A 57,671-nucleotide genomic window follows, 5' to 3' on the forward strand; every position below is an offset into this window, starting at 1 on the left:
TAAACAACTCTGACGATGATAGGCCAAATTTAATTCCGTATATAAAAACCTCGGAACCAGAAATTACCGCTGTAATGCCTGTATACTGTCCTTTTATTGTTCCATTTGAAACCCATTCTCCATTTAATAAAGAATACTTTGTTATACCATCTGAAATACCACTGTTAGCAACATAAAGCACATCAAAACCTTTTATTTTTGGATTTACATCTACAAAAACAAAATCACGACCTGAGGGTGTGGTTCCATTGATCGTCATTCCTGGCAATGGAGCAACTTCCTGCCCTTGTGTTGTTGGCAGACCCTTACCTACAGCAATTACTGAACTTGCCGTTCCTGTGGATTGAGCGGTATATAATTGATTATCAAAAATCCCAAGACCTCTTCCTGTACGAGAAACTATTGATGTAGCATTTGTAGCTCCTATCGTTGTATGATAAATATTTGGCTTTCCGCCAGATATCCATAGGTTATCTCCATCAACGACTGCCGAGCTGATAAACGTTTTAGGAAAAATATTTAATGCCGTTTTGGTGTTTACCTGTCCCAAACCATTAATTACGCCAACCACTCTTTTAACCTCATCACTTTCTGTAGAGGTGACCGCATCAGTCCCTACAGGGGCATTATAACCTGTTACGGTTAGCTTTTCTCCGTCTTGAGATAATGACAAGATTCCTTCATAAGAAGAAATTCCAGAAGTGTTTCCATCTAAAGTCAATACTTTGTGATCTCTTGACGCTTTAGTGGGCAGAGCAATGCTTTGAATCAATTTACCTGCGGTAGAATATTCATCGATAAATACAGGGGTGGCTGCTGTCCCTAATTCTTTGGTACCGTCTCCTACTCTTAAAACCGACAGACTTCCTGACGTAAAAGCTTTTTGTGCAAAGGCCGAGTGCATTGCTGTAACTAGTAAAAAGCTTAATAATAATCTTTTCTTCATTATTTTCCGTTCTAAATTTATATGAATTGGCATACTGATATTTACTCGCTAATTAACCTCCATATTAAATCAGTTATCTTTTTGAGACGATAAAATAGAAAGAATAAATTAGTTTGGTTTGGTTTGGTTTTTATTATAAAATAAAAGTAGGATTTTATTTTATAATTCCAAAATTATATTTAAATAATAGTTTATAAACGAAGAACCGCTTATTGAATAGACGTTTCTACAATAAGCGGTTTTACAACATCTGCTTTTAAAAAACAGATGTTGCCTATCTGTAATAAAGCACTGCTTTATTTAACTTTTTTTGCAGCTACGCTTTTTAAATATTGAGCAAACTTTGGCGCTACCTCTTTAGGTACAAATTTCATTTTCAAAGGCGATTCGTTAAACAAAACTGAATACCAAATTAACCCACCAAGGTATCTTCCTGCCTCGTTGGCGTGATTTGGATCAAACACTAGTTTTTTATCTTTCCAATAATAACCCATATTTAAAGAATTATCCTGTTTCGGAAGATTTGGAAAAACGGGATGATCATAATCAAAACTATCATCTTTTTTAAAACCAAAACAACTATCAGAAGCAACTGTATAAAAAGCATCGCCTACAGGAATAATTTTTAAATTTAATTGTTTGGCTACGGTATGGTAAGCTTCTCTAGATTTTTGCCACATCTCTGTTTGATTTTGAGCTAATTTCCCAGTCGCTACTCTTCCGAATTTTTTCGCATCCGTTCGATAAGCCCATGTTTGATGTAAAAAAATGTGTGCATTTGGTTGAATTTTCTTAATAAAGTCATAAAACTTTTGAGCATAAGGCCCGTAACTTTCCAAGTCTGCAGACAGATATGAATACTGCTGTATGGTAACAACATCCCATGTGCCTTCGGACAACAGCATACGTAATGATTTTCCATTGTAAGGTTTTCCTTTAGGATCATCTGGATTTGCCTCGGCAAGTTCTACAAAACCCCAATGCTTTTCTAAAGAGCAGCCTCCTAATTCAGCTCTTCCTATCACTAACTCTTTCCCTCTCTCTTTTGCAAATTCAGGTAAATACGCAGTAGCATTCTGCGAAAAGCTATTCCCAATAACAAATAGCCTTAACGCTTTACTACCATCCTGAGCGTTAGAAAAAATACTTATGAAACTTAAAAAAACAAAAAAGATAATGCCTTTTATCTTAAATGTACTACGTGAAAATTTGTTATTCATTACCGTTTATATTTAAAGTGTTTACTTAAAAAAGATACGTTTAAAAATTAATTGATCACTTCTCCTCTTATCAATATTTTACCGATATAGACATTTGTTTTATCGTATTTTTCAGGGTTACTTTTTATATCCTGCAATTGTGATTCTCCTAAAATCTGTTTCTTATTTACTTTTTCTGGGGAAACAATAAACTTAACGATATGAATGCCTGGCGGTAGTTCTATAAACTCGGCCTGTCCTCTATATCTATTGTTGCAAAAACCATTAAATCTATTAATCAAATCTTTTGACTGATTATTGGCATTTGCTTTTAGTACAAGTGTTCCTGTTTGTTTTTCTACACTTGCTATTTTACCATCTACCTCTAATATAAGTTGCCCTACCTCGGGCCCACCAATATCAAAAAAGCCAACCATTGTTCCGTTAAATTTAAAAGTGAAGGTTTCGCCTGGGGCTTCTGCTTTCATCACATAAGAAAACCAATCTGCAAACTGATTAAACTCGCGAACCATTTTTGGTTTTATAATAGTCCATCGGTCACTAAATTCAGCAATATCCAACGGTGAAAACATTTTAGCATCTTCCCAATTATCTGCAGTAATAGCCTTTGGAATATTATGTTTTACAACTCCTTTATGCGCTTTCATCTTGATAAAAGAGCGGAAAATAGATTGAGCATACAAGTTTCCACCAGCTTCTACAGGATGTGTTCCATCGTTTGAAAAAATGATTTTATCTGTTGCTGTACCAGAAGGTGCTTTCCATAATAATTTTCCTTCACTCTCCAGATAACTAGCTTCGAGCCCCATATGAATAGATGGAATTTGGTAATGATCTGCTATTGCTTCGAGTGCCATAATATTGGATGGCACTTTGCCAGCAGCATAAATTTTAGATTGACCATTGAATATGGTGTAAATCATGCAGATATCAACAAATGGGTTATCCTTCCATATCTGACGAATCATACCTTCCATACCGTCCTCAAATGCATTATTTACGGCAAACTCAATAAATATTAAATCGGGCTTAAACTGAAGTATTTGTTCCTGAATTCTACAGGCGCCAAGATCGGTTCCTGTTCCTGATATTCCTGCATTAATAAATTTAATATTATTGTTAGGAAACATATTTTGGATAAATCTGGCAGATTGCATTCTGTACAAGTTTATTCCTCGCGTAATACTTCCACCTATATAACCAACAACCAAAGAATCTCCTTTTTTTGCCTTATTGAAAAAATTCGGTAATCCTTTTCTAGCATACAGTTCCTCCTTATTATTAAATTTACTAGGATTAATAGTTGGAGTTGCTGGAACGTTTGGATTAAAAAACAAGGGCATTCCGCCAGTTTGACTAGATGCAATTAGTTTTTCCCGTTCCAATTTTTCCTTTTCATCCGAGTTTTTTTCTTGAGCACTACCCGGGCTTATTGCTATCAAAAGCATTAAACAAGAAAAACCTAAAAAAAACACCCTTTTCATTTTCATTAATCTATTTTTTTATTCCTTCAAACTCGAGGTTTACTTGACGGATTTCGGTAGTTTGTTTTCTTCTTAATTTCAAATTGATTGAAACTGGCTTGTCTGGATCTATTTTATTGAATGACCATTCAAAGGGATAGTCCATTTTTTTATTTCTAGTTAATGCATCTTCATTTAATTCAATCTCTACTTCTGCCCCCTCAAGCGGAGGTGTGCTTAGATAGGCATAAATAGAATCCCAGCCAAAAGGTGAACGAATACGAAATGCATATAACTTACCCCACGGAGCGCCTAAATTTATTTCCTGCAAACCATTCTTAACCGGAGGAATATCCTTTTCGCTTTTCACAGTTGTCAATGGAAATGAATAGGCCGTTAATCCTTTACCTGCAATACTGGTGTTGATTTTATTTCCAGACAAGGATACATTGGTTATATTACTGGCTGTCCCTTTATAAAATTTCCCATCATCACCTTTAATATTAATCTGGGATTTGTCTAAGTTGATCTCAAAATTTTGTTTTTCTCCAGACTCATTCATCAGTACTATCCAGAAACGATCATTGGATACTGCAGTAAGGTAATTTATTGCTGGATTAGCAATATTAACAAGCCCTTTCTTCAACCATAGCTTTACGTTTTCATCATCGAAAATAGTTCCTTTTCCGCCACCATAAATTCTATTATTAAACCACACAAAACCCTGTTGTTTACCCCATGGAAAACTTATCGCTCCGTTTGACCGCTGAACTGCTTCGGTGATCAAAAAATCGAAGGTAAAGGCCAAGTGTGGCGAAATATGATGATAATAAATGGAGTTAATATCTGGACCTTGATAAGGATAGTTTTCTCGATAAGTTAAATCTGTAAACCCAGTGGCATAATAACCTGGGTAATTAGAAAAACGACCAATAATAGAATTTCTTGCATATATTTCAAAAATACCATGTTGCGTATCTGCGGACAAACGTAACAAATGTGGTGCCCAGGTGGACATAAAAATGTGGCGTACATTTTTCTTTGGAAGGAAAAATGTAATTGGCTGTTCTAAGCCTAAACCAACGGGTGAAACTAAAGATTCACTTACTTCTTTCTCTTTAACATCTCCATCTTTACGCGGAAAACCTAAACGAAATTTCTCTCCGTCTTTCCACCATAAATTGGTGTTTCCTTCATATTTATTACCTTCATGTATCAGTTGCTTTTTCTCTTCAACCATCGGGTACGAACGAATACCTGCCAAGGTGAAATAGGCAGAATACTCAGCCGCTTTCAAGAACGTTTTATCTTTACTAACTTCATATAAATCTGTTAAATCCCACCAGTAGGGATAAAAAGAAGTATTATAAAAAGGTTGTGCTGTTAATAAATTTGTTTTTTGCCCGTAAACTTCGTTATCAACAAAAGTTTTTGCGCTTCCTATAGCATTTGTTAACCACTTTTTATCTTTTGTAAGCCTATATGCGGCCAATTCCTGAGTCCATGCTGGTAAATTTACGCTATAACCTGAAAGCTGCCTTGGTTGCTTTTGGGGCATTGCAACATCTACTAACCATGGGTTTTTATAAGCTAGCAGTTGGTTCAGAGATTCAAAATAGGCCGTATTAAACTGCACATTAGTGTACGGATTTAGCTCTAAAGAAGCAACCGTACGATTATATGCCGTCCCCGCTGCCTTCGCCCACCTAAATGCACTTCTAGACAGTGTGTATTCAATAGTTGGTAATGCTCGTTTAATATAAAGATCTTCATCTTTACCCATAATAGCAGCAGAAATAACTGCTAAAGGAGCAGATTGAGCTACCGTTGGTGCAATTTTAGGGTCTGCTTCAATATCATAAAACCCTTTTAATTCTTTACTCCAGCCTGATGCATTATCATTTTTTATAAGGTCTATAATGTTAAATGCAGCTTCTGTTAATGACAGAGAATCTTGAGACCTGTAATCTTTTACTTGATAAATATTGGTAGATATATACGCTAATGCAGCAGTCCAATCATCGGCAACTGCTCCTAAGTTAAAGGATCTTTTTAAAGTCTGGCCTGCTAGTATCTTTGAATCTTCTAAACCCAAAATGGGAGCAAATGCAATTGGTTGAATTTTGTTGAATTCATTTTTTAAGGAAAAACCAATACGCGAAGTAATGTCCTTAGCCCAATCTAACGGAAAATCCTTTAATGAACCCGTAATAAAAAAACTCAATGGCTTATTATTCTGATTAATTTCCACAATTGCCAAAGGTTGTGGAGTCATGGCGCTAGGTATCAATAATGGAACTTCGGGTAAACGTTTATAATTAAACATTGGCGGAAGCTGAACATTTTTTATGCTACTTTGGGGAGCATCTTGAAAAGCAGAAACAATAAAACTATAATACCCTTCGTGTGATGCTTTATATTCTAAACTAAGTTCATAATGTGCCAACTCGGGATTAAGTTTCCATATTCCTTTCACCTCATCGCCTTTTTCGGTAACATAGGTTACCCATAATTCATTCGGTGAAAGTTGTTTTACACTTTTCGGTTCACATAGTAAAAGATCCCCTGCAAGAAATGGGTTTTTAGCACCTTCCTGATCGATAGTTTTATAAGTTTTACCATTAACAGTAAACTCGGTTAAACTTGAGGCATTTTTCCATTGCGCAAAGTATGCCCCAAAATCTATTTTTGCGGTTTTAGTTCTTAATAAAAAAATCCGTTGCGATTCTATTTTATCATTGATGCTAACCCATTTTTTATCTTGAAAAACAGCACTGCTAGCAACAATTTTTTGTATTCCAGTTTGCTCGTTAATTACCTGTTCAAAGCTTAGACTTATATTGCTATTAGCTAGTTTTCCTAATACATTTTCTTTTTTTGTAAATAAAAACGGAGCTGTTATAGCTAAAGCAGAAGGATTTTCTTTTACTTTAAATGGCTTTAAAACATAGCCATTTAACGAAGAAGCTTTATTGGGATCTAAGTTCTCATCTGTAGTAAAAAAGATAGCATCGCACCTGGCAAAGTTGAGCTTGGTGTTTTTTAACCTTAAAATATTTTGACCAATTTGTAGTTGAGCACTCCCAATTTTCTCCCACTCGTAACCATTTTTTAAATGCGCCCCTGATTCTTTATCCATAGGTTGATCATTGCAAAACAATAGGTACCTTCTGGTTCCTGGACTGTTATCTGCATAATCTCTGGACCTTGTCCAAACAAAAAAACTGCCCTTTGTTTTAACCTCAATAACCGTAAGCGCATCTGAAGTTTCTTCTTTCGAAAAAGACCCCAATAAAGCACCTTTCCCCGAAACATTAGTTCCTGCTTCCTTACTTACTTTCCAACCAGCGGGAAACTGAAACTCCTCTGCTTCAATTAGGTAACTTGTACTTTTTTGAGCATATAAACTTTGGGATATTAATAAATTAAATCCGAGCAAAACATATATCGAAGGGAAAAATTTAAGTCTATCCATTTTTAATAGTTTATCTCAATTACTTTTAAGCCATAAGGAGCTATTGCTATATTCCAAGCACTTCCATTTCCTTTCAATTTTTCCTTTTTTCCTTTTGAATTGATAAAAGCTACGCCTTTGATTTTGGCGTCTGAAACTCGTGGTATCTTTTCAGCATCAAATTGGACTGATGTTTTTAAAGGTTGCCCATTATTATTTAACATAATTAAAAAGCACTTCCTTTCTTTTTCATTCACTGCAGATACATGATCTAAATACGGATTATCAGTTTTTAATAATCCCTCGCTAATAATTAAGGAAGCTGTAGTACCATACACTTTTCCTGGGGCAAAGCCATAACTTTGATGTGGCCCTACTTTTGGGGTAATAAATCCGCGTGGGAATATAATTTCTCCTTTACTACGCAACTCAATTTCTGCCATTAAGTAATCTGTTATCCATCCTATTTGCCACCAAGCGTGGTGTGGGAAACTACCTGGTCCATTATTCATTGCCGACCAGTAATAAGATGCTACGTTAGTTTTATTATCAACAAAAGCATCCCTACCTAAGGCCGCCGCTCTAGCCATTTCTAAATAAAGCGAGTCTTTAGTTAAATTGTACATTCTAATAAACAGCCCCGCATGACTTGCCAAAAGAATGGGACCAAGCGAATTTGTAGAACCAATATTTCCGCCATGCTCAAAACTTAAACCCACCTGACTAATTTCCCAGTCTTCACGTTTTAACCCTTTAACCAGTTTAATATCTTTATTAGGGATAGGGTGAGTATAAATGGAAGTTGTATAAAAGCGAGCTGTTTTTATTGTAGCTTGTAAATAGGAATCCATTTTTGTGAGGTCATAAAGATCCAAAAGAGCCTGAACACTTTGTCCAGTAGCAAAATCAGGAACAAAACGAGCATCCCCACAAACACCTAAGAAATGTCCTTTGTCTACTGCATTTTTGATATACCAATTGGCACCTTTTTCTGCTGCAGTTAAATATTTTTTATCTCCCAAAATCCGGTAAGCTACTACCAAACCATAAAATGTTGGACGCAAATCTTCTAGCTCAGTAAATAAGGGCTTATCGGAAGCTCTGTCATAAGCAACAACCCATTCGCCTTTAGCTCCCTGCCATTTCAACAAGCGTTCTGCTCCTTGCCTTAAACGCTCTTTCAATTCATTGTCCCCAGGCTCAAACAGCAACACATTACCTATATCCATCATGGTATAATATGTTAAACCAATGGGTTCAACATAAGGGCCCCATTCTTCAGTAAATTTTTTACTTTTCTTTAAATAATACTGCCCTACTGCGGCTCCTTGGAAAAAACCAGGTTCTGCTTGTTGTTGAAGCAATTTAAAATTACGAGCATAAGGCAGTCGATTTGATTTCAAAACACTATCGTCTGTGATTTTTGCAAGCATCCACATGGCGCCATAATCAGAATTTTTCATAGCGTCTTTATCTGAACCTAAAACACCGCCCAAATAGGCCTGTGCTCCTATGGTAGTCCCCAGGTATTGCTCAGTTTGCCACATAGACGTTTTATCATCCATTAAATAGCTATGCATTGCCGTGATCCGATCTGTTAACGATTGGCTGGTCTTTTTTAAATCCAAAAAATCATTAAACCGAAAAATATCTGTAACTGCATGTTTAAATACGGGATACCAATCAGAAACTTGCAACGTATACCTAAATTCAAAACTTACAGTTTCTCCAGCTTTTAAGAAAGAGCCTTTTTCTCCTAAAACAGGGTGGTACAAAGTAGGCATCAATTGCGACTGACGGTTCATCAGCGATAAACCCAAATCCCACTCGTTATGGGTGTTTTTATCATTAGTCCAGGGATTACGACCTACGCTTGGATCAGGAATTACAGCCATTGTAATGCCGTTTTTTAAACTTATTAATGGTGACAATGTGCTAGCCGCTCTTTCTCTTACAACTACAGGTTTATGGGGTATTCCCTGGCCATATGCGTAAGCTTTTACAAAGTTTTTTTCTATTTTGTCTCCTTGAAAATAGCCTGGAAGTAAACCCCAAGAAAGTTGCTCCTTAGAAATTTTAGCAAGAGAAGGGCTTGCCATAGAAAAATATCCGTCTTTTTTTGCTATCAGCGTTAGCTTTACCAATACGTCTGTAGGATATTTTGGATCGATTTGCCAGGTTGATTTTATAGTAGCAAACTCTGCTTCTTCAAAAAAAGAAAGATTTTTATTTTCACCATAATAAGCTTTCTTAGGGTAAAAATGATGTGCCTCGCCGGCCGTATTTAATTGTACCGGACTGATGACCCCTTTCCAATGTGATGCAGCATAACGATATACTGGTTCGGGGAAATCTATTTTTTTACCATCAATATAAAGTACAGAATCAGTTATTGGTGGTTTTTTTTCGGAATATAATACTGTATATCCAGCATCAGCACCCGATACATCAATCCATTGACTTCTGCTTTTAACCTGTAAAACTGTTAATTTCCATCCTTCTGGTTTTTCTTCCCAACGCAAATTAAGTGTTGCGCCTTTAATTGCCATGGTTTTGTCAACCTGCCAACTTACTGTCGCTATTATAAAAAGGCCACACAATAGGCAAACAAACAAAAAGTACTTTCTTAACATTATATTAGTTATTGAATTGATGGGTTCTTGAATTCTTATTAAAGATTTTTCAAACCATTACATCTAAACCAATTGTTATCCGCATTAATAAAGAATAACAACCTGTGTGTATCATCAGTTAAACAAGAGGTTTTCTACTAATTTATTATTAGCTAACTAAGGCGTTATAGTGATGGTAAGTTCTTGAATTGCTTCTTTAAAAGTATCCCCAATTCGATTAGAAGCAAGAAAACTCACTTTATAAACACCTGCTTTTAGGTATTTGTAAGTAAAATCTGATAGTGGAGCACTTATATTTTTTATAGCAAGGCCCACATCAGATTTAATCACATTTGGATCTAATTGTTTTGAAACCACCCAATCTTCATTATCTTCAGAACCAACTGCTCCTCCGTACATTAACAATTGAGCAGAAGTAATAGTCCAAACTGCAGTAGGATTTTTAAAACTTACCCCTAACCATCCTGCATCAGCCATCACCGCTAAAGAGGTAATGGAGTTTTCGCGAACAGAAGATGCATTAAATGTTCTAATTACCCATCTGTTTTGCTGTGCTGTAGTTTTCACATCCGTATATTTAAACGCAATTGTCACCGGCTTTCCAGTATCAGAAAAATCAGACAGGTCAATAATTCCTGAAGGCGTTTTATCAACGCCAGTTGAAAAAATCGCTCTAGAACTAACATCATCCCACTTTGCCGATTTTACCGTACTTGAATCTACCTTTCCGCTTATATCTGTAGTAACCATTAACGATAGGTTTTGCCTTAACCCTCTATCTACCAATGAAGTAAATTCAACTTGCAATTTACCAGGCAGAGATGTCCGGTTTCTGTATTCGTATTGGTTGCCTTCTTCTCCTGAATAAAATGTGATATTATCTGGATTTCCTTTAAAATCAAATTTAATTTCTTCTCCAACTTTATAGTTTAAAGTTGAAGTAGAAACACCAAACGACGGACGTTTTGCTTCGTCTTTTGAACATGAAGAAACAAGAACAAACAATGCTACTACGATAAAATTCAAATATTTCATCTTTCTAATATTTAATTTAAAATTTATTACCATCCTGGATTTTGATCACTAACTTTTATATTCGGATTAAGCACTATTTCAGAATTAGGAATAGGCAAAAGCAGATTTCTAACTGTGGTATTTTTACCTGCAGAAGATGCGTATCTCCATGTTGAAGGTGCTGTAGCTGTTATCTCTGTTGCTAAAGTGTTCATTTTAGTAACATACAAACCCCAACGTTTTAAATCATGCTGTCTCATTCCTTCAAATGCAAATTCACGAGCTCTTTCATCCTGAATGGCTTCAAGAAACTTGGCCTCTAATAATCCTGGAGTTACATCAACCGTAGGATCATTAGTGGTAATAGGTTTATTATGTCCTCTTCTTCTAACCCAATTCAAATATTTTTCCGCTAACTCACTTGGCCCACCGTCAGCGCCGTTAACTGCTTCTGCATACATCAACAACACGTCGGAATAACGTAACGCGGGAAAATTAACACTGTTATAACTTTTTGTCTTTGGAGTTACGCTTTCGTATTGACGACGCCACTTGCCTATATTGCGATCGTAAATTTGAGCCGACGTCCAATCAACAGCGGTTGTTACATTATTTGCGGTCACATATCTAAATGGCGCTATACACCAATCACGACGTATATCGTTTACATCATATAAATTGTACAATCTGGCTGTTGTATTAATGCTACCTGTAGAATAGCCAGGATTTGTTAAATTTGAACTTGTAATTCCGTTGCTTATACCCAAAGTACCTCCTTGCAATAAGTTACCGGTGTTATTTCCATAAAAACCTATTTCCCAAATGCATTCTTTTGTATCGGTAATATCTTTGGCGGCATTAATAAAAATTTGTTTATAATCTGTATTTAAAGAATGTCTTCCTGATGTAATTACCGAGTCTGCCCAATCCCTCGCTTCTGCATATTTTGACTCAATATTTAAAGGCTTTCCTGCCATTGTTAGACAAACCTTTGCTAATATTCCGGCAACTGCAGATTTTGTTATCCTCTCATTATACTCCAGTCCAGGCGTTGATTCACCTTTGGTAAGGTTTTGAACTAAGGGATAAGCTTGTGTCATATCCTTTAAGATTTGATCATAAACTTCTTTTACAGTAGATCTAGGCAGTGCTTTCTCTGCTGGGTTTTTAGTTGAGACTAATTTAAGCGGTACGCCTCCAAAATGATCCACCAGCAAAAAGTAATAGTATCCCCTTAAAAATAAAGCTTCGCCAAAAACAGCAGCCCTTTTATTTTCATCCATTTCAGGCTTATCAATATTTTCTATTAATGTGTTTGCCCTATCAATTCCTTGGTAACAAGCTTCCCAAAATCGCCCAATGTCCACATGAGCCGCATCAAAATCCAAAACATAAATTGAATTTGTTGAAACATTTCTATAAAAAAACTCATCACTAATGGATAAATAAGTAAAAAGACCTCTACGGTAGGTCCTTTCATCTCCTAACTGACTATACACACCTGTTAAAGCTATATCTAACTCACTCTCCGTGTTAAAGTAATTATCAACGGTTTTAAAATCTGTTGGTTCAACTTCTAGAAAATCTTTACAAGAGTTCAATGAAGTGATGAGCAATAGGCATAATAAATATTTAATACTTTTCATATAAATTGCTTTAAATTATAAACTAAGATTGATACCAAAAGTGATTGTTTTTGCTTTTGGATAGGCAGACCAGTCGAATCCAGGTGTCAATGCAGAACCAAAAGTAGAGACATCTGGATCCAAACCTGTATAATTAGTCCATGTGTATAAATTTTGTCCAGATGCAAATATTTTAAACGTTTTTACTTTCAATTTCTTCATTAAAGTATTATTAAAAGAATAGCCTAAAGACACGGTTCTCAACTTAAGATAAGAACCGTCTTCTATCGTTCTTGAAGAATAAACCAACGGACCTTGACCATAAACTTTGTATAAATCATTAGTCTGATTTTCTGGAGTCCAGCGATTTGCATAAGAAGCAAACATATTTAACGAACTTCTATTCTCTCCTCCTTCAAATTCTATCCTATTTGCGTTTAACAAATCGTTACCATAAGACCATTGAAAAAATACGTTAAGATCAAATCCTTTGTAAGTAAAATTATTACTAAAGCCTCCAATATGCGTTGGATTAGGATCACCAATAATAGTTTGGTCTAAGCCATCAACTTTCCCGTCGCCATTAATATCTTTATATTTTACGAAGCCCGGTTGAACGATTGTTCTTGCCTGCCCGTTATTGGGGACGTTATCTTTTAGCACATAACTACCATTTGAAAGTTGGTTGAAATCTGAATACTGATACACTCCATCCCACACATAGCCGTAAAACTGAGCAATGGGATGACCAGGAATTGCAATGTAAGGATAGGCATTAGTGAAATTACCCCAATTTATTCTTGATAAAATTGAAGGATCTTCTTCTGTTAGCTGTAAAACTTTGTTTCTATTAAATGAAATATTAAAACTTGAATTCCATGAGAATTTTTTATTTCTCACGTTCACGGTATTTACTGTAAACTCAAACCCTTTATTGGATACTTTACCCACATTTCTTAATCCAGTAAGATAGCCCTGAGAAGGTGCTAAAGAGGAATTCAATAATAAATCATAAGTTTCTTTATTGTAATAATCAGCAACTAAAGAAATGCGCTGTTTAAATAATCCTACATCAATACCAATATTCGACTGCCCAGTTGTTTCCCATTTTAAATCCTCATTTCCAAGGAAGTAAGGAATGCTTCCATTTTGTGGCGAATTATCAAAATTATATCCTGAACTTGAATTAATACGCATGGCTAGCAAACTAGCAAAATCCGACACCCTGTTGTTTCCTGTAATTCCGTAACCTGCTCTTATTTTAGCGCTAGATATTAGAGGAAAATTATTTTTGATAAAATCTTCGTCACTTACCAACCATGCTACAGAACCAGAAGGGAAGTATGCCCACCTATTGCCCGCTGCAAACTTTGAAGAACCATCAGCCCTAAAGGAAGCGGTTAATAAATACCTGGATTTATAATTATAATTAATACGAGCTAAAAAAGACATTAATGAAGATTTAGAACTAGCTGACATCAATCTAAAAGGTATCCCTTCGTCTATTCCGCTAATACCTAGTGACTCGTTGGGTAACATTGTTCCTCCAAACCCAGAACTTGAACTATTAACTTCTTGAATGGTGTAACCTGCAACAGCATTTATATTATGGTATTTATTTATTTTCCGTTTATACGTTATAGTGTTTTCATTCAAAAAATTAGTTACATCATAGTTTTGGATAATACCATTAATACCATTGGCACTTGACAAAGGATTCCCAGCTCTTGTATTGGAGTTGTTAAAAATCTCTTTCCTCGTACTTCTTTTTATTATGCTTCCTGTTGTTCTAAAAATAAGGTTATTTTTAATTTTATATTCCGCATAAGTATTGGCAGAGAAAGCATTAACAAAAGAAGGATTGTATTCGTTACTTGTAGATAACACTGGGTTTATCCTATATTCAACCAAGGGATCAATATCTGGATCAAAAGGCTGTTCCAAAAGTTGTTCATCCATTAAGGGATCGCCAGTTACTGGTCTATAACCCCAAACACTATACATTAGGCTAGCCGTTGCACTTCCATTTTGTTCCGTGGAGATAGTTCCAAAGGTTTTAGTGTTGGTATAGTTCGTATTTACGCCAACTTTTAATTTCGATGATACCGTTTGATCCAGAACTATACGTCCTTGATACCGCCCAAAACCACTATTAATTATAATTCCGTCTTGATTTAAGATGGAACCTGAAACAGAATATCTAGTTTTATCTGTGCCTCCGTTAAGAGATAGAAAATGATTTTGCACCCCAGCCGCTCTAAATATCTTATCTTGCCAATTAATTCCTTTCACAGTTTTGTAATAGTCTAAATCTCGTCCATCTTTAAAATATATAGGTGTAAAAACTGCCGAATTAAACTCAATTTGATATTTCACAAAGTCATACGGGCTCATCATTTCTTGTTGCCTTATATTTTGCTGAACACCAAAATAATTCTGATAAGAGATAGTTGGCAAGCCTATTTTTCCTTTTTTAGTAGTTATAATGATAACGCCATTTGCTCCTCTTGCTCCATAAATAGCTGTTGCAGACGCATCTTTTAGGATGTCTATAGACTCAATTTCGGCAGGGTTAACCGCATTATTTTCTGGGTCTTCAATTGGGAAACCATCAATTACGTACAATGGCGAATTATCTTGGGTCACTGAGTTATTACCTCTAATCACTATTTGCAAACTAGCACCAGGTTGGCCATCTGTTGCCGATACCTGAACACCAGCAACCCTACCAGCTAATGCATCTTCAAACGATGCAACTGGTGCTTTTTGAAGATCTGCCATATCTACCTGAGCGACAGCACCTGTTAAATCACGTTTTGTAGCTGTTCCGTAACCTATCACAACAACATCATCCAACATATTCATGCTAGGTTCAAGTTTAACGTCATAGGTTAAAGATTTACTTATTACTATTTCTTTAGTAGTAAATCCGGTAAAGGAGAAAATCAAAGTCCCTTTAAGTTCAGGAATGGAAAATTTAAATACACCATTAATATTGGTTTGAGTAACTGTATTGAGCCCTTTTAGCTTCACTGTAACTCCTGGTAATGGTTCCCCTTTTTCATCGGTTACCGTACCTGAAACATAAATTTGCTGTGACTTTTGTGTCAGAACATTTTTGCCTTGATGTTTTTCAGCATGGACAATGCTTAGCAAGCCTAACATCGAACAGATTAATACAAAGTAAAATTTCATTATTTAAATTGATTAGTATAAAACAGGAAACACATGAACAATTATTTTATGAAGGTGGTCTTCTTTAAATTAATGGTTGCAGAAGACGAACCTACAAGAATGTCAAACTCGCCAGCATCGTATGTAAATTTCTTCAAATTAACATCATAATAAGAGAAAGCAGATTTATCCAGTTTAATCGTTACCGTTTTTGTTTCTCCCTTTTTTAGAAATATTTTTGAAAAGCCCTTCAATTCTTTATCTGGTCTTGGTAAAGGAGCTACTAAATCTCTGACATAAAGTTGAGCTACCTCGGCTCCATCATAGTTACCTGTATTTTTAATTTTAAAGGTCACCGTTACATCTGGCGATTTAGTTTTTTTATTTACATTAACTTTTAAATCTGAATAACTGAACGATGTATAAGATAAACCAAAGCCAAAAGGAAACATCGGTTCAACCTTCTTAGTATCATAATAACGATAGCCTATAAAAACACCTTCATTATATTTTACTCTTTTACTGTTTGTTGGGTCGTAATAATTATTAAACGCAGGGTTGTCCTCCCATTTTTTCTCAAAACTCACAGGAAGCTTACCGCTAGGATTAGTTTTACCGAAAAGTATTTCTCCTATAGCTTCTCCACCTTCTTGCCCAGGGTACCATGCATGCACTAATCCGGCTACATTAGGCAACCAATTCGTCATAGAAACGTTACCACCAGCATTTAAAACAACTATTGTTTTGGGATTAACTTTCGTTATCACATTAATTAAACTATCCTGATAATCTAATAATTCGAAAGAACGGTCATTACCTTCGCGTTCACTGCTCTCATTAAAGCCGACACATATTATAGCAACATCGGCACTGCTCGCTGCTTTAATTGCTTCAGAAAAGTCTAACTTATCTAAGTGCCACGCAAAACTAATATCTACAGGATGCGAATTTGCATAATACTCCAATCGTACGGTGTGTTCTTTGCCTGCCAATAAATCAAGCGATACACTTTTTGTAGTAATTCCCTGCTCTCGCCAAAGATTTACTACCTGCTCGCCATCTACATACAATCTAAAACCATCAAATCCTCTAACGGTAAATTTATATTTACCTGATTGCTGTGGTTTTACAACTCCAGTCCAACGTACCGAGCAATGGTCAAAAGGAAAGCCTCTGCGGTCCGACGCCACATGCCAACCATTGTTTATACTTACAATTGTATCTATCCTGGTTTTAAAAGGAGCACCTTGTAACTTGATATTATTAAAATATTCTGCTTTTAACCCACGAACTGAAGATCCTTTTTCGATATAAAAAGTCGACTTTGAAACAAGATCGGAAAGTACGGGCAAACCTACAGAATGAACAATATCTGCATTTTGTGCATGTTTTTTTATTCCTTCTAAAGTTGTAACGGAACGGAAAGGAAAAGTATACGAACTACCTCCGCCAGCAATATACACGTCTGAATTTGGACCGATAACTGCTATTTTTTTAATATTAGTTGATAGCGGTAAAATATTGTTTTGATTCTTTAATAGTACAATTCCTCCTCTAGCAAGGTCAAGTGCTACTTTGGCGCCATCAGGATTGTCTTTTGGGATAGATAAATCTAACTGCTTATTATCATAAAAACCAAACCTAAAAATAATGCGTAGAATTCTGCGAACTTTATCGTTTATCACTTCTTCTGTAAACACGCCATTTTTTATTGCCAACGCCATATCTTTTTTGTTCATATGAACCGCTCTTGACATTTCTAGATCTAATCCTCCTTTTGCTGCTTCAATACCGTTATATGTTGATGACCAATCCGACATTATAAAGCCATCAAATCCCCATTTTCCTTTAAGGATCTCGTTATTAAGATAATAATTTTGAGTGGTATAAATCCCGTTAACAGGATTATAGCTATTCATCACCGAACCCACTTCACCTTCTTGTACGGCAGCTTTAAATGCAGGCAAATAAATCTCTTGCAAAGTACGTTCATCAATATCAGAACTTATATTGTTACGATCCCACTCCTGATTATTAGCCAAATAATGCTTTACTGTGGCTACAACTTTCTCTTTTTGTAATCCCTTGATATAACTTACGCCAATTCTAGAATTAAGGAATGGGTCTTCACTAAAATATTCAAAGTTTCTACCACCCATAGGTGCTCTCAAAATATTAATCCCTGGCGCAAGCAATATATGCACACCTCGAGATCTAGAATCTCGACCTAATTCTTTACCTAGTTTTTTTATTAAAAGTGTATCCCATGTTGCCGCAGACAAAATACTTGCAGGGTAAGCAACCGCCTTTCCATCTTTATGTGTGCCAACAGGGCCATCAGTAAGCTTTATTTCAGGCAAGCCTAACCTATCAACAGGTCTGATGTAAAATCCTTTGTAACCACCAATATAATCTAACTTTTCATCAAGAGTCATCTGAGAAAGAATATCTTTTACCCTATCTTCTACAGAAGCTTTTTTGTTTTTATAAATTTGAGCCTTAGCGTTGTTAAAATTGAATATTATTAGAACACCAAAAAATAGGGCTGAATTTTTAACTTTAAAAGAGAAAAATAATTTTTTCAAACAAATGGAAGTACATATATTATACATAATATGAAAATATAATTGGTTTGGTTTGGTTTGGTTTAAACAAACATAGGAAATATTTTGCATAATCAAATTATTTTTTAAATTTTATTATAATAAGCACTTTATAAAAATTTATCCTATATAAAATGGAGCTTATAGCGAATCTAGTAGGGCTATTATCTGTTATGCCCCGATTTACTATAATTCAGAAATATCACTTAGTTTTGTAAAAAAAACATATGCCTTTAAATACAAACAAGCTCAATAAAAAGAAATCGGATATTGCTCCAACTTCTTCTACTCACAGAATGAAATATCTTCAACTGGCAGAATATGTTAATAAGCTTATTGAGAATGAAGAACTTAAAATCAACGATAGACTGCCCTCTTTAAATCAATTAATAGAAATATTAAATATCAGTAAAGAAACAGCATTGAAGGGCCTAAATTATTTATCAGAAAAAGGAATTATTGAGGCTGAGTACAGAAAAGGGTATTATGTGAAGAAAAAAACGCAATATCATCCTTATAGAGTTTGCCTTATTTTGGACAAAATGAACATATTACGTGACCGCGTTTATCAATCTTTCCTTGCAACAATTAAAGATCAAGCAGATGTTGATGTTTATTTTCATCATCATAACTTTAAAGTATTTGAGAAACTAATTGAAGAAAACCTAAACAATTATACCCATTTTGTAATCATCACTTTTTTTAAGGAAAAGGTAAGTGATATCTTAAATAAAATCCCTGCGCATAAAAGGGTAATTTTAGATTATCAGGAAAAAAACTTATCGGGTGAATATACCTGTATTTACCAAGACCACAGATCTGACATTATAGAATCTCTTACTGAACTTTTACCACAAATAAAAAAATATAGTCGACTTGTTTTAATTGCTCCTTTAGAAGCTTTTCATGCTAAAAACATCATTGATGGGTTCGAGGTTTTCTCAAAGAGACATGCTATACCTTACCGCATATTTAACATTATCGATGATAAAATAGCTAAACAAGGTGATGCATACATTACCTTCAGTCGATATGATCAAGATGATGTGGATATTATTAAGATTGCCCGCAAAAAAAATTGGCAGCTCGGAAAGGACATCGGATTAATATCTTATAATGACACTGCAGTTAAAGAGGTATTAGAAAATGGAATCACCGTAATCAGTACGGATTTTAATAAAATGGGGGAAGAAGCAGCGAAAGCGATTATAAATAAAAAAGTTATAACAATGAGAGATCCTGCTAAAGTTATATTGAGGAATTCTCTTTAATTCATTTAGGTAAAAAATTAGAAATCTAATCAATTTTTTATCCGCATGAGTTAACCAACATGGCAATCAATAATGCTCCAATAAAAATAGCGTATAAATTAAACCGGTAATCTGCGGAGCGTGTTAAAGGAAATGTAGTTTTTGTTTTCATAGCATGATATTTATAATATTAGCTATGCAATAAACAAACCAATTTTTCTTGTCTATAAATCCAGACGAAACCCATATCACTAATGAAACCTGCGAAAAGATGGTGGAGTAAAACTACCCGATAGTAAGGTGTAATCAGTATTCCTCAGAAAATCAAGAAAGATACTTACCTACAATCGGCATACGACGCCCCATGCCAAATGCCTTTGATGATATCCTGAGTATTGGCGGAGTTTGATAGCGTTTAAATTCAGCGCTATTAACCATTTTTAAAATCCTATTTACCAAAGCTTCATCAAAACCATCACTAACAATTTGCTTTGAGCTTTTCCGCATCTCTATATACTCATACAGTATTTTGTCTAAAACATCATAATCTGGCAAAGAATCAGAATCTTTTTGATCTGGCCGTAGCTCTGCGGAAGGCGCTTTTGTAATGGTGTTTATAGGTATAATTTCTCTTTCCCTATTGATGTATTCGGCAAGTTGATAAACCTGAGTTTTATAACAATCACCTATTACAGAAATTGCACCGCACATATCGCCATAAAGCGTTCCATAACCTACGGCACCCTCGCTTTTGTTTGAAGTATTTAATAAAATATATCCGAATTTATTGGACATCGCCATCATAATCACTCCGCGAGAGCGGGCTTGAATATTTTCTTCGGCCAGGTTAGCTTCTAACCCTTTAAATTCCCCTGCTAAAGTTTCTTCAAAAGCATTGGTTACTGTTTCAATAGGAACGAAGGTGCTTTTACAGCCTAGGTTTTTAGCTAAGTCCTCCGCATCTTTAACAGAATGGTCTGATGAATATTTAGAAGGCATTAAAATACCCATTACGTTTTGCGCTCCTAAAGCCTTACAAGCTAAAGCACAAACTACAGCCGAATCTATTCCGCCGGACAAGCCCAAGGTTGCTTTTTCGAAGCCTGACTTTTTAAAATAATCTCTAATCCCTAAAACTAAAGCTTGATAAACCTGCTCTGTATTTGATCTCTTTTCTAGTTTTCTATTAAGAACAATTGAACTTTGAACTTGCTCAACATCAAACACGCACACTTCTTCTTTGAAATAATCAAGCTCGGCTACAATATCACCAGCCTTATCAAAAACTAAAGATCCACCATCAAAAATCAGCTCAGTTTGTGCACCAATATGATTTACATAAAACAGTGGCAAATTATACTTTCTACAGTTCTGTGAAAGTATAAAAATGCGTTCTTCATCATGCTTGTATGAAAACGGAGATGCTGCGATGTTGATCATAAAATCCGGGGATTCTTTAATCAACTCGTCCATTGGGCAAGTTTTATAAAGTGGGTTATCTCCGAAATTCCATAAATCTTCGCAAATAGTCAGTGCAATCTTATGACCTTTATAATTAACACATTTAAATTCATGTGCTGGCTCAAAATAACGATATTCATCAAAAACATCGTAAGTGGGTAAAAGTGCTTTTTTTATCACTTGTTGCACTTTGCCTTCCGCTATAAAATATGCTGCATTGCAAAGGTCTTTTCCTTCCACAACAGGATTTTGTATAGGTAAACCGATAATACATGCAATGTTTACACAAGCCAAAGCTACATCTTGCGCAGATTTTTCGCAAAGATCAATAAACTCAGCATATTCTAAAAAATCTCTTGGCGGGTAGCCAGAAATACATAGTTCAGAAAACACAACGAGGTCAGTTCCTTGTTGTTCCTGAGTTTTTAAGGTTTCAATTATTTTTCGGGTATTGGCCTCAAAATTACCAATATGATAGTTTAACTGAGCTAAAGCGATTTTCATGAGTGGAAGAAAGGTTTTTACTAAAAGTAAACAGCTAGGTTTAAGCCTAAGTAAGAACTTTTTATAGTTCCATTCCCCTTTTTAATATCAGTAAATCCGTTGTTAAAAGACAGTCCAACATCTAACGCAGTTTTCTCGCCGATAGAAAATTGGGTACCGCCACCTATAATTAACGATGCTCTGTAAAAAGCTGTGCCCTTATAAATATTTTGATCTTCAACATTTGCTACGCCAGATACACCTTTTACATCTTGCTTTGCACCAACATTAAAAGCATTTCCTAAACCAAATTCGCCGTAAAATCTTAATCCATTTATATCTCCAGTAGCCAATTTAATCTTCGCTGGGATTTCAATATATTGAAGTTTGTAAATCTCCTGCTTTCCTTTATCCGGAGCAGCTTCATTTTGCGTCTGCCCATTAATGGTAGTCAATTTCAAACCTGTTGTAAAAGCATAATTGTCGGCAAAATAAAAATCGCCAATTATTCCATAACTAAACCCAGCTCTTAAACCATCTGATTTTACGCCATCAATTTCAGATTTCAACCAACCGAAATTTGGGTGTGCGGTAATTCCTAATTTAAATCCTTTATACGTGTCTTGCGCAAACAGCATGGTAGTACATATCGTAAAAATAGCTGCGAATACTAACTTTTTCATAACTTCGGGTTGTCTATTAATTTTTGTTCAAATGAAATTTAACAATCTCGCCAAAATTACATTTTTTTTCGCAATCTACCTGTGTGTTAGCGCTTGCACCCAACAAAGCAAAATAGATACTAGTAATATCAAAGTGGATTTACAGATTGAACGTTTTGATCAAGACTTAGCTAAAATTAATCCAAGCCAACTTGCCGAAAAGCTACCTGCCCTGCAGAAAAACTACCCGGTATTTTATAAAGACTACTTTGAAAAAATACTGAATTTGGGAAGTACAGAAAACGCAGCATACATCAACATGTTGGAGCAGGTTTTAACCGGAAAGCCTTTTCAAGATCTACAACATGAGACTGATTCCGTTTACCCCAATTTGGATGCGCAAAAACCAGAATTAATTGATGCTTTTAAACACATTAAATACTATTATCCGGAATGGAAAACACCAAAAATAATCACTTATATTTCTGGTTTTCAAGTTCAAACACCAATTGGAAGTGGATATGTAGGCATTGGTTTAGATATGTTTTTAGGTAAAAAATCAAAATTTTATCCCGCTTTGGTCGAAACAATTCCTAGGTATATCAGCAGGCGCTTTACACCCAAAAATATTACACCAAGAGTAGTTGAAGTAATTACTAGAGAAGAGTTATTCCCCGAATTAGCTAACGATAAAAGCTTGCTATCCAAAATGATATATAATGGAAAGCTGTTATATTTCATGAAAGCAGTGCAACCTGACCTAGCAGACAGCACAATAATAGGTTACAATAAACAACAAATGGAATGGTCCACAAGTTTTGAATCAGACAGCTGGGCTTATTTTTTAGAGCAGGATTTATTGTACAATAGTGATTACATGAAAATTCAAAAATTTCTGGCGGAAGCACCTTTTACCCCTGGTTTGGGAGAAAAAAATGATTCGTCGCCAAAACTTGGACTGTTCATTGGTTGGCAAATCGTAAAAAAATACATGGAGAACAATCCAGAAATAGATTTGCAGCAGCTTATGTCGACTAAAGATGCCCAACAAATTTTAACAAAAGCCAAGTATCATCCAAATCAAAAAAAATAAATTCGGGTCTTTTAAAAAATGATTTATCAATGAATATAGGGATAGTTTTAAGCGGTGGCGGAATTAGAGGAATAGCACATTTAGGAGTTTTAAAAGCCTTAACAGACAAAAAAATAAAGGTTTCGAAAATTACAGGAACAAGTGCAGGTGCAATTGTAGGTGCACTTTACGCAAACAATATTGATCCTTATGATATATTACAGATTTTCAATAAATCTAAATTAATTAAACATTTGCGTCTCGCATTTAATACAACAGCACTATTAAATTTAGAAACTGCTTTTTCTTTACTAAAAGAATATATACCGCACAACAGTTTCGAGCATTTAAAAACCCCTTTAACCATTACGGCTACCAATTTCAACAACGGTAAATTAATTTATTTTTCTGAAGGAGAATTGATCAGGAAAGTGCTTGCTTCTAGCTGTATTCCTGGTGTTTTTAACCCTATAATGATTGATGGCAAACTCTACGTTGATGGAGGCGTAATCAACAACTTCCCTGTAGAACCTTTACAAAACTGCTGTGAGGTGATAATTGGATCTTCTTGCAATCATTTACCCGACATTACCAGTGTAAGAAATATTAGGCATGCTTTGGAAAGAGCGGCAATGCTATCACTAAATCACACGCTCATTCAAAAATGTGAATTTATTGATGTACTAATAGAACCTAAAGGCTTAGGCGAAACCAGTATTTTCGACGTAAAAAAAGCAGAAGAAATTTTTTGGATAGCTTATGAAGAAACACTGAGCAAAGTTCCAAAAATTGAAGAGGCGATCAACGCTATAAAAACAAAAAAGGCGTCAATTAATTAACGCCTCTAAATATCATATATATAAAACTATTAATCTTTCAAAATTCGCATAACGCCGATAATTGAAATAGCCGCACCTATAAAAGTAACAGCCCAGCCCAATACATCAACTACAAAAGAATGATCAATTACTTGTTTGATGTAAACACCAAATAGCGTAACAAAAACACCAGCTATAATTAGTTTTACGTGTGAAGGGTTGTTTGCATTTACCATGTCGTCTTTTTTTTGTTTGAGACGCAAAATTAAAACTATTGTTGAAATATTACTATGAAACGGTGTTTTTTTTAATGCTTTCGAACTTCATTCCTTCTAATTGAACAGTTAGTCCTTAAAACCTAAGAAAACCAGTCTATTTATTGATATTTTTTATTCTGACTTCTAAAAAAGTGAGAAAGCTAATCACAGTTCATACAACAAATAAGCTTGTGGAATATCGGAAAATCAAAAGAATAGTTGATTTAAAGTCGCATTTTTTATAAAATCTATCTTTATAAATTGCTTTTGGTAAATTGCTCAAAATTATATAAATGAGGATTGCAATTAACGGTTTTGGAAGAATAGGCAGAACGGTATTTCGGTTATTAATGCAACAAAAAACAATTGAAGTTGTAGCCATAAATGATCTTACAAATACCGAAACTCTTGCACATCTTTTAAAATACGACTCGGTTCACGGAAATTTTAATGGTCTGATTTCAACGGATAGCAACAGCTTAATTGTAAATGGCAACCACATCCAAGTTTTTGCAAATACCAATCCTGAACAGTTACCTTGGAAACAACTCGACATTGATCTAGTAATAGAATGCACCGGAAAATTTTTAACCGCTGATTTAGCTGAGAAACATTTAAAGGCCGGAGCAAAAAAGGTATTGCTTTCTGCGCCTTCACCAGACAAAAGCATTCCAACCGTCGTTTTAGGGGTAAATGATAACGATATAGATTGGGAAAGTAAAATACTCTCTAATGCATCTTGCACTACAAATAATGTTGCTGCTTTAGTACAGGTATTAGATGATAATTGGGAAATCAAAGAAGGTTACATTACAACCGTACATTCAATGACAGGCGACCAGAACCTTCATGACGCACCCCATCGCGACTTACGAAGAGCTAGAGCAGCTTCTTCGTCCATCATTCCTACCACAACTGGCGCAGCTAAAGCCATTACCAGTATTTTTCCTCATTTAGAAGGAAATTTGGGAGGTGCTGGAATTAGAGTGCCCGTTTTAAATGGCTCGCTCACAGATTTCACCTGCATATTAAAGAAACAACCAAAATCTGTGGAAGAAATAAATCTAGCGTTCAAAAACGCCGCAAACGGAGCGCTGAAAAACATTTTGGAGTACACAGAAGACCCTATTGTGTCTGTTGATATTATAAACAACCCTCATTCCTGTATTTTCGACTCAAAATTAACTTCTATTGTAGGAGGAATGATTAAAGTAGTAGGTTGGTACGATAACGAATTTGGCTATTCTAGCCGTCTAATGGATTTAACACTCAAATTAGCACAGTTAAAAGGATGATCAAGTTTTTACAAACAGCAGATGTATTATCACTAAGAAACAAAATTCTTAGGAACGATAAACTAACGCTTGAGGAATGCATTTTGGAAAATGACAGCAAAGCCACAACGTTTCATATCGGATTTTTAGTCGAAAATGAAGCTGTTTGCATAGCTAGTTTTCATCAACAGCCTAAAGATGATTTCACTGGCTTAGGTTATCAGCTAAGAGGAATGGCGACTGATGAAGATTTCCAAGGAAAAGGTTATGGAAACCGCGTGATGAATTTTGCAATTGTTTACCTGCGTGGACAAAATGCTAACTATTTATGGTGCAACGCCCGCGAAAAAGCTTTCAAATTTTATTTAAGCCTAGGCTTTGAATTCATTGGCGATAAGTTTGAGATTCCCCATATAGGAACGCATAGCGTGATGTATTTGAAGATTAAATAAACGAAACCGATATTAGACCAGCATCTTAAATCAGAAATAAACTTCAACTTCATACTTCTCAAATCCCTAGAATAGAACAATATCTATTTAATGCTGTAAGTTCTTCTTGCGCAATAAACAAATGGAAATCTTCTTTTTTTTCATCTACCTGAGCATTTTCTAACGTTTGGTAATAGCGCATCCTATTTTCTACATCGCCCTTTATATTTGCTATTACGTAACCATTTTTTAACAAAATTAAATTCATAATTAACCTCGAGGTTCTACCGTTTCCATCAATAAACGGATGTATAGTAACCAACCTCTCACTTAGCTCAGCAGCCAATACAACGGGATGTAGGTGATTTTTATTAACCTCATACCAAAAAAATAAATCCTCCATTTGCTTTCTAATAATAAAAGGTTGTGGTGGCAAATGCCGACTTCCCTTTATCATCACCTGTACATTTCTATATATACCCGCATTTTTTGCATCAATACCTTTTAAAATAAGCGTATGTAACTGCAATAAATCTCGCTCACAAAAATCGTAATCTTTTTGAATCAACTCTTTTAAATAGGTTAATGCTTCTTTATGATTGATAGCTTCCAGATGCTCTCTCATTGATTTACCAGAAATTGTTATCCCTTCGTTCACCACCAAATCGGTTTCTTTTAGTGTTAAGGTATTTCCCTCTATCCTATTACTTTCAAAAGTATACTCTAACTCCAAGGCCTGTGCTATTCTGTAACTATCTAAATCTCGGTGCTTCTCAAGTTTAGCTTTAGCAACATCAATTTCCTGTAAAATCAAAGCTAAATCACTCTCTTGTAGAGGTAACTTCTCCTTTGTATGGTACTTAACTTTTTCTTCTGCAACGGAAAGAACTTCTAAAGCAAAATTTCCATACCCGATATCGCCTACTATTTGATTGCTTAGCCAATCAACCAACAAGTCATGCGCATCTAATTCTAACAGGTAAGCGAGCTTAATAATTTGCTCTCTGGTAGGTTTACGTACCCCCGCTTCAAACTTGCTTATTAAAGATGCATCAACCTTTAAGCACTCTGCTACCTCTCTTAGCTTTAGCCCTTTTTGTACTCTAGCGCTTCTGATTTTATTTTCCATATTTTATGACTAAAATAAACATGACAAATTTGGTCATTTTTTTAATTATATCAAAATTATATAGCACTTTAAAAATTATCGGCACAAAAAAAACCATCCTATAAATAGAATGGGTTCCTTATTAGTTCAAAATCTATCAGACTTTAATTTCCACTTCAACACCTGAAGGTAATTCAAGCTTCATCAAAGCATCTACAGTTTTAGCAGAAGCGCTATAAATGTCTAACAATCTTTTGTAAGAGCATAATTGAAATTGCTCTCTAGCTTTTTTGTTAACGTGTGGAGAACGTAATACAGTGTAAATTTTCTTCTCAGTTGGAAGAGGAATTGGACCACTAACTACTGCACCCGTAGGTTTAACAGTCTTTACAATTTTCTCAGCAGATTTATCTACCAAGTTATAATCGTAAGATTTTAATTTGATTCTGATTCTTTGGCTCATTATTTTTGTTTTATGCTTCACCGTTAGAGCTATTTGTAACGGGAAACGGGTTTATTTTCTGAAGTTAAAAGTAGAAAGTTTAAGGTTTAAAGTCCTTTTAACTTTCCACTTTTGACTTTTAACTTATTTAAGCGTTTGCTTTCGCTCCTTTAACCTTAGCAACCACTTCTTCCTGTACTCCTTTTGGAGCTGGTTCGTAGTGATCAAACTCCATTGTTGAAGTTGCTCTACCAGAAGTAATAGTACGTAATTGAGTTACATAACCAAACATTTCAGAAAGTGGCACCAAAGCCTTGATTACCTGAGCACCTGCTCTTGTATCCATACCTTGTAGCTGACCTCTTCTTCTATTTAAATCACCCATTACATCACCCATGTTCTCTTCAGGAGTTAAGACCTCAATCTTCATGATTGGCTCCATCAATACCGGCTTACACTTAGGCAATGCCTCACGGAAAGCGTTACGAGCAGCTAATTCGAAAGATAAAGCATCTGAATCGACAGCATGGAAAGATCCGTCAATCAAACGGACTTTCATACCGGTTACAGGGTAACCAGCTAAAACACCATTCGTTAATGAACCTTCAAAACCTTTTTGTACAGATGGAATAAATTCACGAGGAATAGAACCACCAGAGATTTCGTTGATAAACTCTAATCCTACTTTACCTTCTTCAGCTGGAGAAATAATAACTTGGATATCCGCAAATTTACCACGACCACCAGTTTGCTTTTTGTAAGTTTCTCTGTGTTGAGTTTCCCCAGTGATAGCCTCTTTGTAAGCTACTTGTGGCGCACCTTGGTTAACTTCTACTTTAAATTCACGCTTTAAACGATCCATTAAAATATCTAAGTGAAGCTCACCCATGCCTTGGATAATGGTTTGACCAGAATCTTCATCAGTATGAACTTTGAAAGTTGGATCTTCTTCAGCTAGTTTACCTAAACCAACACCTAATTTATCAGCATCAGCTTGAGTTTTTGGCTCAATAGCTAAACCGATAACTGGATCTGGAAAATCCATAGATTCCAAAATAATTGGATTCTTTTCTTCGCAAAGCGTATCACCTGTTTTAATATCCTTAAATCCTACTACCGCAGCAATATCACCAGCTCCTACGTTAGGAATTGGGTTTTGCTTGTTAGCATGCATTTGGAATATACGTGAAATACGTTCTTTATTTTCTGAACGAGCATTATAAACGTAAGAACCCGCTTCTAAATTCCCAGAGTAAACTCTGATAAAACACAAACGACCTACGAAAGGATCTGTTGCAATTTTAAAAGCTAAAGCTGCAAAAGGCTCTTTTTCTGATGGCTGACGAGTAATTGTTTCGCCAGTATCTGGGTGAGTTCCGGTGATTCCTTCAACGTCCATTGGAGAAGGCAATAATTCCATCACATAATCCAGCATGGTTTGTACACCTTTGTTTTTGAAAGATGAACCACAAACCATAGGTACAATTTTAGCATCTAAAGTTGCTTTACGCAATGCATCTAAAACTTCACGCTCAGTAATAGTTTCTGGAGCGTCAAAGAATTTTTCCATCAAAGACTCATCATATTCAGCAACAGCCTCCAATAATTTCTCCCTCCATTCGGTAGCTTCTTCAATTGCATCTTCTGGAATTGGAACTTCAGTAAAAGTCATCCCTTTATCTGCTTCATTCCAAACAATACCTCTCCAGTTAATTAAATCAACCACACCTCTAAAACCTTCTTCAGCTCCAATTGGAATTTGCAAAGGAATAGCGTTTGATCCTAACATATCTTTAACCTGCTTAACAACTTTTAAGAAGTCAGCACCAGCTCTGTCCATTTTATTAACGAAACCTAAACGAGGTACGTTGTAGTTATTAGCTAATCTCCAGTTGGTTTCTGATTGAGGCTCAACACCATCAACTGCTGAAAACAAGAATACCAATCCGTCCAATACACGTAAAGATCTGTTTACCTCAACGGTAAAATCCACGTGTCCTGGAGTATCAATAATATTCATGTGGTACTTTTGCCCTCTGTAAGCCCAATCAACGGTTACCGCAGCAGAAGTAATAGTGATACCACGCTCTTGCTCTTGCGCCATCCAATCGGTGGTAGCAGAACCTTCGTGAGTTTCACCTAACTTGTGGTTTACACCAGAGTAGAATAAAATACGCTCTGTTGTAGTGGTTTTACCAGCATCAATGTGCGCAGCAATACCGATATTTCTTGTGAATTTTAAATCTCTTGACATTTTAGTTTTTTTGTGATTTCACGGATTTAAAGATTACACCAATTTTCACTTACGCAAAAACTGGTGTTTTAAAATCTGTGTAATCTTATAATCTGTGTAATTCTTATTCTAGAATCTAAAGTGAGAGAATGCCTTGTTAGCCTCAGCCATTTTATGGGTATCTTCTTTTTTCTTCACCGCAGCACCTTCACCTTTTGCAGCAGAGATGATTTCACCAGCTAACTTCTCAGTCATGGTTTTTTCACCACGCTTTCTGCTATAGCTAATTAACCATTTCATACCTAAAGCAATTTTACGCTCTGGTCTTACTTCAGTTGGCACTTGAAAGTTTGCACCACCCACACGTCTAGATTTAACCTCTACACCTGGGCTGATGTTATTTAATGCTTTTTTCCATTGCTCTAAACCGTTTTCGCTGGTTTTAGTTTCAACAATTTCAATAGCGCCGTAAAAAATATCGTAAGCGATAGATTTTTTTCCATCGTACATCATATTATTTACAAACCTGGTAACCATAACGTCGTTAAACTTCGGGTCAGGCAGGATGATTCTCTTTTTTGGTTTCGATTTTCTCATTGTCTTGTCCTCCGTTTAATTATTTCTTTTTACCTTTTGCTGGTGCAGCTGCCGCTTGTCCTGGTTTTGGCTTTTTAGTACCATACTTTGAACGACGTTGATTTCTACCTGCAACACCTGCTGTATCTAACGCACCACGAACAATGTGGTAACGTACTCCAGGTAAATCTTTTACTCTTCCACCACGTACCAAAACAATAGAGTGTTCTTGTAAGTTGTGACCTTCCCCAGGAATGTAAGCGTTAATCTCTTTTCCGTTGGTTAAACGTACACGAGCAACTTTACGCATTGCTGAGTTTGGTTTTTTAGGGGTAGTAGTATATACACGTGTACATACGCCTCTTCGCTGTGGACAGCTGTCCAACGCTGGGGATTTACTCTTATCCACCAGAGCTACTCTACCTTTCCTAACTAATTGTTGAATGGTTGGCATTAAGCTTTCTTTAAATTTGTTTTTTATTAATTATTTAATCCTTTGTACCAGAGCGCTTAACGCTCGTAATTAAAAGGACTGCAAAAGTAGGGTTTTATTTTTTGATTTTCAATAGGTTGTGACTATTTTTTTAAGGAGGTAGTAAATAAGCCCCCCCCCCTTTAAATAAATTTAAGATCAACAAGTATGATAAGGAGAAATAAAAAACTAGAGCTATTGTTGGTAAATCAAATTTTTGAGTGATAGCTATTTTAATAAATACGTATTTCTACGTATTTATTTGCTTTTAGAATAACTCAATATTTGGGGGCTTGTTATTGTGGTCCAAAAAACAACCTAAAGTTATAGCAAGCTTTATTAAAAGTTAATTAAATATTTAAACCTTAAAAATTATGAAAAGAAACGCTCTAAAAATCGCAGTGGCTTTATTGTTAAGTTCCACTTTATTCTTTGGCTGCAAGAAAGAAGAAGCATCAGTAGCAGGTGGTTGTGGGACCGCTTCAGCATCAATTGTGAACGAATTACCTGTTTATCAAGCCGCGGTTACAAAATACAGTACCGATCCAAGTGTAGCAAACTGTAATGCGGTTTTAACATCGCTTAAAAAAATTATTAGCCAAGTTAAAGACTGTCCACAATTGACAACCACATACGAAGCATTTTTGAAAAATTATACTTGCGGAAAGTAAGTAATAACTAAATCAATAAAGTCGGGTTACTTATATAATAGCTCGACTTTATTGTAAAAAAATCTTTTAAAAATAAAATTGGATAGAATATGATCTATTAAGCTTTCTTAACAAATTCTGATTTCAAATTCATTGCTCCAAAACCATCGATTTTACAAGAAATATTGTGATCGCCATCTGTTAATCTGATGTTTTTTACTTTAGTTCCAGCTTTTAACGGCTTTGGCGCACCTTTAACTGGTAAATCTTTAATAACAATTACAGAATCCCCATTTACCAATTCGTTGCCGTTTGAGTCTAACACTTTATCAGTCGCTTCAGTCTCTATAATTTCCTCGCTAGGAGTCCATTCATGAAAGCATTGAGAACAAGTCATGTGATCTTGATCTTGGTAGGTAAATTCTGAATTACATTTTGGGCAGTTAATGATGCTCATATTTTTTGGATTTTAAAACGGCAAAGATAAGAAAACGAGACAACGGTTATGATATATAAGACCTGTTGTTCACGTAAAGTATTAATTGTTTCATGTGTTAAAAACGACTACCATTGACAGTTTAACTTACACATTTTAAGAAGTCAGCCTATTAATCAAAGCTGCGCTTTGTGCTCTTCCTTTCTCTAACAAAGGTTCAAAAAAAGCTTTCGCTTGCATAAAATGAGATTTGTAACCTTCCATATCTTTATAGTTAATCAAAGAAGCCCATTCTCGTACTGCGGTATGAAATTCTAGATCATCACCTCGGATGCTTTTATCATAAAGCGCAGTTTGGATAGTTTTCTCCAATAATTCGTCATTTTTAAATAAATACTCAACAATGCCCAATCTTAATTTGAATGGAGGAGTTTGGCACATCATATTGTCATAGGGGTTTATTTTTAGCTGGTGCCAAGCATCAACCATGGCCAACAGACTAAGATGTGAATTGGACTTTTCAAATGTTTTATTGTTCCCAATGCTGAACTCTTTCATGATATCGTCATCAAAAAGAATAAGGTTATGTTGCCCGTGGAAAACAAAATCACGAGCCTCGTAAATCCGCTTTCTAAAACTCTCCTCATCTTCCTGAATCATCATTTTAAACAGGGCTGATTCGGATTGCGCATAGCCTTGAATTTGCTTTGATGCATAAGGATTTAAAATTGCTAATCCTGCGTATATATGTGGCTTATAACTAAAAATTCTTAGCGTCGTTAAAATTTTCACGTTATCAATTCCAGAAACATAAGCCCCACTCTCCCATGGATAAGTTCCTGCGTTTTTCCATGCAGTGCCCATGCTCTCAAAACCCATGTGGGTTACTGCCTGCGTATCTGCCATAATCTGATCATGCTGATGATAATCTTCAAGTTCTATGATTTCGGACTCAAGTGCTTGGAGTATTGCTAGCGCTTTCTGATAGTTCTCTTTCGTGATTCTGTGCGGGGCAACAATCAACTTTTGTCCTTTGGTTGCAAAGCCTGGGCCATGTAAAGAATGGGTTAAAATGATTTCCGTGTCGTGGTTTAGGTACTTTTCAAAAGCGACAACTTCGGGTGTTTTTACAGACGTCATCCCGGTAACTAAAGATCCATTTTTTACGGATAAAGCTGTTTTTGCTACCACCTCGGCAATTTTCTCCGCTTCAACAGCATAAAATATAAAATCGCTTGATCCTGCTACTTCGTTGGCAGTATGCAGAACAGTAATGCCGTAAGGAGAGAGCTCTGATGTGAGTTCTTCAAATTTATCTGGGAGGTCACAGCCTTGCACTGTTAACCCTGCTTTTGCAAAAGTAATTGCATAAAGCTTTCCCATATCCCCTAAACCAACAATTCCAATTTTCATATCTGCTAAGATAATATAAACGTAAATTTTTTACGGCAAAAATAGAATAAAGACATTAGATGCCTCGGCCAACAATCAATTAAAAATTATGCTCCGCTCAGTACCAAAAATTTAGTTTTTCTATCAAAAAAATCAGCAAAGCTTGCAAAACTTCATGTAAAAACACCTCCAGTTTTTATATTCTGAATCAGAAAACAAGTGGCTTTTTTAGTTAAACCCGGAGTTGAGCGCAAAAAAAATGCGCTACCTTTAACAGATAGCGCATTTCGTATAGCTAATGGATATTGTTTAATGTATCCCTCTCAATAACCTGCTCCATCTAATTTTACTTAAAAAAGAACCATTCTCATCCCAACTCATCCAAATAAATAAAGCTTTACCTACAATATGGTCATCTGGCACAAAACCCCAATATCTCGAATCTAAAGAGTTGTGGCGGTTATCGCCCATCATCCAATAGTAGTTCATTTTAAAGATGTATGAATCTGTTTTTTGTCCGTTAATGGTAATATCGTTACCGTTAATCTCTAACTTATTGCCTTCGTAAATTGTAATTGCCCGTTGGTAAATTGGCAAAGTCAAGCTGTCAAGTTTAACCGTCCAACCTTTTTTAGGAATAATGATTGGTCCAAAATTATCTTGGTTCCAATTAAAATGTGGATCGTTAGGAAAAACCTGTTGTTCAAAAGCGCCTTGCTCTGCAACTACTGGTGTTAACACTTTAACATTTGAAAATGCTTTGATTTTGTCAACCTCGCCTTTAGGCATGGTCATTACGTATTCATCATTGTTAACGCGTTCTACATCTGCTTTAACTTCTTTTAACGCCATTGGATTAAAATCGGTGCCATCTGTTTTTACGTAATATTGCGTTTGGCTCATCTTTGGTAAATCCGCAGGCTTGCCGTTAATGTAAACAACTGCATTCACAATTTTCAATGTATCACCACCGATTCCCAAACATCTTTTGATGTAGTTCTCTCTTTTATCAACCGGGCGATTCAAAGGTGCGTCAGCGTCCATCGGGTAGTTAAAAACTACCACATCATTACGCTCAATAGTTCCAAATCCCGGTAAACGGTAGTAAGGCAACTGAATACCGTCCCAATAAGCCTTTGTACCCGTAATTGGCATAGTATGGTGGGCAAAAGGAAAAGCTACCGGTGTGATTGGCGTTCGGGCGCCATAACTCATTTTACTTACAAATAAAAAATCGCCAACCAAAAGTGAGCGTTCCATTGAACCCGTAGGAATAGTGTAAGCCTCGATAAACAAACCTCTGATGATTGTAGCCGCAATAACCGCAAAAACTACTGCATCTAACCATTCTCTACCAGCACTTTTCTTTTTATTTTCCTTACTTTTTTTCCAGAATTTCCAGTTCATTTTTTGCTGATTAAGCGTTAAAATTATACATCTCTTTTACCGAGTAAAAACCTTTTCTCCCCTTCAACCATTCGGCGGCGAGTACAGCGCCCAATGCAAAACCTTGACGACCGTGAGCTACGTGTTTAAATTCTATTCTATCCACATCCGAATCGTAAATTACCGAATGTGTGCCTGGCACTTCGCCTTCTCTGTAAGAAGCTATGATTAGATGTTCTGGTTTATGATTTGTTACTTCATCCTCAGACTTAACATCTACCCACTCCGTTTTTTTGTCAAATTCTGCTATCACATCCTCTGCAATGGTAATTGCGGTTCCACTTGGCGAATCCAATTTATGGATATGGTGAATTTCCTCAATTGCAACATCGTACTGATCGGCAAAATTGTTCATCATTTTTGCCAATTGCTGGTTAAGGTTAAAGAATATATTTACGCCAACACTAAAGTTTGAACCATACATTACGGCCGTATCTGCACTTAGGCAATCGTCCTTTACTTTTTGCAAATGGCCATACCACCCTGTTGTACCTACAACTAAGGGAACGCCTGCTTTGATACAGGTTTCTATATTATTTAACACCGTATCTGGCGTACTAAATTCTATGGCAACATCTGCTTTCTGCAGATTTTCTACGGTTAATTCGTCGGCGTTATTTTGGTCAATAATCAACACGATTTCATGATTTCTGTCTAAAGCGATAGATTCAATCATTTTACCCATTTTTCCGTATCCGAGAAGGGCTAATTTCATTTATTTAAATTTTAGGTTTAAAGTAAGCATTGGCGCTGGCCCGTAAACGTATGCATTTCCGTAAGACGGGACGTAAATTGTAGGTTTAACCTGTAACGATAAATCATCACTCACATCAAACGTAGCTAATTTCGCGTCTATATAAGCATCTACCATTTGCAAAAGATAAAAGCCAAATGTACTATATAAACTTAAATCTCTGTTGCGGCGGTAAAAATCTTTTGCGTTATAAATCTGCTCATCAGGGTATCCCTGATACTGAATAAATTTGAAACGATCTTTTAAAGGAATATTAGGGTTTGCTTTCCTATACTGGCTTTCTGTCAAAAGCTCTTTATAAAACCTATTATTAAACTCGTAAACCAAGCCCAAGCCTACAAAACCGCCGTAAACCAAGGGAACTTTCCACCATTTACCGTTGCGGGCCTGCCCCCAACCCGGTAAAATTGCCGAACGTAAAACAGCTTTTCGCGGGTTTTGCAATTTTGTACTGTCTTTAAACAACAAACCAACTTCTTTACCAAAGTTGCTTGCTTTTTCTTTAAAGCTAGGTTTTTCTGCGGTGTCTTTAACAATGATGGTATCTTTTTGAGGAGCTTTAGAAAGACTATCCTTTTGCTGAGCTGTTGCCTGCACTAATCCTAAAAAAAAAACAAAAACGACAGCGTATTTGAACATTACCAGTCTAAAAGTTCCAAAATTCGACTTAAATCATCGTCAGACAAAAACGGGATTTCGATACTTCCTTTTCCGCCTGCCTGCACTTTCATTTTAATTTTTGTAGCGAATTTAGAAGACAGATCGTCCTGAACTTTCTGGTATTGGAAAGAAATCCCATCCGCCTTTTTATCTTTTCCTTCGGGTTTGGTTATGCCGTTTTTCATCTGGCGCACCATTTCTTCTACTTTTCTTACAGAAAGGTCTTTATCTAAAATCTCCTGAAAAATAAAAAGTTGAGCTTCTAAGTTTGCCACATTAATCAATGCCCTGGCATGCCCCATAGAAATCCGATTATCTCTAATTGCTGCTTGGATAGTTGGCGGTAGTTTTAACAAGCGCAGGTAATTGGTAACTGTTGATCTGTTTTTAGAAACACGATCGCCCAATTCTTCTGGGTTAATCTCGCACTCATCAATCATCCGCTGAAAGCTCAACGCAACTTCTATTGCATTTAAGTTTTCTCGCTGAATGTTTTCAATCAATGCCATTTCCAACATCTGCTGGTCATCTGCAGTGCGGATATAAGCTGGTATTTCGGTAATTCCAGCTAGTTTAGATGCTCTTAATCTCCGCTCGCCAGATATTAACTGATAGCTGTTATGACCCGTTTGCCTTACGGTGATGGGCTGAATTAAACCTTGTAGCTGTATAGATTCTGAAAGTTCTTTTAAGGCAGTTTCGTCAAATTCAAACCTTGGCTGAAAAGGGTTTACCGCTACCTGGTTCACTTTCACATGGCTTATTGCGCCAAGCGCTGCCGATGGATTATCTGTTACTGAAGAATTTCCGTTTGTATTTGTTTGGTTTCTCTCCCTGCTCATATCAGGCGAATCGCTTAACAATGCGCCCAAACCTCTGCCTAATCCAAATTTTCTGTCTTTACTCATTTCTTCAATACCTTTTTGGGGTTAGCCTCTGGGTTTTCTACTGTTAAACCGTTTTTATGGATAATCTCTCGGGCCAAGTTCAAATAATTGATTGCTCCTTTTGAGTTTGCATCATGCATAATAACTGAAATACCAAAACTTGGCGCTTCGCTCAAGCGAGTATTACGGGCAATAATGGTATTAAAAACCAAATCTTCAAAATGCGAACGAACTTCTTCAACTACTTGGTTTGATAAGCGCAAACGCACATCGTACATGGTTAATAAAATACCCTCAATCTGTAAATTTGGGTTTAACCTGTTCTGCACAATTTTTATGGTGTTTAGTAATTTACCTAAACCTTCTAAGGCAAAATACTCGCACTGTACCGGAATAATTACCGAATGTGCAGCGGTTAAAGCATTAATGGTAATTAAACCCAAAGATGGCGAACAATCAATAATAATAAAATCGTAATCGTCTTTAACCTGCTCTAAAACCGCTTTCATTTTATACTCACGCTCATGCAAATTGATCATCTCAATCTCTGCACCTACCAAATCAATATGGGCTGGCAGTAAATCTAAATTTGGCGTATCGGTTTTTTGTATGGCTTCTCTTGCGGTAACATCATTGATAATACATTCGTAAATGCTATGTTTGATGGTACGCGGATCAAATCCAATACCCGATGTAGAATTTGCTTGCGGATCTGCATCCACAATTAAAGTCTTAAACTCTAAAACGGCTAAACTGGCGGCTAAATTTATGGAAGTTGTGGTTTTACCCACGCCTCCTTTTTGATTGGCAATTGCTATGATTTTACTCATCTAAAAAATTCTCTGTTTTGAAACTTTTACTTTGATTCGCTGTTTATAAAAAAATATTCGTTTTTTGTAGTTTGAGAGCAAATTATTAATCTTTTTTAACAGGGTTGCAAGATACAAATTTAAACAATATCTATTTCCACACGTTAAGCTATTTATAAACAAATAAACATGACAATTATTGTTTCGAGCACCAACCGACCAAACAGCAATACCGCAAAAATATCGGAATATTACCAAAAAATTTTGGCCACAAAAGGTTTAAAAACTGAGATACTTTACCTTACTGACTTACCAGAAACCATCATAAAAACCGATTTATTTGGACAAAGAAGTGAGGCTTTTCAGCCCATACAAGATCAAATCACAGCCGCAGACAAATTTATTTTTGTTGTTCCAGAATATAACGGCAGTTTCCCCGGAATTTTAAAGCTCTTTATTGATTGCTGTAAATTTCCGGATTCATTTTACGACAAAAAAGTTGCCTTGGTAGGGCACTCGACAGGTAAATACGGAAACATCAGAGGGATAGATCACCTAACCGGCATATGCAATTACATTAATTTACATGTGATGCCTTTAAAAATTCATATCCCTCATATACATACAGAGTTAAATGAAGCCGGTGATCTTTTTAAAGAGGATACCCTGAAGTTTACAAATCAACAGATGGATAAGTTTATCGCTTTTTAAGCATATACTTTTGGCGTTTCCCCGATGAAAGATCGGGATCGGGCTTTCCGTTTCAATCTTTTTTGTTGTTCTTCGTCTCCCTCTTCGACTCCGCTCAGAGAATAATTCTCAGAACAACAAAAAAGGATTTCCACTGCTATCCCTAACACAGATTTATCGTGTTATAAAAAATAATTTTGGATATATTTACATCAATAAATCCAAAGAAATGTTCACGGTAGCACAAATTAAAGAAGCTCATAGGAAAGTAAAATCAGGCGCTGATTTCCCTAAGTATATTCAAGAAATCAAAAGGTTAGGGGTTAAAGCTTTTGAAACTTGGGTAAAAGACAGCCATACCGAATATTTTGGCGAAGCAGGTTTTTCTACCAAATCTGAATCCATGTATGGCACTTTAACCATTGCAGAAAAAAGCAACAAAGAATCTTTTGAAAACCGATTAAGAATTCATCAACAAGGACAAACCGATTATTTTACCTTTTGCAATGATTGTGCTGAAACAGGAATTGAAAAGTGGTTTGCCGATTTGGATAAAATGACCTGTACTTATTTTGATTTAGCAGGGAACACAATTTTGGTAGAGAAGATTCCAACTTAGCATTGGTTTCACCGTTCAGAAGATTTCGTAATTGTAAGTTTGTTAAGGCAACTGAACTTTGATCAGATCTAAATTTCTTTTGATTTCATCCGTATTCCCGCTTAAAAAGTAAAACGTATTGAGCGAGCTGTCCAACTCAAATTTAATTTGATGATTTACTGCTGTGCTTATCTTTGTTTTTTCCTTTGAAGCGCTTTTAACAAACAAAGCATAACCTTTCGGCGAGATCAATAACGGGTTACACATCTTCTTTTTTCCGATAAAGGGCTTATCTTTATTAAGCTTGACCGATCTTATTTTATTGCCCTCAAAAAGATTAGGTGTATCATCAGCGCTAAGCGAAAAACCTATATTATGGCTTTGATTAGCTAAAAAGAAACTGGAGTTTTTAACTAGCAATTCTTCGTTTTTCTTTTTCAAAAACCTTACGGATAAATCATATTTGCTAACAATTACCCATAAAGAATCCGTCGCAAAAAAGATGTCGTCCAAATTTTGGGTAACCCTAATATTCAATGGACTTCCTGAAGAAGAAACAATATTTGAATCTGTTTTTACATCACTAAAAGTTAATTTAATCACATTTGCGCTGTACGCAGTAATATTTAAACTCCCGCTATCACTTTTGATTTTTAAAGTATTATTTACTAAATTCTTACTGTTGTAAATTGGAATAAGCTGTGATTGCGCATCAACCAGTTGCGTAGAAAGCAACCAGAGAAATGTAGCAGCAATTATCCTATAAATCATTTGTTTGTAGTAATTGATAGAGCTTTATTGCCAAACTCGTGGTAAACCGTATTAGACGGAAATGCAAAATCGGCACCATTATGCAACACAATATCCATAATTTTATAGTTGATTTCTTCTTTGATTGTTAAGTAAATAGCGTAGTCCACAATTTCTATATAATATAAAATCTGGATATTGAGCGCAGACCCACCAAAGTTATCGAAGTTAACATACGTGTCCATGTTTGTTTCGTTACGCTCATCTATGTAGGCTTTAATCTCGTCGCATATCTTCTTCAATACTTCTGGCGGAGTGCCGTACAACAGACCGATCTCAAACTTCACCCTTCGTAAATTCCTCAAAGTAAGATTCTCTAACGGACCGTCAATCATCTTTTTATTGGGAATAATAACCAAAGTTTTATCCACCGTTCGTACTACGGTACTTCTAAAACCCACTTTTTCAACTACAGCATCATAACCCATCACACGTACAGAATCACCAACCACAAAAGGTTTATCAGCAAATATGGTAAAAGAGCCCAACAAATTTTGCAAAGTATCCTGAGCGGCCAATGCAATGGCAATACCACCAATACCTAAGCCTGCTATAATTGCTGCAATGTTCATATTAAATACTATGCCCATCACCACAAAAACACCAATAATGATCACCACTATTTTACTAAACTCACGTAAAAACGACACCAACTGATCGTCTGATTTAGATTCTGTCAAACTAGCTTTATATGCAAACACATGCGACACAAAATCTATCAGCCTTAACAAAATGCGGAAGCTAGAAATGATCATCAGAAATAGAAAGACTTTATCTATAACCTCTATTACCTTAACCGTGTAAACTGCTTTTTGAACGGTTCGTTTAAAAACCACCACATCTAATGGATAGCTTAACTGGTTAATAGCTATGTATAAAAATATTATGGTAATTAAAAACTCTATGGGTTTTAGCAATAGCTCCAAAAACTTATCAACCTTAATGCTTTTTGCTAATTTTTGAAAAAACAGGAAAAGAAGCTTTCCTAAATATTTAGAAATTAACCGTTTTAGTAAAAAGCCAAAAAGCAGAATAGCAAAAAAAAGCACATAACTTTTTAAGCTATTGCCAAGTATTACTTGATTTAAAAAATCTAAATTCATTGTCGTCAAATTACTCATTCTACCCGAAATTTTTGACACAAAAAAAACCTCCCGAAGATAATCGGAAGGCCTCTTTTATATATCGTTAAACTAAACTCTTCTTGTTTTAATACGGGCAGCTTTACCAGTAAGCGCTCGTAGGTAGTACAACTTAGCTCTACGTACTTTACCGTGACTGTTTACTTCTACTTTATCAATGTTTGGCGAGTGTATTGGAAAAATACGCTCAACACCAATTCCGTTAGATATTTTACGAACAGTAAAAGTTTCTGTAGCGTTTGCGCTATTTCTTTGAATAACAACACCTTGGTAAACTTGAATACGTTCTTTATTTCCTTCGCGGATTTTATAGTGAACACTTACCGTATCTCCAGCCTTAAACTCAGGTAAAGATGCTTTTACAATTACCTGCTCTTCTACAAATTTTACTAAATCCATGATTTTTTTTGCGATTTATAACGATAAAAAAATGATTATCGTCCCCTAAATTTGGGAGTGCAATATTAGTGAATAATTTTTAGAATTAAAAACGAATTTTAAAATTAAGTTGTATTTTTTTTCAACTTCAATATCTACTTACGCTTTTTATAATGCACTCGTATCCAACACTTCATTTACTCCAACAAATCCGGCCTTCTTTCTTGCGTTCTTTTCAAAGCTTCATCATGTCGCCAATTTTCAATTTTGGCTTGGTCTCCACTCAACAGAATTGCCGGCACCTTATGGCCGTTCCAATCTGCCGGACGAGAATACACAGGCGCATCCAATAATTCTCCTTGGAAAGAATCAGAAAGTGCTGAAGTCTCATCGTTAAGCACACCTGGAATCAGCCTAACCACAGCATCCACCACAATGGCCGCGGGCAACTCTCCGCCAGATAAAACATAATCACCAACGGAAAGCTCGCGGGTAACGTAAATATCTCTTATACGTTGATCTATACCCTTGTAGTGTCCGCACAAAACCATAATATTTCCTTTGCTTGAAAGTTCGTTAGCTATAGTTTGCGTTAGCGTTACCCCGTCTGGTGTCATAAAAATGATTTCGTCATAATCCCGCTCAGATTTTAATTTCTCTATACATTTTGCAAAAGGCTCTATCTGCATCACCATCCCACTACCGCCACCGTAAGGATAATCGTCTACACTTTTTTGCTTATTATGGGCGTACTCTCTAAGGTTGTGCACTACAATTTCTGCTTTGCCTTTAGTTTGTGCTCTTTGCAAAATCGAATGCGCAAATGGACTTTGCAACAATCCCGGTAAAACGGTTATAATATCAAAACGAATCATTTAATTTCTGTTTATTCCAATCTATATGATTGATTGCGAATTCGAAATGGCGGTTTTCTACACCATTATCTCTTTTGGTAAACTCTTTTATTTTTACCGCTCCAAGTTTTTCAACAGCTTTTTGCGATCGTAGGTTAGTAGCACCGATATGAAAAATTAAATTTTCAATACCTTGTTCAAAGGCATAGTTTATCATCAATGTTTTTAGCGCTCTGTTAACCGCGGTTCCCCAGTATTTTCTTGCCATAAAGGTGTAGCCAATTGCAACGGTTTTATTTTCGGGGACATAATCGTAAAATCTGCTGGAGCCAATGACATCATGATTTTGTGAATCGATGATTATAAAAGCAGAATTAGACTGCAAAGCCTTTTTAAAAAATCTTCTGAAAACATCTTTTTTATATCGGTTAAAAGACGGATGTTGTTCCCATATCAAGGGATCAGAAGCAACTTCATACAATGCTCTAAAATCATAATCTTTCAGCGGAACTAAAGTAACCAAATAGTTGTCAAGATGCTGAGGTTGCCAGTTTACAGTTATTTTCATTTTTATGAGCTTTGGTTTCTACGCTTGTTTGGTTAAGTGGGAAAATCTCTATCCCCGATATCTACAAATCCAAAAGTCCATCGGGTAAATCAAAGTGCACCGCTTTTTTATCCATGTCTATCTCGGCGATAAAAGCCTCATTAAGGGGAATCATCACCTCTTTTTCTTGATATTTAAGGGTTGCTATAAATTGCTGAGGGTATTCTTGCACATCTAAAATCTCGCCTAAATCGCCTTTATGCAAATCATCTGCAGTAAAGCCAATTAAATCTGTAAAAAAGAATTCTCCTTTTTTGCGCTTGGGTTTTAACTTATTTGGTAAAAATATTTTCCGCTTGGTGATGATGCTTGCTTTATCAATATGATCAATATCTTCAAAATTGAAATAACCGATCATTGGCATGGGGATTTTGTAATTGCTTACAAAATACGGCACCAGTTTATTACTAATCTCAATAAAAACAGCACTTATCTTCAGTTTTTCGGGCTCGCTAAAGGTAAATGCAACCTGCACCTCTCCTTTTAATCCTCTGGTTTTACTGATGTAACCTATCTCAAAACAATCTTCAACTTTCATTTTACAAGCAAGGCCACGTTATTTTCCTTGAGACTGCGAAGATACGATAAAGTTAAAAGTCGAAAGTTAAAAGTAGAGAGTTAAAAGTTAAAAGTCGAATTAGGTTACAAAAAACCTTCCCTCACTTAGATGACAGGAGTGTTATTGATTATTTTTTATCTGGCACTAGCTTTTAATTTATCGGTTAAATAACTCCGTATAGGAAAATCGAGTACTCTAAATACTAAATAAGCCAAGCCGATGAGCAATAGCAAAGAAACAGGAATTACCCAGTACAACTCATGAATACTTGGGGTTTTTACGGTCACATAATTTGCAAATACCCACATGAAAGGATAATGAGTCATGTAAAGCGGGTAAGAGATGTCGCCAGAAAACTTATTTATTTTATCATGTTTAGAAGCTAAACTTGCACCGGCACCTAATGAAACAAGCAATGGAAAATATATTGTAACGATAATAAAATCAACTAACCAATTCCATTGAGGGCTGTAAGGAGTTAAAAACGCTATCAGCAATAAGGCACTCATGCCCAATAAACCTAACTTATTTTTAATTATCCAGTTAGAACGGAAAATCAACATCCCCATTAAAAAAGAAAAAGAGATGCGAGCTAAGCCATCGAAAAATGTTTCACCGCTCCAACCGCCCAACAAGTGACCAGAACTATAACTTACATAAAAAAGACAAGCAGCTGCTATCAACAACAGTGGCGTTAGCATCTTTTTGGTAGCTTTAAATAACACCATTGCATAAGCTAAGTTGGCAACGTATTCCCAAAACAACGACCAACTAGGTGCGTTTAAATTAAACAGGTTGAAATACCGTTCGGCTACTACCGGGTATGGAATTAGCAGAAACGATGTTATAAAAATCAATGCAGTTTCTTTAAAACCATATACGGCAAACAAATTACTATAAGGATCAAATAAAAAGGTGAGCAGACCTAAAATAGAGCCTATGATGACTAAAGGATGCAAACGGATTAGCCTTAGTTTAATAAAAGTTTTTAAGCCCATGCCAGCTATACGGTTATCATAGGCATATGCAATTACAAAACCAGACAAACAGAAAAAGAAATCTACCGCTAAATAACCATGCGAAATGAAATTTTTACTGAAATCGGTAATCACAATTTCCATAAAATGAAAAATGACGACCACTACAGCGGCTAAACCTCTTAATCCGTCTAATATCTCAAAATGTGGTTTACTTTTTAAAAGCTTTGGGTCTAAAGTTTGGCCTTGCATTGTTTTTCATTTTTTAAAAGAGATTCTTTGAATGGTGGTTTTGCCAAATTACCTGTTTTTCTTATATAGTTATGTTGTTTATAGATTTCTAAAACATAAAAAAAACGGTTAGTTAACGTAAATTTTACCGCTGATGCCTTTTCAGCACAACCTTTCCTGCCCTCATGCCGGGCAATGGCAGGCACTTTTTTCCGAAAAAAGTACCCAAAAACTCTCGACTACGCCCTTTGCTAAAAAGGAAGTGCTTTTACTCTCTTCATCTTTACCGCAAAGTTCTGATGTCGAAAATAGGGTGAACTTTGGTCTGTGCTTAGGCTGGACTGAATGGGAAACAACCGTAATTTGCATTATTCTGCCATGATTTACTACAAATCTATTGGCAATCAACCTGTTATACCCAAAAATCACGTTAATTATAAAACCGCATAAAAATTCTTTTTAAAAACGAGAGTCTACCTATCCAGAGCATCATTAACCAATTGCTCAAATTGGTTAAAAAGCTGTTTTTTATGGATAGCTGGGTAAACTTGTGTCATTAAAACAGCGATTGATTTTCTTTCTGGATCTATCCAAAACATGGTATTAAATGCCCCCGTCCAACCCAATTTACCAACTTTTGCACCGTTTTTCAAGCCATCTATTGTGGCAATTTCAAAACCTAAACCAAACTTATTTTTACCAACGTTCAGATCTCCAATTTGATTGGTAGTCATCTCTTTAACAGATTCTGGCTTTAAAATCTGCTTCCCTGCAAAACTTCCGTTGTTTAAAATCATCTGCAAAAATTTTGCATAATCTTCCACATTGGAGGTTAATCCCGAGCCTCCAGAAAAATAGGTTTTAGCGCCAGCAATTGGAAAATTGACATTATAACCTTGGCTAATCACCGGTAAACGCTCTAATCTTCCAGTGCTGGTTTCTCCGTACATTACGGCTAAACGCGTTGTTTTTTCGATGGGTAAAAAGAAATAAGTATCAAGCATACCTAAAGGTTTCAAAATACTTTCTGTTACATAAACATCTAATTTCTTGTCGCTTGCACACTCAATTACAGCTCCTAAAACATCAATTCCCAATCCGTAAAAAAACTGAGATTCTGGCTGTACACCCAATGGCAGCTTTGCTAAGGTTTTTACCTTGTTTAGGATAAAAATGCTATCTGCCACAGCTAAATCTGGAATTCCGTTTTTCTTATAAATTGCGGCCAAGCGCTTATCTGCAAATCCATAACCAATACCAGAAGTATGGGTCATCAAATCTTTAATTGTAATTTCTTTACCGGCGTTCACCGTAGAATAAGTAGTGTCTTTTTCGTTAAAACTTAGTAAAACCTGTGGATTTGCAAACTCGGGAATGTATTTCGAAACCTTATCATCAAGTTTTAACTTTCCTTCTTCTACTAATTTCATTGCGGCCGCAGTGATAATAGGTTTGGTCATAGACGCAATTCTAAACTCGGTAGTTGGTCTTATTAAAGCTTTTGTTTCCCGATCTCTAAAACCAAAACCTTTATCGTAAATTACTTTTCCATTTACTGCCACCAATGCGGTAGCACCAGCCATCCAATTATTAACCAAACCGGTTGCAATCAAACTATCAATACGATCAAGATTTGCTTCCTCGACACCTAATTTTTTAAGATTTGAAGCGGCAACCAAGCCGTTGGAAGCCTTTTGCGAACATCCGGAAAGGACAAAAAGTGTTGCAAAAACAAACGCAAAATATTTCAATTTACTATTCATAATTATTTACTATTTCTCTCTTCTCTTCTTTTAATGCGCTCTTCTTTCCGTTTCCCACGATCAGATTTACTCTGCTTAAACTTATCAGCCCGCTCCTTAAGCTTGTTCTCTTTATCTTTAGTGATGCCCACACTGGTTTTCAAACCCTCAAAAACTGTTTTCCACATCAAATTAAAAAAGGAGGCCTCGCGGGGTCTTTCATAAACAGGGTACGCAATCTTTAACGGGTCTTTCCCTTTCGGGTTAGCGCTATCCAAAAGTAACGCATTTGCTAAGAAAGAAATTATCCCCGATTTTTTCAAATTATCGTCACCATCTTTTTTCATGATGGCAATGTTCAAATCTGTGTATCTTAAAACCAAGCGTCCTTGAGCGCCATCAACATTACCTTTAATGTTGAATTCCATGCCTTGCACCTCTCCACTTTTAGTAGAAAGCATTGCCATAGGCTTAGTCAACGGATTTAAAGCTGTAAAACTCATTGGCCCTAAAGTACCATCGTAAGAAAATGCTCCTTTCTTATCTACTAAATTAAAAGCAATATGGATGTCTATTTTGCCTTTTCCCATAATATAGGTTTGCAAGTAGGCATCAGCCGTATGTTTTTTTATTAACGAAGCAGAATCATTGGTTACATTAAAAATTCGCCCGCTTAAATCTTTAAAATGAACCGTTCCGTTAGCCTGTGTTTTCGGGTTGTATTCTGTATACGCAATGTTGGTGCTTTTAATTACAACAGTGTCTGCAATTACGTCCCACTTTAATCGCCGTAAAGCTAAATGAGGGAAATTAATACCTTTGTCAATTGTTTTTTGTGGTTTTCCACGATTTAAAAAAACGGCAACACTTCCGTTGTCTAACGTTACATTACTGCTCTTAACTCTTCTCCTATCAATCAATTCGTGAAATTGAATATCTTTAACAATTATGGAGTCAAAGGAGATCTTATACCGTTCATTCTGTCTTTTAAACTGATTGGCAAAAGCCATTTCACTTAACCGAGGTTTTAATTCCATACCGCCAATGGTCAACTTTTTTTTCTGCGATGACACATAGGCATGATGGATATTGATATGGTACAGAGAATCTGCTGTTGCGTAGCTATAATTGTTGATTTCGGCGATGATATCTCTAGTGTTAAAAACGCGGTTGGTATCTAAGGCTGACAGTGAGTCGACCAGGATATCGTTTAAACGAATATTCATCTGATCAAAAGCTGTTATTTTAGGTTTCTTGTACGACTGATCTATATATTTAAACTTAACATCTGTTAAAAAGATACTGGCAATTTTTAGTTCTTTCAAAGTCTTTTTCATTCGCTCGAAAGGTGTTCTGTTATCCTCTTTTTTCTGAATCTGGTTATTAAGTTTAGTGTAATAAACCGACAATTCGGGGTTTTGGATGGTGATGTTTTTTATATCGAGTTTTTTCTGTTGGTAAACTTTTAAGGGCTTAATATTCTTTAGCGACAGCTTAAAAACTTTTAAGGAGAAAATATTTTCTGGAGCTACTTGGTGAGCTTTCATTTTCTCATAAATATCGAGATTTGGTATAATCTCAATGCTATCAACTGTTGCGCTACCCAAAAGGATATTTACTTCAATATCAGAAAATTTTACGGTGTACAAGCTGTCACTTGCATCTATTAAAGCACCTTGAATGGCGGTAGTTAATAAAGGTTTCCACTTTGCACTGATATACCAAGCGGCACCACCTACCAGTAAAATGATTACACCAATAATGGAGATGACCCATTTTAAAACTGTATGCTTTTTTTTAGGAGTAGCTATTTGATTCATAAAATTAAATTAGATAACAGATAAATCAATTATTATGCTACAAATTAGGATAAACAATCAAATAACCATTAAAGTAAATATTGATAGGCGGCACACGTTCTTTTTCTGGATAATAAGCACTCAACTCTTCCAGTCTTAATTTAAAAGTATAATTATGAAAGCGGTGTGTAATAATTAACCGATCATTTGGAACAGTATGCTTAGAAGGCACATTAGCCGATATTTTAAGTGATTTGTTGTGATATAGTGACTTTAAAATTTCACTAACATTAAAAACAACCTTTGTGTTTTTAGCATCACTTAACACCAAATTATCGGCAGCGTCAATAACAAGCGAAAAACTGCTGCCATCTACAGCAAAGTCGATTTTCTTATTACTACCAGCTGCAAAGATAGAGCCTACTTCTATTACCTGGGAAGCGCCTTTCACAGAAAACCTGCCTTCTTCTGCATTGATATAATTCTTCTGCTGCTCGTCTAAAACCTGGGCTCTCGAAACAGCACTAATATTTAAGCTTTTTAAAACAGTGTCGGCAATTTCTCTTTGTACACTCCACTGCGCTACTTCTTTTCCTACTATTTTTTTCCGTTTTTGCGATTCAATCGACTGTAAATCTATTTTAACGAAATTTTGTAGGCTTTGGCTTCCATAATTATTATTTAAATGGCGAACCAAATTACGGATTTCTTCATCTCGTTTGTATGATGATTTTTGTTTTAGGTAAGTTGCCAAACGTGTGCTTTGCGACCGCAACGAAACAGACCTCATATTCCAAGGCCCTATCACAATAAGAAGAGAAAAAACAAATAAGCTGATGGGGATAATGCGTATATGCTCACGACCTTTGATTAAAAAATAAATGGTGATAAAGGCTAGCCATAACGAAAGCGCAATGAGCAGATAACGACTTTCGGTAATGCCATAATCGGATATTCGCTTGCAAATAGCAACTGCTAAAAGTAACAGCAAAGGTACCATCAATATATAGAAGCTTTTGCTATAGAGCTGAATCCATTTGTTGCCTTCGTTATTTCTAACTGGATGTACCAACAGTATGGATAGGATACCGAAAACAGCATATCCTAAAATCAAAATGGCGACTGAGCTGGTTGGCAAACTCCATTGTAAAATTATTTTCACCTCATAGGCTAGTAAAATCATCAAATAGATGCTAGCTAGGGGAATTAACACGTATTGGGTAAAAACTTTTAGGGTCTTTGGGTAATTATTTTCTTCATTAAGTGCATTTAATGGCGCAGGAATGCCAGCTAAAAAGAAAACAGTATTAAAAAGACCGACAATAATTATCCATAAACGGATGTAAATATCCCCATCCCAACGGATATTGAACAAGGTTTTGATACTTAACAAAGCAATGCTTAAGCCTATAAAAAGTACTGTACTGTACAATATGGAGGTTGCAAACCTAAGGAAGAATACTTTGTTGATTTGCCAAAAACCCACCTCTTTATCATTACCAGCGAACGCAGAAAAAGAAACTAATAAATGACAAGCAAAGCCCAAAGCCAGCAGTATAAAAACATCGGCCTGCCGGATTGCGGGTTGTAATGTAACGTAGATTAAAACAAGGATGAGCAGGATTGCGAGGTTTGCAATCGTCTTTTTTGTAAAACTAGCAGGATTTGTTTCGGCGTAAAGCGAAAAGGCAATAGATAGGGCTAAACCAAAATTACCCAAGTAAATGAGCTTTCCTAATATCTGTTCATTTTCAAAACCACTTTTATAAGAAAGCAATAAAGCTGCAACTGTAGCAAAAAACGCATACAAAATTGGGATACCAAATCTTTTACAAACCGCCAAAAAAGACTGCCAAAGCTGAGTTACCGAAGGAAATTCCATGGGTGTTTAATTTCCTTAAATATAATAATTTTAGCTTAGCAATAAATATATCTTCCCGCTAAGTATCAATCAGTATAATACTCCATATTTGCTAGAATTAGTACTCATTTAAGCTACATAGCAAATAATTAGAATTTTACTTGGAGAGTATTTAGCCAAAAGCCTCTGTTTATTTTACTTTTAAGAAATCACTAATATATTCGGCATCAGAAAGCTGCTTTTTCCGAGTCCAACTCGTTAAGTCTGTTGCTTTCGTGATATCATCTGCTATAAGCTAAAACGCACCGTATCATTTGAGGTTAAAAGGGTATCTGAAAATACCTAAACATTACTGAAGCTCAGTATAATAATGATTCACTATGGGCTAGTTTCGGACAGAGATAAGTAGTTCTTCCCCCCTATGGTTCATTTAGAAATGATCCGAAAAACTGATTACAACACAATAACCCAGTTTATTTTACAGGCCCTCCTAAGGAAAATATACTTTCCATCAAAACCCATTTCTCACCCACTTTTGCGCCAGGTATCTGTTGCTGATATTTCCACATAATTTCCTCCCATTCTTGCACTTTATCATTTCCAGCATCCATAATTGCCTTCTTTTCAAAAGAAAATGAATCTTCAGTTTCCATAATCATAAACAGTCTATTATTAAATCTATAAATCGACATAGCTATGATACCTGAATTCGTGATGCTTTCAACTATCTCTGGCCAAACGTTCTCATGCCATTCTACATATTCTTTTATAAGTGTAGAATCTTCTTTTAAATCAAGTGCTAAGCAGTATTTTTTCATAATATGGGGTAAGTTTTGATTAACGCCGAGTCCTTCATCACACAAAAAACACTTTCATACTTTTTGGCCCGTGGGCACCCAATACCAAACTCTGTTCAATATCAGCAGTTTTCGATGGCCCGGCAATAAACGCAGCGTAGGCATAGTCTTTAGTAGCTATTAATGCATAAGCCTGGTTCATGGTAGCAACAACGTTTTCTTTCTTTACAATAAGTATTAAATGCTGTGGAATAAAAGGCATTATTGGATCTGCAAATAACTCACTACTGATCCAACAAGCACCATTTTCGGCAACTGCAAAATGAGCAGGCAAAATCATCAATTCCACATCGGCAAGTTCATGATTATCTGTACCGGTGTAAGGTTTGGCTATTGCCGAAAACTCGGGCAAATCAGACACTACTCTTTTACCTTCTAATAGAAAATCATACTTAATCTGGGCAATAATTTCCGAGTAATCATTCACCTCGTAAGCCTTCCCTCCGATAGCTTCCAACACCTTTGAAAAACTTGCTATATCCGAAGGGTTTTCTGTCTCAAAAAACAGATCCAATGCTGGCAAATCAATCAGTTCTGGCTGATTTTGTTTAACAGCTGCTAATATCTCGTCTCTGCTAGTCATTGTTCTTTCTGTTTTTCTGATACCATTCTCCAAAAGAACTTTTGGGCACTTCTGGCATTTCCCTGTGTAAGTACCAAGCGTTAAACTTGTTGTTTACCACAAAAGGCGCATATTTAAGAGTTGTTCTTGCCGCTTTTCCAGCCAAACGGTATAGCGTTGGTGAGGCTAGTGCTTTTGCCATCACCTCCATCGCAACCTTTTTTGCTGGGTCTACGTAACCTTCTTTCACAATTACCTGTCGCCATTTATATAACTGGTCATGAATATCTATTTTTACCGGACATACGTTTGAGCATGAGCCACAAAGTGTAGACGCAAATGGTAAATCTGCATGTTCTTTCATATCCAAGTTTGGCGCAAGAATTGAACCTATTGGACCTGCGATTACGTTATGATAGCTGTGTCCGCCACTTCGGCGGTAAACCGGACAAGTGTTCATACAAGCGCCACAGCGGATACATTTTAATGAATTTCTAAAATCCGCTCTACCCAACTGTCTGGTTCTGCCATTATCTACCAAAATAATATGCATTTCTTTTCCAGCTCCTGGTTTTTTAAAATGACTGGAATAAGTAGTTATGGGTTGCCCGGTAGCGCTTCTGGTCAGTATCCTTAAAAAAACGCCTAAGTGCTTCCTTTGCGGGATCAACTTTTCTATACCCATGCTGGCAATATGGACATCGGCTAAATGTACGCCCATATCTGCATTTCCCTCATTGGTTGCTACCACTATTTCTCCGGTTTCTGCAATTGCAAAATTTACCCCGGTAAGTGCGGCTTTAAAATTAAGAAAGGTATTTCTTAAACTTTCCCTAGCGGCAGCGGTTAAAAACTGCGGATCGGCATTTCCTGCTGGCGTACCCAGATGCTCGTGAAAAAGTTCGCCTATCTCTTCCTTTTTCATATGGATACAAGGCAATACAATATGACTTGGCGTGTCTTTAGCCAATTGCAAAATACGCTCGCCCAAATCAGAATCAATAACTTCTACCTCATTTTCTTCTAAAAAATGGTTCAAATGGCACTCTTCAGTCAGCATAGACTTACTTTTTACCATCTGATTTATCTTGTTCTTTTTTAAGATTTCGAGCACAATTTGATTATGCGCTGCCCCGTCTTTTGCCCAATGTACGGTAACACCGTTAGCCGTTGCATTTTTCTCAAATTCTTGAAGGTAATAGTGTAGGTTAGAAAGCGTATGCGCTTTAATCTGTGATGCGGTATTGCGAAGCTCTTCCCATTCTGGGATCTGATGAATGGTTTTATCTCGCTTCCCCCTTACAAACCAAAGCGTTTCATCATGCCAATCTACTCGGTCAACGTCTTTATTAAATATTCTTGAACGTTCTGCATGGTCTGCAACTTTCATTTTGTACCTCCGTTTAAAATTTCTGCAAGGTGTATAATTTTAACATTGCTTTTTTGTCTTTTCAGAATCCCTTCCATATGCATCAAGCATGACATATCTACACCTGTAATATATTCCGCTTCATGCTGGATATGATCTGCTACCCTATCCTGCCCCATTTTTACGGATACTGCTTCTTCGGCAACGCAAAATGTGCCCCCAAACCCACAGCATTCATCAACCCTGCCTAAATGGATAATTTCAATATCCTTTACCATATTTAGTAGTTGGGCAGGTTTAGAAAAATCGGGTGCATTTAATTCACTCATTTGCGCCAATTTTAAACCCCGCAATCCGTGGCAACTTTGGTGCATGCCCACTTTATGCGGAAAGCTTGCATTGAGTTCTTTCACTTTTAAAATATCGGTTAAAAAACTGATGAGCTCATAAGTGGTTTCTCTAATTTTTTTCGCTTCCTCCGGATCATCTTCATCGTGGAGATGCTCTCGGATATGCAACACACAGCTTCCAGAAGGCGCAACAATATAATCGTAACCTTTAAAGTTGTTTACAAAGTTTCTATCACAGCCACCCGTTAAATGCTCAAAACCAGAGTTCGCCATGGGTTGGCCACAACAGGTTTGGTTTTTAGGGTAGCTTACCTCGCACCCGTATTTCTCTAATAACTCCAAAGTAGCTATTGCCACATTAGGATAAAATTGATCTACATAACAAGGGATAAATAATGCGACTTTCATTTTCTTATAGGGTTTACGCGTTGGCCAAAGCTCGGTCCAAATGTACATAACCACCGTCAACATGTAAAATTTGACCTGTGGTGTGGCTTGATTTATTACTTAGCAAAAATGCAACCGTATTTCCTATCTCTTCAATCGTAGTCATTCGGTTTTCTAACGGAATGTTTGCCGTGATTTTTGCTAAAATCTCTTCCGGATTATCTAGTGTTTTAATCCAGTTTTCGTACTGTGGTGTCCAGCATTCGGCAACAACCAAAGCATTTACTCTGATACCGTACTTCAGCAATTCAACCGCCCATTCTCTGGTTAAGGCATTTCTACCACCGTTTGATGCGGCATAAGCGGAGGTGTTTCCTTGCCCGGTTTCTCCGGTTTTGGAAGAAATATTAACAATATTTCCTTTTGATTTAATCAGTTCGGGCAAAGCATGATGCGCCATTAAATAATAATGAATTAGGTTACGATGTAGGCTTAATACAAAATCCTCATAGTTTCCGTTCTGTAAACCAACGCCATCATTTAAACCTGCATTGTTTACCAAACCGTCAATTTTCCCGAACTGCGCTATCGCTTTTTTTACTGCGTTTTCGCATGCTTCGGGGCTGGTTAATTCGGCTTCGATACCAAAAGCTTTACCCCCTGTTTCGGTAATTAAATCAATTGCCTTTTGGTTATCAGCTTGTTTTCTCCCAATAATTACTGCAATTGCACCTTCTTTAGCTACGGTTTCTGCTATCCCGAAACCGATACCTTTGGCACCGCCAGTGATTAAAATAACCTTATCCTTTAAGTTTAAATCCATTATTTTACAATTTATAGCATTTGATAGCGTTCGAGCTCCAGAATTTCTCTTGCTCATTTAAAGATAAATTACTCACCTGTTGCGCTACAACACGCATCACTTTTTGATAATTGCCGGCAAGGTTACATACCGGCCAATCTGAACCAAACATTACCCTATCCATACCGAATGCAGAAAAAACCACATCCATATAAGGTATAAAGTCTGGGTAACTCCAATTATTCCAATCGGCTTCTGTAATCATTCCCGACACTTTGCAGTGCACATTTTCATGCTTTGCCAAAGCGGTTATAGCTGTTTTCCATTGATTAATTTCACCTGATTTTATCGCTGGTTTTGCCAAATGATCCAATACGAAAACCTGATTTGGAAACTGGTTTACCAACTGCTCTGCGTATTTCAATTGATCGGGAAACACTAAAAGTTCATAAACAAAGTCGTAGGCATTCATCGCTACAATACCTCTGATAAACTCTTTGCTCAAAATCAGATCTCTTTGCGCTTTATCCTGAAGGATATACCTAAAGCCCTTAATGGTTTTAAAATCGTTATAGTAGGCTAACCTGTCAGAAATATCCGCACTTAAAAAATCTACCCAACCAATTATCCCTTTGATAAAATCGTTTTCTTTGGCTAATGCTAACAAGAATTCATTCTCGCCCTCATCCTCGTCTGTTTGCACTGCAATACAACCGTTTACATCTGCATTTTTTAGCACTGGCTGTAAATCAAGTGGCATAAAATCCTTTTGGATTACCGCCATTTCCTGATTTATCCAAGCATGCTTAACGGGATTGTATTTCCAAAAATGCTGATGCGTATCAAGCTTTAGCATAAGGTACAACCGTTTGTTTCGCTTCTCCCAAACCGTCTATTCCTAATTCAATTACATCACCCGCTTTTAAATAAAGTGGTGGATTAAAGCCTAAACCAACCCCATGTGGAGTTCCGGTAGAGATTACATCGCCAGGTAAAAGCGTCATAAATTCGCTGAGGTAAGACACAACATGAGCGATATCAAAGATAAAATCATCGGTATTACCGTCTTGCATCATTTTATCATTCAGTTTTAACCAAAGACGTAGATTATTTGGATCGGCAATCTCATCTTTTGTAACCAACCACGGGCCAAGTGGCGCAAAAGTATCGCAACCTTTCCCTTTAGCCCATTGTCCGCCACGTTCCAATTGGAAAGCCCGCTCGCTTACGTCGTTATGTAAAACATACCCTGCAACATAATCCAAAGCTTCTTCTTTAGAAACATAGCTCGCTTTTTTACCAATTACAAAAGCCAATTCTACTTCCCAATCTGTTTTTACAGAATCTTTTGGGAGCATGATGTTATCATTTGGCCCTACAACAGATGTGGTAGATTTAAAAAAGATAATAGGTTCTTTAGGGATTGGCGCATTGGTTTCTTGTGCGTGTTTTGCATAATTTAAACCGATACAAACTATTTTTGAAGGACGACCGATTGGTGACCCTAATCTTTCTGTATCTGAAACTGCCGGGAGACTTGCTTTATTTTTTTCAACAAAAGATGCTAATCTATTGATGCCATCTGTTTCGAAAAATTTTTCATCATAATCTTCCCCAAAAGCAGAGGTATCGTACTTTTTACCGTCGATTACTACTCCTGTTTTCTCTTGTCCTAATGCTCCGTATCTTATTAGTTTCATATTGCTTTTTATTTAATGATTGAATTTTGAATGAGAGAATTTTTGAATATTCTAAACCATTTCATTCATAGTTTGTTCTTTCTACTTGTTACTTAATACTTAAAACCTACTACCTAGGACTTAATTATTCAATTTAATAAATCCACCATCAATCGGGTAATCATTACCAGTAATAAAGCCGGCTTCATCAGAACAAAGATAAAGCGCTAATGCGGCAATTTCTTCTGGCTTTGCCATACGCCCAATGGGCTGACTTTTAGATAGTTTTTCAAACATTTCCTCCTGATTATCAGGATAGCTTTTCGCGATAAAACCATCAACAAACGGCGTATGTACCCTTGCTGGGGAAATACTATTGCTCCGGATACCATCTGTAATAAAATCGCGGGCTACGGACATGCTCATCGCATAAATTGCGCCTTTACTCATTGAATAAGCAAAACGATCTGCAATACCCACTACGGAAGCAATAGAGGCCATATTTAAGACTGCACCACCTCCCGATTTTTTCATCAAAGGAATAGCTGCGTATAAACAATTGTAGGCCCCTTTAACATTCACTTGGTAAACTTTTTCAAAATCTGCTTCCGCAGTTTTCTCTAAATTTCCAATGTGTGCAATGCCCGCATTATTCACCAAAATATCTACTTTACCTATTTTGCTAAATGTTGCCAAAACTTGATCTTGCTTGCTTACATCGCATGAAAATGCTTGAGCTTCGCCAAATTGATTAATCTCTGCTACGGCTTGTTTTGCAGATTGCTCATTTAATTCTAAAATATAGACTTTTGCTCCTTGTTTTGCAAACAATACCGCTATTGCCTTGCCAATTCCGCTACCGCCACCTGTAATTACTGCTGATTTTCCTTTTAAACTAAACACAATATTTCTTTTATTTTGGATTTAAAATTCAATTATTTTAAGAAATCCCGTCACCTCGAGGAAACGAGAGGTCTCACAAGCAAGATATGCTCACATAATGGCTACCTGTTTGTGAGATGTCTCCTATCGTCGACATGACGAAATCGCTTCAGTTTATGTATTTTCATCTTTTTAAATATTCAATTATAAACTGACACCTCTTTTCCAAGGGATAAAATCATCCTGGTTTAGCGCAACTGCTTTTGGGATAACTTCGCCACTTGCAACCTTGATACAGAACTCTAAAATCTCCTCTCCCATTTGGGCGATTGATTTTTCACCTCTAATAATGGCTCCTGTATCAATATCGATAATATCGGACATACGATTTGCTAATTCGGTATTCGTGGCCACTTTAATAACGGGACAAACGGGGTTTCCGGTTGGCGTACCTAAACCAGTTGTAAATAAAATCAAGTTAGCGCCACTAGCTGCTTTACCTGTGGTTGCTTCTACATCGTTTCCTGGAGTACAAACCAAACTTAAACCGGGTTTCACGGCTTGTTCCGTATAATCCAGCACATCAACTACCGGAGAAGTACCTCCCTTTTTTGCAGCACCGGTACTTTTAATGGCATCTGTAATTAAACCGTCTTTAATATTACCTGGCGAAGGATTCATGAAAAAGCCAGAACCTACAGCATGTGCCTGTGCATCATAGGTTCGCATTAAATGGATAAACTTCTCTGCTGTTTCTTTACTTTCACAACGGTCTATCATATTCTGCTCTGCGCCACATAATTCTGGAAACTCTGCCAATAAAACCTTTC

At 36.2% G+C, this 57,671-nt stretch carries 51 protein-coding genes (2 of these 51 cut by a window edge); 8 read left to right on the forward strand and 43 right to left on the reverse strand.

Features of this window, described 5'->3' with window-relative positions; genetic code table 11:
* The 9 genes from B176_RS0116500 to B176_RS0116540 all read right to left on the reverse strand — a co-directional run.
* Window positions 1–946 carry the 5' portion of a hypothetical protein gene (locus B176_RS0116500; protein ID WP_154648025.1) on the reverse strand. 134 nt of this gene lie to the left of the window's left edge, so 946 of the gene's 1,080 nt are visible here — the first part of the coding sequence; its start codon is at window positions 944–946; its stop codon lies beyond the left edge, outside the window.
* A gap of 296 nt (window positions 947–1,242) precedes the next feature.
* Entirely contained in the window at window positions 1,243–2,166 is a 924-nt protein-coding gene (locus B176_RS0116505) for a DUF4886 domain-containing protein (protein WP_017259942.1), read from the reverse strand.
* A 47-nt stretch (window positions 2,167–2,213) separates the two neighbouring features.
* Window positions 2,214–3,656, reverse strand: a complete 1,443-nt coding sequence (locus B176_RS0116510) for an SGNH/GDSL hydrolase family protein (RefSeq protein WP_017259943.1) — start codon at window positions 3,654–3,656, stop codon at window positions 2,214–2,216.
* Window positions 3,657–3,660: 4 nt separating this feature from the next.
* Window positions 3,661–7,104, reverse strand: a complete 3,444-nt coding sequence (locus B176_RS0116515) for a hypothetical protein (RefSeq protein ID WP_017259944.1) — start codon at window positions 7,102–7,104, stop codon at window positions 3,661–3,663.
* A 2-nt stretch (window positions 7,105–7,106) separates the two neighbouring features.
* Entirely contained in the window at window positions 7,107–9,632 is a 2,526-nt protein-coding gene (locus B176_RS0116520) for a glycoside hydrolase family protein (RefSeq protein ID WP_017259945.1), read from the reverse strand.
* A 240-nt stretch (window positions 9,633–9,872) separates the two neighbouring features.
* On the reverse strand, window positions 9,873–10,751 hold the full coding sequence (locus tag B176_RS0116525; protein WP_161603036.1) for a DUF5017 domain-containing protein: 879 nt from the start codon (window positions 10,749–10,751) through the stop codon (window positions 9,873–9,875).
* Between the two features lie 26 nt (window positions 10,752–10,777).
* Window positions 10,778–12,376 carry a RagB/SusD family nutrient uptake outer membrane protein gene (locus B176_RS0116530; protein ID WP_017259947.1) on the reverse strand — a complete coding sequence of 533 codons (1,599 nt, stop codon included), beginning with the start codon at window positions 12,374–12,376 and terminating at the stop codon, window positions 10,778–10,780.
* 15 nt (window positions 12,377–12,391) lie between these two features.
* On the reverse strand, window positions 12,392–15,550 hold the full coding sequence (locus tag B176_RS0116535; RefSeq protein ID WP_040540740.1) for a SusC/RagA family TonB-linked outer membrane protein: 3,159 nt from the start codon (window positions 15,548–15,550) through the stop codon (window positions 12,392–12,394).
* Window positions 15,551–15,591: 41 nt separating this feature from the next.
* Window positions 15,592–18,114 (reverse strand): beta-glucosidase, encoded by a 2,523-nt coding sequence (locus tag B176_RS0116540; RefSeq protein ID WP_202803359.1) that lies wholly within the window; start codon window positions 18,112–18,114, stop codon window positions 15,592–15,594.
* A gap of 245 nt (window positions 18,115–18,359) precedes the next feature.
* Between B176_RS0116540 and B176_RS0116545 the strand changes: the two genes are divergently transcribed.
* On the forward strand, window positions 18,360–19,403 hold the full coding sequence (locus tag B176_RS0116545; RefSeq protein WP_017259950.1) for a GntR family transcriptional regulator: 1,044 nt from the start codon (window positions 18,360–18,362) through the stop codon (window positions 19,401–19,403).
* Window positions 19,404–19,706: 303 nt separating this feature from the next.
* On the opposite strand, the gene B176_RS0116555 is transcribed toward B176_RS0116545, so the two are convergent.
* Window positions 19,707–21,347, reverse strand: coding sequence for an NAD+ synthase (locus B176_RS0116555; protein WP_017259952.1), 1,641 nt, complete (start codon window positions 21,345–21,347; stop codon window positions 19,707–19,709).
* Between the two features lie 20 nt (window positions 21,348–21,367).
* Complete coding sequence (locus B176_RS0116560) at window positions 21,368–22,009, reverse strand: porin family protein (RefSeq protein WP_017259953.1); 642 nt, start codon at window positions 22,007–22,009, stop codon at window positions 21,368–21,370.
* A gap of 31 nt (window positions 22,010–22,040) precedes the next feature.
* Here B176_RS0116560 and gldB point away from each other — a divergent pair, with 31 nt between their 5' ends.
* Both gldB and B176_RS0116570 read left to right on the forward strand, forming a co-directional pair.
* Window positions 22,041–23,081: a gliding motility lipoprotein GldB gene (gene gldB / locus B176_RS0116565; protein WP_017259954.1), complete on the forward strand. Its 1,041-nt coding sequence runs from the start codon at window positions 22,041–22,043 to the stop codon at window positions 23,079–23,081.
* 29 nt (window positions 23,082–23,110) lie between these two features.
* The gene (locus B176_RS0116570; RefSeq protein ID WP_017259955.1) at window positions 23,111–23,899 is read left to right on the forward strand and encodes a patatin-like phospholipase family protein; all 789 of its coding nucleotides are present in this window, start codon (window positions 23,111–23,113) and stop codon (window positions 23,897–23,899) included.
* 29 nt (window positions 23,900–23,928) lie between these two features.
* Here the strand turns inward: B176_RS0116570 and B176_RS0116575 are convergent, their stop codons facing one another.
* Window positions 23,929–24,141, reverse strand: coding sequence for a hypothetical protein (locus tag B176_RS0116575; protein WP_237739850.1), 213 nt, complete (start codon window positions 24,139–24,141; stop codon window positions 23,929–23,931).
* Between the two features lie 287 nt (window positions 24,142–24,428).
* Here B176_RS0116575 and gap point away from each other — a divergent pair, with 287 nt between their 5' ends.
* Entirely contained in the window at window positions 24,429–25,430 is a 1,002-nt protein-coding gene (gap, locus tag B176_RS0116580; protein WP_017259957.1) for a type I glyceraldehyde-3-phosphate dehydrogenase, read from the forward strand.
* Window positions 25,427–25,861: a GNAT family N-acetyltransferase gene (locus B176_RS0116585; protein ID WP_017259958.1), complete on the forward strand. Its 435-nt coding sequence runs from the start codon at window positions 25,427–25,429 to the stop codon at window positions 25,859–25,861. The genes gap and B176_RS0116585 overlap by 4 nt, the downstream gene beginning before the upstream one ends.
* 58 nt (window positions 25,862–25,919) lie before the next feature.
* On the opposite strand, the gene B176_RS0116590 is transcribed toward B176_RS0116585, so the two are convergent.
* The 5 genes from B176_RS0116590 to rpsL form a co-directional block, all read right to left on the reverse strand.
* Window positions 25,920–26,969, reverse strand: coding sequence for a Fic family protein (locus B176_RS0116590; protein WP_017259959.1), 1,050 nt, complete (start codon window positions 26,967–26,969; stop codon window positions 25,920–25,922).
* 136 nt (window positions 26,970–27,105) lie between these two features.
* The gene (gene rpsJ / locus B176_RS0116600; protein WP_013633190.1) at window positions 27,106–27,411 is read right to left on the reverse strand and encodes a 30S ribosomal protein S10; all 306 of its coding nucleotides are present in this window, start codon (window positions 27,409–27,411) and stop codon (window positions 27,106–27,108) included.
* A 127-nt stretch (window positions 27,412–27,538) separates the two neighbouring features.
* Complete coding sequence (gene fusA, locus B176_RS0116605) at window positions 27,539–29,644, reverse strand: elongation factor G (RefSeq protein WP_017259961.1); 2,106 nt, start codon at window positions 29,642–29,644, stop codon at window positions 27,539–27,541.
* Between the two features lie 108 nt (window positions 29,645–29,752).
* Complete coding sequence (gene rpsG / locus B176_RS0116610) at window positions 29,753–30,220, reverse strand: 30S ribosomal protein S7 (RefSeq protein ID WP_017259962.1); 468 nt, start codon at window positions 30,218–30,220, stop codon at window positions 29,753–29,755.
* 19 nt (window positions 30,221–30,239) lie between these two features.
* Window positions 30,240–30,653 (reverse strand): 30S ribosomal protein S12, encoded by a 414-nt coding sequence (rpsL, locus tag B176_RS0116615; protein WP_017259963.1) that lies wholly within the window; start codon window positions 30,651–30,653, stop codon window positions 30,240–30,242.
* A 392-nt stretch (window positions 30,654–31,045) separates the two neighbouring features.
* On the opposite strand from rpsL, the gene B176_RS0116620 reads away from it, so the two are divergent.
* Window positions 31,046–31,342: a hypothetical protein gene (locus B176_RS0116620; protein WP_017259964.1), complete on the forward strand. Its 297-nt coding sequence runs from the start codon at window positions 31,046–31,048 to the stop codon at window positions 31,340–31,342.
* Window positions 31,343–31,439: 97 nt separating this feature from the next.
* Here the strand turns inward: B176_RS0116620 and B176_RS0116625 are convergent, their stop codons facing one another.
* The 7 genes from B176_RS0116625 to B176_RS0116655 all read right to left on the reverse strand — a co-directional run bounded on the left by B176_RS0116625 (window position 31,440) and on the right by B176_RS0116655 (window position 37,726).
* Window positions 31,440–31,778, reverse strand: a complete 339-nt coding sequence (locus B176_RS0116625; RefSeq protein ID WP_017259965.1) for a zinc ribbon domain-containing protein YjdM — start codon at window positions 31,776–31,778, stop codon at window positions 31,440–31,442.
* A gap of 135 nt (window positions 31,779–31,913) precedes the next feature.
* Window positions 31,914–33,170 carry a prephenate dehydrogenase gene (locus B176_RS0116630; RefSeq protein WP_017259966.1) on the reverse strand — a complete coding sequence of 419 codons (1,257 nt, stop codon included), beginning with the start codon at window positions 33,168–33,170 and terminating at the stop codon, window positions 31,914–31,916.
* A gap of 288 nt (window positions 33,171–33,458) precedes the next feature.
* Complete coding sequence (lepB, locus tag B176_RS0116635; RefSeq protein ID WP_017259967.1) at window positions 33,459–34,556, reverse strand: signal peptidase I; 1,098 nt, start codon at window positions 34,554–34,556, stop codon at window positions 33,459–33,461.
* 10 nt (window positions 34,557–34,566) lie between these two features.
* Complete coding sequence (dapB, locus tag B176_RS0116640; RefSeq protein WP_017259968.1) at window positions 34,567–35,310, reverse strand: 4-hydroxy-tetrahydrodipicolinate reductase; 744 nt, start codon at window positions 35,308–35,310, stop codon at window positions 34,567–34,569.
* Window positions 35,311–35,988 carry a DUF5683 domain-containing protein gene (locus B176_RS0116645; RefSeq protein WP_017259969.1) on the reverse strand — a complete coding sequence of 226 codons (678 nt, stop codon included), beginning with the start codon at window positions 35,986–35,988 and terminating at the stop codon, window positions 35,311–35,313. It lies immediately after the preceding gene.
* Entirely contained in the window at window positions 35,988–36,917 is a 930-nt protein-coding gene (locus B176_RS0116650; RefSeq protein ID WP_017259970.1) for a ParB/RepB/Spo0J family partition protein, read from the reverse strand. Before B176_RS0116650 ends, B176_RS0116645 begins: the two co-directional genes overlap by 1 nt.
* Window positions 36,914–37,726, reverse strand: a complete 813-nt coding sequence (locus B176_RS0116655) for a ParA family protein (protein ID WP_017259971.1) — start codon at window positions 37,724–37,726, stop codon at window positions 36,914–36,916. The genes B176_RS0116650 and B176_RS0116655 overlap by 4 nt, the downstream gene beginning before the upstream one ends.
* Before the next feature lie 168 nt (window positions 37,727–37,894).
* On the opposite strand from B176_RS0116655, the gene B176_RS0116660 reads away from it, so the two are divergent.
* Both B176_RS0116660 and B176_RS0116665 read left to right on the forward strand, forming a co-directional pair.
* On the forward strand, window positions 37,895–38,416 hold the full coding sequence (locus B176_RS0116660; RefSeq protein WP_017259972.1) for an NADPH-dependent FMN reductase: 522 nt from the start codon (window positions 37,895–37,897) through the stop codon (window positions 38,414–38,416).
* Window positions 38,417–38,624: 208 nt separating this feature from the next.
* Complete coding sequence (locus B176_RS0116665; protein ID WP_017259973.1) at window positions 38,625–39,014, forward strand: DUF1398 domain-containing protein; 390 nt, start codon at window positions 38,625–38,627, stop codon at window positions 39,012–39,014.
* A 42-nt stretch (window positions 39,015–39,056) separates the two neighbouring features.
* Here B176_RS0116665 and B176_RS0116670 read toward each other — a convergent pair whose 3' ends face one another.
* From B176_RS0116670 to B176_RS0116770, 19 genes are all read right to left on the reverse strand, one after another.
* Window positions 39,057–39,764, reverse strand: a complete 708-nt coding sequence (locus tag B176_RS0116670; protein ID WP_017259974.1) for a hypothetical protein — start codon at window positions 39,762–39,764, stop codon at window positions 39,057–39,059.
* Complete coding sequence (locus B176_RS0116675) at window positions 39,761–40,906, reverse strand: mechanosensitive ion channel family protein (RefSeq protein WP_017259975.1); 1,146 nt, start codon at window positions 40,904–40,906, stop codon at window positions 39,761–39,763. Before B176_RS0116675 ends, B176_RS0116670 begins: the two co-directional genes overlap by 4 nt.
* Window positions 40,907–40,996: 90 nt before the next feature.
* A complete protein-coding gene (gene rplS / locus B176_RS0116680) occupies window positions 40,997–41,344 on the reverse strand; it encodes a 50S ribosomal protein L19 (protein WP_017259976.1) in 348 nt (115 codons plus the stop codon).
* A gap of 176 nt (window positions 41,345–41,520) precedes the next feature.
* A complete protein-coding gene (trmD, locus tag B176_RS0116685) occupies window positions 41,521–42,195 on the reverse strand; it encodes a tRNA (guanosine(37)-N1)-methyltransferase TrmD (RefSeq protein ID WP_026063407.1) in 675 nt (224 codons plus the stop codon).
* Window positions 42,185–42,745: a GNAT family N-acetyltransferase gene (locus B176_RS0116690; RefSeq protein ID WP_017259978.1), complete on the reverse strand. Its 561-nt coding sequence runs from the start codon at window positions 42,743–42,745 to the stop codon at window positions 42,185–42,187. Before B176_RS0116690 ends, trmD begins: the two co-directional genes overlap by 11 nt.
* Window positions 42,746–42,806: 61 nt before the next feature.
* Window positions 42,807–43,322 (reverse strand): ribosome maturation factor RimM, encoded by a 516-nt coding sequence (gene rimM, locus B176_RS0116695; protein ID WP_017259979.1) that lies wholly within the window; start codon window positions 43,320–43,322, stop codon window positions 42,807–42,809.
* A 155-nt stretch (window positions 43,323–43,477) separates the two neighbouring features.
* On the reverse strand, window positions 43,478–44,572 hold the full coding sequence (locus tag B176_RS0116700) for an acyltransferase family protein (RefSeq protein ID WP_017259980.1): 1,095 nt from the start codon (window positions 44,570–44,572) through the stop codon (window positions 43,478–43,480).
* 452 nt (window positions 44,573–45,024) lie between these two features.
* Entirely contained in the window at window positions 45,025–46,314 is a 1,290-nt protein-coding gene (locus B176_RS0116715; RefSeq protein ID WP_017259983.1) for a serine hydrolase domain-containing protein, read from the reverse strand.
* 2 nt (window positions 46,315–46,316) lie between these two features.
* Window positions 46,317–48,113 carry a hypothetical protein gene (locus tag B176_RS0116720; protein ID WP_017259984.1) on the reverse strand — a complete coding sequence of 599 codons (1,797 nt, stop codon included), beginning with the start codon at window positions 48,111–48,113 and terminating at the stop codon, window positions 46,317–46,319.
* Between the two features lie 37 nt (window positions 48,114–48,150).
* On the reverse strand, window positions 48,151–49,974 hold the full coding sequence (locus B176_RS19820) for a DUF4153 domain-containing protein (RefSeq protein WP_017259985.1): 1,824 nt from the start codon (window positions 49,972–49,974) through the stop codon (window positions 48,151–48,153).
* A 452-nt stretch (window positions 49,975–50,426) separates the two neighbouring features.
* Entirely contained in the window at window positions 50,427–50,771 is a 345-nt protein-coding gene (locus tag B176_RS0116730; protein WP_026063408.1) for an L-rhamnose mutarotase, read from the reverse strand.
* Window positions 50,772–50,808: 37 nt separating this feature from the next.
* On the reverse strand, window positions 50,809–51,393 hold the full coding sequence (locus B176_RS0116735) for a LutC/YkgG family protein (RefSeq protein ID WP_017259987.1): 585 nt from the start codon (window positions 51,391–51,393) through the stop codon (window positions 50,809–50,811).
* Window positions 51,386–52,762, reverse strand: a complete 1,377-nt coding sequence (locus B176_RS0116740; RefSeq protein ID WP_017259988.1) for a lactate utilization protein B — start codon at window positions 52,760–52,762, stop codon at window positions 51,386–51,388. The genes B176_RS0116735 and B176_RS0116740 overlap by 8 nt, the downstream gene beginning before the upstream one ends.
* Window positions 52,759–53,499, reverse strand: coding sequence for a (Fe-S)-binding protein (locus B176_RS0116745; protein WP_026063409.1), 741 nt, complete (start codon window positions 53,497–53,499; stop codon window positions 52,759–52,761). Before B176_RS0116745 ends, B176_RS0116740 begins: the two co-directional genes overlap by 4 nt.
* Window positions 53,500–53,512: 13 nt before the next feature.
* Window positions 53,513–54,301, reverse strand: coding sequence for an SDR family oxidoreductase (locus tag B176_RS0116750; protein ID WP_017259990.1), 789 nt, complete (start codon window positions 54,299–54,301; stop codon window positions 53,513–53,515).
* 4 nt (window positions 54,302–54,305) lie between these two features.
* Window positions 54,306–55,136, reverse strand: a complete 831-nt coding sequence (locus B176_RS0116755; protein ID WP_017259991.1) for an amidohydrolase family protein — start codon at window positions 55,134–55,136, stop codon at window positions 54,306–54,308.
* Window positions 55,123–55,980 carry a fumarylacetoacetate hydrolase family protein gene (locus tag B176_RS0116760; protein WP_017259992.1) on the reverse strand — a complete coding sequence of 286 codons (858 nt, stop codon included), beginning with the start codon at window positions 55,978–55,980 and terminating at the stop codon, window positions 55,123–55,125. The genes B176_RS0116755 and B176_RS0116760 overlap by 14 nt, the downstream gene beginning before the upstream one ends.
* 120 nt (window positions 55,981–56,100) lie before the next feature.
* Entirely contained in the window at window positions 56,101–56,862 is a 762-nt protein-coding gene (locus B176_RS0116765; RefSeq protein ID WP_017259993.1) for an SDR family NAD(P)-dependent oxidoreductase, read from the reverse strand.
* A gap of 183 nt (window positions 56,863–57,045) precedes the next feature.
* Window positions 57,046–57,671: the final stretch of a UxaA family hydrolase gene (locus tag B176_RS0116770; protein ID WP_017259994.1), read on the reverse strand. 1,018 nt of this gene lie beyond the right edge of the window; only the last 626 of its 1,644 coding nucleotides appear in the window; its start codon lies beyond the right edge, outside the window; its stop codon occupies window positions 57,046–57,048.

It is taken from the genome of Pedobacter arcticus A12 (assembly GCF_000302595.1).
Classification (GTDB): Bacteria; Bacteroidota; Bacteroidia; order Sphingobacteriales; family Sphingobacteriaceae; genus Pseudopedobacter; species Pseudopedobacter arcticus.

Coding starts and splice junctions, on each gene's coding strand:
- B176_RS0116715 (WP_017259983.1), bottom strand. CDS start 46,314: ATGAATAGTAAATTGAAATATTTTGCGTTTGTTTTTGCAACACTTTTT.
- lepB (WP_017259967.1), bottom strand. CDS start 34,556: ATGAACTGGAAATTCTGGAAAAAAAGTAAGGAAAATAAAAAGAAAAGT.
- B176_RS0116675 (WP_017259975.1), bottom strand. CDS start 40,906: ATGAATTTAGATTTTTTAAATCAAGTAATACTTGGCAATAGCTTAAAA.
- B176_RS0116560 (WP_017259953.1), bottom strand. CDS start 22,009: ATGAAAAAGTTAGTATTCGCAGCTATTTTTACGATATGTACTACCATG.
- B176_RS0116655 (WP_017259971.1), bottom strand. CDS start 37,726: ATGAGTAAAATCATAGCAATTGCCAATCAAAAAGGAGGCGTGGGTAAA.
- B176_RS0116625 (WP_017259965.1), bottom strand. CDS start 31,778: ATGAGCATCATTAACTGCCCAAAATGTAATTCAGAATTTACCTACCAA.
- rimM (WP_017259979.1), bottom strand. CDS start 43,322: ATGAAAGTTGAAGATTGTTTTGAGATAGGTTACATCAGTAAAACCAGA.
- gap (WP_017259957.1), top strand. CDS start 24,429: ATGAGGATTGCAATTAACGGTTTTGGAAGAATAGGCAGAACGGTATTT.
- B176_RS0116665 (WP_017259973.1), top strand. CDS start 38,625: ATGTTCACGGTAGCACAAATTAAAGAAGCTCATAGGAAAGTAAAATCA.
- B176_RS0116630 (WP_017259966.1), bottom strand. CDS start 33,170: ATGAAAATTGGAATTGTTGGTTTAGGGGATATGGGAAAGCTTTATGCA.
- B176_RS0116525 (WP_161603036.1), bottom strand. CDS start 10,751: ATGAAATATTTGAATTTTATCGTAGTAGCATTGTTTGTTCTTGTTTCT.
- B176_RS0116730 (WP_026063408.1), bottom strand. CDS start 50,771: ATGAAAAAATACTGCTTAGCACTTGATTTAAAAGAAGATTCTACACTT.
- B176_RS0116520 (WP_017259945.1), bottom strand. CDS start 9,632: ATGGCAATTAAAGGCGCAACACTTAATTTGCGTTGGGAAGAAAAACCA.
- B176_RS0116755 (WP_017259991.1), bottom strand. CDS start 55,136: ATGCTAAAGCTTGATACGCATCAGCATTTTTGGAAATACAATCCCGTT.
- B176_RS0116505 (WP_017259942.1), bottom strand. CDS start 2,166: ATGAATAACAAATTTTCACGTAGTACATTTAAGATAAAAGGCATTATC.
- B176_RS0116530 (WP_017259947.1), bottom strand. CDS start 12,376: ATGAAAAGTATTAAATATTTATTATGCCTATTGCTCATCACTTCATTG.
- B176_RS0116650 (WP_017259970.1), bottom strand. CDS start 36,917: ATGAGTAAAGACAGAAAATTTGGATTAGGCAGAGGTTTGGGCGCATTG.
- B176_RS0116740 (WP_017259988.1), bottom strand. CDS start 52,762: ATGAAAGTTGCAGACCATGCAGAACGTTCAAGAATATTTAATAAAGAC.
- dapB (WP_017259968.1), bottom strand. CDS start 35,310: ATGAAATTAGCCCTTCTCGGATACGGAAAAATGGGTAAAATGATTGAA.
- B176_RS0116585 (WP_017259958.1), top strand. CDS start 25,427: ATGATCAAGTTTTTACAAACAGCAGATGTATTATCACTAAGAAACAAA.
- B176_RS0116700 (WP_017259980.1), bottom strand. CDS start 44,572: ATGCAAGGCCAAACTTTAGACCCAAAGCTTTTAAAAAGTAAACCACAT.
- B176_RS0116590 (WP_017259959.1), bottom strand. CDS start 26,969: ATGGAAAATAAAATCAGAAGCGCTAGAGTACAAAAAGGGCTAAAGCTA.
- B176_RS0116620 (WP_017259964.1), top strand. CDS start 31,046: ATGAAAAGAAACGCTCTAAAAATCGCAGTGGCTTTATTGTTAAGTTCC.
- B176_RS19820 (WP_017259985.1), bottom strand. CDS start 49,974: ATGGAATTTCCTTCGGTAACTCAGCTTTGGCAGTCTTTTTTGGCGGTT.
- B176_RS0116515 (WP_017259944.1), bottom strand. CDS start 7,104: ATGGATAGACTTAAATTTTTCCCTTCGATATATGTTTTGCTCGGATTT.
- B176_RS0116570 (WP_017259955.1), top strand. CDS start 23,111: ATGAATATAGGGATAGTTTTAAGCGGTGGCGGAATTAGAGGAATAGCA.
- B176_RS0116670 (WP_017259974.1), bottom strand. CDS start 39,764: ATGATTTATAGGATAATTGCTGCTACATTTCTCTGGTTGCTTTCTACG.
- B176_RS0116735 (WP_017259987.1), bottom strand. CDS start 51,393: ATGACTAGCAGAGACGAGATATTAGCAGCTGTTAAACAAAATCAGCCA.
- B176_RS0116690 (WP_017259978.1), bottom strand. CDS start 42,745: ATGAAAATAACTGTAAACTGGCAACCTCAGCATCTTGACAACTATTTG.
- rpsJ (WP_013633190.1), bottom strand. CDS start 27,411: ATGAGCCAAAGAATCAGAATCAAATTAAAATCTTACGATTATAACTTG.
- B176_RS0116535 (WP_040540740.1), bottom strand. CDS start 15,550: ATGAAATTTTACTTTGTATTAATCTGTTCGATGTTAGGCTTGCTAAGC.
- B176_RS0116745 (WP_026063409.1), bottom strand. CDS start 53,499: ATGAAAGTCGCATTATTTATCCCTTGTTATGTAGATCAATTTTATCCT.
- gldB (WP_017259954.1), top strand. CDS start 22,041: ATGAAATTTAACAATCTCGCCAAAATTACATTTTTTTTCGCAATCTAC.
- rpsG (WP_017259962.1), bottom strand. CDS start 30,220: ATGAGAAAATCGAAACCAAAAAAGAGAATCATCCTGCCTGACCCGAAG.
- B176_RS0116720 (WP_017259984.1), bottom strand. CDS start 48,113: ATGAATCAAATAGCTACTCCTAAAAAAAAGCATACAGTTTTAAAATGG.
- B176_RS0116750 (WP_017259990.1), bottom strand. CDS start 54,301: ATGGATTTAAACTTAAAGGATAAGGTTATTTTAATCACTGGCGGTGCC.
- B176_RS0116645 (WP_017259969.1), bottom strand. CDS start 35,988: ATGTTCAAATACGCTGTCGTTTTTGTTTTTTTTTTAGGATTAGTGCAG.
- fusA (WP_017259961.1), bottom strand. CDS start 29,644: ATGTCAAGAGATTTAAAATTCACAAGAAATATCGGTATTGCTGCGCAC.
- rpsL (WP_017259963.1), bottom strand. CDS start 30,653: ATGCCAACCATTCAACAATTAGTTAGGAAAGGTAGAGTAGCTCTGGTG.
- B176_RS0116545 (WP_017259950.1), top strand. CDS start 18,360: ATGCCTTTAAATACAAACAAGCTCAATAAAAAGAAATCGGATATTGCT.
- B176_RS0116660 (WP_017259972.1), top strand. CDS start 37,895: ATGACAATTATTGTTTCGAGCACCAACCGACCAAACAGCAATACCGCA.
- B176_RS0116510 (WP_017259943.1), bottom strand. CDS start 3,656: ATGAAAATGAAAAGGGTGTTTTTTTTAGGTTTTTCTTGTTTAATGCTT.
- rplS (WP_017259976.1), bottom strand. CDS start 41,344: ATGGATTTAGTAAAATTTGTAGAAGAGCAGGTAATTGTAAAAGCATCT.
- B176_RS0116555 (WP_017259952.1), bottom strand. CDS start 21,347: ATGAAAATCGCTTTAGCTCAGTTAAACTATCATATTGGTAATTTTGAG.
- B176_RS0116760 (WP_017259992.1), bottom strand. CDS start 55,980: ATGAAACTAATAAGATACGGAGCATTAGGACAAGAGAAAACAGGAGTA.